This is a genomic window from Larkinella sp. VNQ87 (assembly GCF_049445795.1).
Lineage (GTDB): Bacteria > Bacteroidota > Bacteroidia > Cytophagales > Spirosomataceae > Larkinella.
The window spans coordinates 115343-173013 of record NZ_JBMSDT010000015.1; the positions used below are offsets into that span (position 1 = coordinate 115343).

Sequence of the window (57671 nt, forward strand, 5' to 3'; positions counted from 1 at the left end):
TCGCAAGCCACCAGCCCCGACCTGGGCCGGGAAGACCGCCCGTTTTACGGTTTCTTCTCCACGATTACGTTGAAGAAACTCACGTATGCGGAATCGCTGGAACTGCTGCAAAATCTGGCCGAAATCGAGCAGCGGCCGGTCATGATCGAACACCTGGCCGGACCGGGCCGGGCGCAGGTGCGGGCCATTCACGAATTGGTGAAAGGCAATCACCGGTTGCTGGTGACGTTCTACGAGTTTCTGAAAGCCGACAGTGTCGCGGCCCTCTCGGAGATTTTCATGAAAACCATGAACGATCTCAAGCCGTATTACGAGACGTTTATCCGGTTTTTGCCCGCCCAGCAGCAAAAGATTCTGTACTATCTGGCGCTGGCGAAAACCCCGCAAAAAGGCACTGACATTGGCAAAAACTGCTTCATTGCCACCACGTCGCTCACAAAGCAACTCAGCGAACTCCAGCGCCAGCACCTGATCGACGCCTTGCCCGACCCCATCGACAAACGAAACAAACTCTACGACGTTTCTGAACCTTTACTTCGGATTGCTATCGAAATTGGCGAACAGCGTGAAGGTATTTCGGCTTTGTTTATTGACTTTCTGGCTTTGTATTATTCTCACGATGAGATAAAAGAGCAGAAGTTGCGGTTTGAGGAATTGTATGAAGGTGAGATGGAACCGCTGAAAAAACAGAAATTTCAGTGGGAAGTTGAAGCTAGGGAGAGAGCGTTAAAAATGCAAATGGAGCTAGAAATCACGAATAAAAGCAAAACTGTAAGGGTCCAAGAACTAGTAGCTTTAGGAGATACTTATCGAGATCAAGAAAATTATGCTCTAGCTGTTAAGACTTACCAACAAGCACTTCAGATAGAACCAAATGCCGAATTGGCAATAATGGGTTTAGGGTACACTTATGATAAGCAAGGATATAAAGACCAAGCAATTGCTGCTTTTCAGAATGTTTTCAAGATCAACTCAGAATTTAATTTTGTTTTTTTATTAATAGGAATAAACTATATCGAAGGTGGCAGATACGTTCAAGCAGCTGATGCCTACACCCAATTTATTAAGTTTAATCCAGAAAAAAAGATAGGGTGGATGGGGCTTAGTATATCCCATGCATTCGCAAGAGCATTTATTCAAGCTATTGATGCTCAAAAAAAAGTAATAGAAATAGATGGTGAAAACAATGAAGCGATACAGATATTAGAAAAGAGAATTGTAACCTACCTCCAATCTCAAACCGCCACCGAACCCGAACTCGCTGAGTTAGAAACCTGGCTGCAAAACCGCCCCGGTTTTGAGATCATTTCAACCTACGTCACCATCTATCGCCGGGTCGTGTTCGGCAAAGAAGAGAAGGCGCTGTATGAATTACCCAAAGAGCAGCGCATCTTCTTCGAGCGCGAGATCTTGAAACGGGCAGTGGAGTAGGGAACCGGGCGGAAGTAAGGCGGTGTTTGCTGTCCGGGAGATTTTGCTACCTTTGAATTTTGCAAATTGCCGGGATATGGAAATCACTTCGTTGGAAAAATTTTACCAGGAAACCGCCGGGTTGGTGCCAGAAGGGATCAATCGGGAAATCGGGCATTTCAATGTATTTAAAATTGATGAGGTCAACGCGCGGCTGCGGAAGAATCCGAAAGCCACGATGCCCTACAACCGGCGGGCGTACTACAAAATCAGCCTGATCAACGGCCGAAACCGGGCCGAATACGCCGATAAGGTGATCGAAATCGAGAAGCAGGCCCTGCTGTTTGCAACGCCCAAAATCCCGTATCACTACGTGCCGCAGGACGACGAGCAATCCGGCTTTTTCTGCATTTTTACGGGCGATTTTCTGGTTCAGAGCAAAAGCGGGGTCGTGCTCGACGAACTGCCGATTTTCCATCCCGGCGGCTACCCGGTTTTTCAGCTTTCCGACGAAGCCGTGGAAGAACTGACGTACATTTTCCGGAAGATGTATAAGGAATTGGCGTCGGATTATGCCTATAAATACGATCTGCTGCGCAATTACGTGCTGGAACTGATTCATTATGGACAAAAACTGCAACCGGCTACGGCCCTGCACCCGACGCACAGCGCGTCGGCCCGCGTGACCTCGCTGTTTATCGAACTGCTCGAACGGCAATTTCCGATTGAGTCGCCCCACCAGAAACTCTCGCTTCGGACGGCCAAAGACTACGCCGAGCGGCTGGCTGTTCACGTCAACCACCTCAACAAAGTCCTGAAAGAAACCACCGGCAAAACCACCACCGACCTCATCAGCGGCCGGATTTTGCAGGAAGCCAAAATCCTGCTCAAGCAAACCGACTGGAATATTTCCGAGATTGCGTACTCGCTGGGCTTCGAAGAAGTGGCGCATTTCTCCAACTTTTTCAAGAAACAGACGACGCTGGCTCCGCTGGCTTTCCGGGCTTAGCCTGGTCTGATTTGAATTTTGCAAACCATGGATTGATGCTTGCAAACACCCCGGCCGCCGGGCAGGCTACCTTTGTGTCATCACAAATCACTCAAAGACAACGATGAACACAAGTAAGATTGCTCTGGTAACCGGCGGTAGCCGTGGTCTGGGAAAAAACATGGCGCTGCGCCTGGCCGAAAAAGGAATCGACGTCGTGCTGACCTACAACAGCCAGAAAGACGATGCGCTGGCCGTCGTTTCAGAACTAGAAGCGAAAGGCCGGAAAGCCGCAGCGCTGCAACTCAATACCGGGCAAGTTGGCGAGTTCGACGGTTTTTTTGCCCAACTGAAAACCGTCCTGAACGATACCTTCCAAACCGACCGGTTCGACTTTCTGATCAACAACGCCGGAATTGGCGTTTACGCGCCGTTTGCCGAAACGACCGAGGAGCAGTTCGATGAGTTGATGACCATCCATTTCAAAGGCGTCTACTTTCTGACGCAAAAAGCCCTGCCGCTGCTGAACGATGGGGGCCGCATCATCAACCTCTCGACCGGTTTGGCCCGGTTTGCGACGCCCGGTTATTCGGCCTATGCTTCCATGAAAGGTGCCATCGAAACACTGACCCGCTACCAGGCCAAAGAACTCGGTGCGCGCGGGATTGCCGTTAATGTGGTGGCTCCGGGGGCTATCGAAACCGACTTTGGTGGAGGACACGTCCGGGATAATGCCGAACTGAATCAGGGCATTGCCAGCGTTACGGCGCTGGGCCGGGCCGGATTGCCCGACGACATCGGTGGGGTGGTGGCCTTTCTCTGCACCGAAGAAGCTCGCTGGATCAACGCGCAGCGGATCGAGGTGTCGGGTGGGATGAATTTGTAAATGCGATTTCAGAACCTGTGATTCAAGTCACAGGTTCTGAAATTTATAAGCTTACCACGACGCTGAAAGGGGCTGCTTTAGTAAATAGTTGTATTTTTGCAATATTCTTTGACTTTTTGCACCATATCTGTATTTTTCAGTGTTATTGCGCTAATGGATGTTTTTTTCTCATGGCCAAACAAACACGATATAATAGCTTTGACGAACTGAAAGACAGTTCATTGGCGGTAGAGCAGCACCCTACCGTGGCGGCTGATCGTTATGCACAGTTTGCCGAGGCTATGACCGTTCTGCGAAAAGAATACATCCAATCAAAAGCATCCCCAGATAACACTACATCTGTAAGCAGGGCCGCTGCACATGGATTATCTTAATATTATCCGCAACGTTTGCAGGATATTCAATGAAAACGACGTTGACTACATGATAGTCGGTGGCACGGCTGTTGCGATTCACGGATATATCAGGCCGACAATTGGCAAGAATGGCCAGCCCACAGAGAAGGTCGATTTAGATCTTTGGTACAGAACTACACCTCAAAACCATGCCCGGTTGCTCAGTGCTGTGGAACAACTCGGAAAGGATGTAACCGAGCACCGAAATGCCGAAGTTATAGACCTAGCTCCGTTTCTAAGGTTCGAATTTGAAGAATACACCCTTGACCTTCTGCCAACTATAAAAGCCCCTCTAAGATTTTGGCAAGCTTACGAAAGGCGTCAATCGTTTAAATCTGAAGGTGCAGAGATCGTATTTATTAGCCTTGAGGATTTGATTCAAGACAAGCAAGCGACGGGAAGAACGAAAGATATCGAGGATATTGAGAATTTAAGAAGGATCAATTCCCCTGGTATTTGAATAATATTTTGTCAAAATTTGATCCGGTTGTTTTTATATTCAACGCGAACGATGAGATTGTTGATAATAGAACAGAGAACCGGTAGCCAACCATCAATACACCGAAGCACGGTCGTACCGGAACGGGTCGGGCTGGGCAGGCAGTTTTAAAGGCGAAAAACCGGTAAATTCCCTGAAGGTGCGGATGAAATGCGACTGATCGGCGTACCCGTTGTCGAAGGCAATGTCGGACAGCTTGCTGTAATCCCGGTTTTTCAACTGTTGCAGGCTCGCCTGAAACCGGCAAATCCGGGCAAAGAGCCGGGGCGAAATGCCAACGTACTGCTCAAACCGCCGTTCGAAGGTGCGTTCGGAGATGTTCAGCGTTCTGTGCAATTCCGGCAACGAGGCATTTCCCTGGGCCGTCCAGATTTGGTCGACCGCGAAATTCAGCGCCCGGTCGGCGCTGGGGTGATTAAGTTGAAGCATCCGCAGTATACAGGATGAAACCAGTTCAACCTGATCGGTTACGGAATCGGACTGAAATAACCGCTCGAACGCCGGGAGACCGGATAAGGTCGGCAGTGGGCCGAGGTCAACGCAGGTACCGGTTAGCGTGTCGGCCCGGATTCCGAGCAGGGGCAGGATGGCGTGCGGATACAGGAAAAAAATGAGCAGCCGAAACCGCCCCCGGGCCGTAATTTCCACCGGTTTGATGGTCTGGCCGTACAGAAAAAAAGACGTGGTTGGGTAAGTAAGTGCATTCAGCAGCATACCCCGCGACGATTGCTGGAAGATAATACCGGGACAGCCGTCGGCAAAAAAACGGAAGGTGTTCGGCGTAGCCACGCTCTCGCAGCCCTCCAACACCAGAATGTCTTTGACATACGGTTTTAAGGCGGCATGACAGTGGACAAGTTGCTGGACCATAGACGTCTCAAATTGACAACGCAAAGCTAAGGAGGGTAATAAAAACCGCCAACGAATAGTTGTTGAACGGGACATTCCGGCGCATTTTGTGTATTTTTAGCGCATTAGCAACCCAAACATTCGTTAGGATGGATATGGAGACCTTCCGGCGGCTAGCGTTGTCCTTTCCCGGCATGACGGAACAGGCGCATTTCGAGAAACCATCGTTTCGGGTTGCGGGGAAGATTGTCGCCACGCTCGACACGGCCAATCAGCGGGTGTGCCTGAAATTATCGGAACGGGATCAGGATTTGTTTTCAACGTTCGACAAAACCGTCATTTATCCCGTGCCGAATGGTTGGGGCAAGCAGGGCTGGACGTTTGTGAATCTGGAGAAAGTACCGGAGGAAACGCTGCGGGATGCCCTGACGGCGGCTTACCGGACCGTCGCCCCAAAAAAGCGGCAGACTGGATTTTGATGCGGTAAATTTCCAAAACCTTTTTCTTCCACAGCGCTTTCTTCCAATCAGCAGTAACGAACAGACCGTATGATCGAGGAAAAACTAGCCATCGTCACCGGAGCCAGTCGGGAAACCGGGTTGGGCTTCGAGACGGCGAAACAACTGACCGAACTAGGCTACCGTGTAATTGTAACTGCCCGAAACGTCGATTCGCTGGCGGCTTTAGCAGATCAGATCGGAGCCATCGCCCGGCCCCTTGATATTACCGATGACAAAAGCGTTCAGCAGTTTGCGCAGGAAGTTGAACAGCAGTTCGGAAAACTGGATGCGCTCGTCAATAATGCCGGAGCGTACTTCGACGCCGGTCAGCAGCCTTTGTCGGCGGAGATGGATTTTGTCAAAGACGCTTTTGACGCCAATTTGCTCGGAGCCTGGCGGATGATCAAAGCGTTTGTACCGTTGCTGGAGAAAAGCGGTCATGGGCGCATTGTCAACGTATCGAGCGGAGCGGGTTCCTTTACCGACCCGGTTTTTGGTTTGCCTCACCACCCGAACGGCGTGCCGGTATACGCCCTGACCAAACTGGCGCTGAACGGCCTGACGGTGAAGCTGGCAAAGCAACTCGAAGGCTCTACCATCAAAATTAACGCGGTTTGCCCCGGTTTTGTCGCCACTTACCCCGGAACGGCCGAATGGGGTGCCCGGCCCGTTCAGGAAGGAGCTAAGAGCATTGTCTGGGGCGTAACCCTTCCGGACGACGGACCCAGTGGCGGTTTTTTCAGAGACGGACAACCCATTGCCTGGTGATGGAAACCCACAAAGGCGTTAACGCATTCTACGCCCAAAACCGACAGGACTGGCGGAACTGGCTGGACCAGAATCACGACACCGAAAAGGCTGTCTGGTTGATCATGTACCGGAAAACCAGCGAAAAACCGGGTGTCTACTATGACGAGGCCGTGGAGGAAGCGCTGTGTTTCGGCTGGATCGACAGTGTGGCCAATAAACGCGACGAGGAGAGCTTTTACCTCTATTTTGCGCGCCGAAACCCCAAAAGCAACTGGAGCCAGGCCAACCGTGAACGGGTCGACAAACTGACGCAAAAGGGGTTGATCAGACCGGCTGGTCAGGCGATGATCGACCTGGCGAAAGAAACCGGGACCTGGGAAGCGCTGGTGGATGTGCAGAACGCGGTGATTCCGGATGATTTACAGCAATTGTTCAATCAGAATCCGCAGGCGATGGCCAACTTTCAGGCGTTTTCGCCCTCGTCGAAGCGCGGGATTCTGGAATGGATTCTGAACGCCAAACGGCCCGAAACCCGGCAGAAGCGGCTGGCGGAAACCGTTCGAATGGCCGAACAAAACAAACGGGTCAACATTGATCGATAAGCCGAAAATCGCTCATGACGCCTGCTCCGATCCGTTTGACTGGGCGACCAGCGACGGTTCTACGACCACACTCATAGGCAAATACACCGTAAAAATGGCTCCCTGTCCGGGGTACCCTTTGGCCGCGATGGTGCCACCGTGCATTTCGGCTACCTTCTTGCAGATGGTCAGACCGATGCCGGTTCCGGCGTATTGATCCCGGCCGTGCAGCCGCTGGAAAAGCTGAAAAATCCGGTCATGATACCGTTCATCGAACCCAATCCCGTTGTCCTGGACGCTGATAGCCAGGTAAGCGTTTTCCCGGTTGCGTATGGGCACCGGAATGTCGAAAATGTTGACGTTCTGTGTACTGATCCGAATCTGCGGAACCCGCTCGGGCGTTCGGAATTTTAACGCATTGGAAAGCAGGTTCTGAAACATCTGCCGCAATTGCAACGGATTGCCCTGTACAGTGGGGAGCGGTTCCAGGGTGATCTGCGCATTGCGTTCCCGGATGTTGAGTTCCAGGTCGCCCAGTACTTCTTTGATGAGGGTCGTCAGATCGACCGGCCGGAAGGGCTGGTGGTGGGTATTCAGGCGCGAGTAAGATAGTAAGTCCTTGATCAACAAGTGCATCCGCTCGGCGGCCGAATGCATTCGCTGAATCATATCCTGAGCCGCCGGATTAAGGTCGACGGAAAACTGCTCCAGCAGCAACGTACCGAACGACTGGATTTTTCGCAGCGGCTCCTGCAAATCGTGGGACGCCACGTAGGCAAATTCGGCCAGTTCCTGGTTGCTGCGGTTCAGTTCGCCGATGTTCATTTTCAATTCGAGTTGGTATTGCTCGAGTTGCTGTTTGATTTCGGTCAGTTCCTGATTGTCTTTCAGCGTTCGGTCCATCATCTTCTGGGCGTGAATATCCACCAGAAAACCGTTCCAGGACAGTACCTCGTTCTGCTCATTCAGAATGGGCGTAGCATTGATCAGGTGCCAGACATAATCCCCCGTAGCCGCCTGCCGAATCCGGATTTCGTTACGGAAGGTCCGGTCGCTTTGGGCTTGTTCCCGCCAGTTCCAGGGTTTGTAGGCATCGTCGGCATGGACCACGGCCCGCCAGCCTTTTTCGTTCAGTACGTCCATCGATGTTCCGGTATAGGCTTCAAGCCACCGGTTGGCATAGAGCAGTTTACCTTCGTTCGACGCCGTGAAAATCATCAGGGGCAGTGTGTCGGTCAGCGTCTGGTATTGTTTTTCACTTTCGCGGAGCCGCTCGGCCATTTCCTGCAATTGGCGGTTTTTCCGGCGAATTTCCTCGTAGGGCGAGATGGGCGGTTCGTCGCGAAACTGGGCTTTCCAGATTTCGACTCGGGCCTCACTGATTCGCGGGTTGGCAGGAAGCTGCACATACAGGCTGATTTCCGAGCCCCGTTCGGATTCGGCGTAGTCGAGCTGGTCGACCAGCCGCCGGGCATACCGGATGCCTTCATTGACGGTTCCCTTGATCCGCCGGTCCTTCACGCGCGCCAGCAGTTTTCGGTCTTTTGCCGTCGAAACACCCAGGGTCAGGGTAGCTCCGATGCCGTAGGTGATCGCATCCCGGGCCACCTCCGAAACCGCCGTGGCAAACGTCGTTTGAGCTGCCAGCGAGAGCCCGGCCAACTCGGCTAGTTTCATGGTGCTTTTATGCGCCAGAATTAAATCCAGTTCGTTATCTAAAGCTATCTTAGCAATCTCGTTCATGTCAGCCAATTCTTGCTACCACCACCGATGTGTCATCGGTTCGGCGGGAGTAATCTTTGTAAAGCGCTGCCGCCAGGATCGATAGATCATAATTAACAATCGCCGGATACTTTGACAGGTCCCAGCGCGATTTGATCCCATCGGAACACATAATGACCAGTTGCCCATTTTCAAACCCTACCTCCTGATCGCTCATCGTGCCGGGAATATTCATGCCGATTATACCATTGTAGGCCATGTGGCTTTTCGAAAAAAGGGTTCCCTGAAACCGGGTCGCGATGTTTCCAATGCCACACACTGTCCACCTCCGGGATTTAAAGTCAAACTGCAGGATGGTGCCCACTAACCCGCGGGTTTTTCTGACCGCCTGGTGCATGGACCGAAGGAGGTCGGTTGGTCTAGTTTCCGGACTAAGCTGGAAGGTTTTAATGGCTTCCTCGACAGCATGGCTGGCTTCTGGTCCGTGTCCGAGTCCATCGCCCAGAAACAGCTTCAGCCCGTTCGCGGTGATTTTGGTGGCATATCCGTCACCACATTCCGATTCACCGGGTTTTGGCACAACAACGGGGCGAATTTCAACCTTCGGTAAGGTAGCTGGTACGGGTGGCTTTTTGGTATAAACGCGCGCCAGAAGAATTGTTCCCCAATTTTTCAACGAATACAATTCAAATTTATCAGACAGGCGTTTGATCGCTCCAAGCCCTTGCCCGAGGGTGTTGGTGGTCGAGGTGCCATCGGCTACCATCCGGCCAGGGTCGGACATGCCCGGCCCGTTGTCGATGCTGATCAGTTCAATGCCGGCATACGCGGGTTCCTCCAGTTTACGAACCAGGATTTCGCCCCCACCTGCGTGTTTCACTAAGTTAGAGGCTATCTCGGCCACGATGATGTCTAGCTCAGCTTGTTTTTTAGCGTTAAATTCAAGTTGTAGGGCAAATGAATGAATTTCCTTTTTTACAATAGCCAGATAACTCCGGTCAGGAGCGCTGAAAACCGTATGGTGTCTATTACCCATTCTTCCATTTAACAATCGTGACTACTGTGCCTTCGCCAACGGTACTTTTCAGATTGAATTCATTGACCAGTCGCTTGGTACCGGGTAAGCCCAGGCCCAGACTTTTCCCGGTGGAATAACCGTCCTGCATCGCCTTCTCGATGTCGGCAATACCCGGCCCTTTGTCAATGAACGTCAGCCGAATGCCGTTTTCGCGGATTCGGCTGACTACTTCGATCAAGACTTCGCCCCCGTTGGCATAGCGTAACATATTACGCACCAATTCGCTGGCCGCTGTGATCAGCTTGGTCTGATTGACCAGCCCCATCCCAATTTTAACGGCATATTCTTTCACCCGGTTTCGAAACAGGACAACATCCTGGTCTTTTTGAATAACCATTCGGTCCTTATTCAATACCAGCATCGTCATCCTCATCGTCCTGTTCATCGTGATCCGGGCCAATCCTGGCTTTCAGCAGTTCCATGCCTTTTTCGACATTCAATGCCGTGTACACGCCTTTCAGTGGCAAGCCCAGTTCAATGAGCGTAATGGCCACGGCGGGTTGCATGCCCACTACCACCGTTTCCGCATCCAGAATGCGCGCCATACTGGCAATATTGCCAATAATTCGACCCATGAACGAATCAACAATTGTGACAGCAGAAATATCAATTAAAACCCCCCGGGCACCGGTTTTGTTTACGGTCTGGATCAGATCGGCTTCCAGATTCAGCGCCAGCCGATCGTAGAGATCGACCTGAATGGTAACCAGTAAATAGGGCCCCATCCTGAGAATAGGGATCTTTTCCATAGCGAGCGAAGCTTAGATTGATTGTTTCTTACGAACCTCCAGTTTTTGCAGCGCGAACGCATATTTCAGGGCGCTCGCCAGCGATGCTTTGGTGATGATGTTGGAGAGATCGATGCCCAGGTGGACAACGGTCTGGGCAATTTCGGGTCGAATGCCGCTGATGATGCACTCGGCCCCCATCAGCCGGGTTGCACTGACGGTTTTGATCAGGTGCTGGGCCACCAGCGAATCGACGGCCGGAACACCCGAAATGTCCAGAATGGCAATGCTGCTGCCGGTATCGACAATTTCCTGAAGCAGGCTTTCCATCACCACCTGCGTACGCGAACTGTCGAGCGTCCCGATAATGGGCAGCGCCAGAATACCGTCCCACACCCGGATCACGGGGGTTGAAATTTCGGCGATTTCGTCGGTTTGCCGCAAAATAACTTCTTCGCGGCCTTTGATAAATGTTTCGAAGGTAATGACGCCAAAGCTGTCAATCAGTTTGTTGATTTTCAGGCTTTCTTCGTAAAGAATGGTCGGGTCGCCCGCCAGTTCCTGCTTCAGGGTATCCAGAATGGCCTCTTTCAGGCTGAAAATGTACAGACCGGTTTCGCGGGGCGAAAAACCCTGCCGGGCCCGCGAAATGGAAATTCCTCCTAAAATTTCGTAGACGTCTTCAAAATCAGTTGAGTCGGGTTGGGTAATGTTGTTTTCATTGACAGTTTTCAGAATAACATTCATGAACTCTTCCGACTGAACCAGTAAATCCTCGTTACTCATCAAATCCTCCCGCAGGCCAGTATCGGCTAACTGATTTTTCATCCAGAGTTCGATAATCTGCTTCTTCTTTCGTTGCAGCACCTTGACGGCTGTATTCTTCATAAGTCGATTTTGGTTAAAAGACAAAAGTAAGGGTTGGGGTAGAGGAATCTGCTGAATCGGGAAAAGATTATCGACTGGGAATTCGAAGCAGCAAGCCTATACTTCTCAAAGGAACTTTCCAGCCTTTTGTAAAATGCGTTAATTTAACGTGAACTATGAGTTTTATGACCCCATCGGGGTCGAATGATTGTAGAAAAGTAGTGTTCTATGTATTCTACGCGTGCCGTAGGTACGCAACCCAGGGTGAATGGCGTACCTACGGCACGCTGATCGGCAGATACTGGCGGTTTTTCTCATAAACATTCCGTGCCGATGGCACTGAAACGACTTATTATTCAGATAGATAATCTCATAGTTCGCGTTAATTTAATCGATTTTAACCGACAAATTGAAATGAATTGGATCCGATGAAAATAGACAAAATTAAGCCAGTTTTTTTCTGCTTCTTATTCAGCGCCTTTCAAGGGTTGGCTCAGCAGCAGACGTATTGCAATCCGATGGACATCAGCTATCGGTATAATTTCGAGCAACTGAACGAGCGGATTTCGTACCGATCCGGGGCCGATCCGGTGATTATCAACCATAAAGTAGGCAATCAGCCCGGTGAGTATTACCTGTTTGTCACCATCTCCGGTGGCTGGTGGAAATCGAAAAACCTCGTCGACTGGCAATATGTGGTGCCCGACAAATGGCCGATGGAAGACATGTGCGCTCCGGCGGCTTTGTCGGTCCGCGACACGCTGTTTCTGTTTCAGTCGACCTTCGAGCAACGCCCCATCTTTTACTCCACCGAACCCGGCAAAGGGAAGCTCAAGTTCTACAACCGCTGGTTGCCGCGTCTGCCCAAAGACATCGGCCCCTGGGACCCGGCGCTCTTTCACGACCCGGATACCGACAAGTGGTATATGTACTGGGGCTCCTCGAATGTCTACCCGGTTTTTGGGGCCGAACTCGACCACGGCCGCCGGTTGACCTACAAAATTCCGGAACCGTCGAAGGCCTACCAGCCGATGTTCTGGCTCGATCCCTGGCAGCACGGTTGGGAGCGCTTCGGCCCGAACCATTCCGATCCGATCAAGCCGTTCGTTGAAGGAGCCTGGATGACCAAACACAACGGAAAGTATTATCTGCAATACGGTGCGCCCGGCACCGAATACAACGTGTACGCCAACGGAACGTACGTGGGCAAAGATCCACTAGGGCCGTTTGAGTACGCGCCTTATAACCCGATTGCCTATAAACCAGGTGGTTATGCCACCGGTACTGGCCACGGAAATACCTTTCAGGATAACTTCGGCAATTACTGGAATACCGGCACAACCTGGCTCGGCATTGTCTGGGGCATGGAACGCCGGATTGTGATGCACCCCGCCGGTTTCGACAAAGACGACCAGTTGTACGCCAACACCCGGTTTGGCGATTTTCCGCACAAACTCCCGACGGCGAAATGGCAAAACAGCAATGACTTGTTTACAGGCTGGATGTTGCTCAACTATAAAAAACCGGTCACGGCCTCCTCGACACTGGACACGATGCGGGCCGAACTGACGGTCGACGAAAACCCTCGGACCTTCTGGGTGCCGACCCAAAACCGCCCCGGCGAAACCCTGACCTCCGACTTGGGGGCCGAGCAGGACGTGCGGGCGGTTCAGGTGAATTATGTCGATTATAAAAATACCATTTACGATAGTGACTCTACGGTCTATACGCAGTTCAGGTTACACGCTTCGCGCGACGGGAAAAAATGGGAAATCATTGCCGACCTCACCAGGCAGCCGAAGCGCGATCGGGCATGTGCCTACGTGGAACTGCCGACGCCGGTGCGGGCGCGGTACGTTCGTTACGAGCATGTGTATACCGCCGGGCCGTACGTGGCCATCAACGGGTTTCGGGTGTTTGGCCAGGGACTGGGCAAGGCTCCGACGACGCCCGCCAAACTGGCCGTGGTGCGGCAGAAAGACCAGCGCAATGCCGACATTTCGTGGCAGAAAGTGCCCGGAGCCACGGGCTACAACATCCTGTGGGGCATTGCGAAGGACAAGCTTTATCAGACCTACCAGGTTTGGAACGACCAGCCGAACCAGTTGGAACTGCGGGCGCTGAACGTCGGCGTGCCGTATTATTTTGCCATTGAAGCCTTCAACGAAAACGGCGTTTCGACGGTTAGTGGGGTCATCGGGCCGCGCTGAAACGGAAGGGGCGGCTTTCCTTCGGAAAACCGCCCCGGATCAGTCGGACCCAAAACCGTCAGAGCGTTTGTTCGGTCTCTTCTTCGATATTCAGGTTGTTGGCTTTGGCAAAATCATCGCGGGTGCCCTCAAAATGGCTGAAGATATCTTTGACGGCATCGACATTGTCAGCAATCTTCGCGTGCATGTCGCCCAGTTGTTTTTCCAGGAATGAGTCGTTCAGGTTCATGTTGTCTACCTCGATCTGGCTGATCTTGTTGATCAGGGCCGTCTGGCTGTTCTGGAGGTCTTCCAGTTCCCGAACGATCTTGTTCATCAATTCAAATTTCTGTGCCTTATCCATGTTTTCAAACGTTGATTGTTTCCTGGATAAACGAGGATTTTAACCGGATGGTTTTACAATCATTTTTCTTTCTGCGAAAAGACGAGCAATTTCGGGCTGCTAATCTGTGCGTAATCAATCCATCCCATGCGTAACATTCTCTTGCTGGTCGGCTGTCTTCTGGGCAGCCTGGCCTTTGCCCAAACGCCCCAAAAACATCCCAACACCTCCGGTAAAGACTGGAAACCGCTGTTTGCGGCTGATTTGTCGGACGCCGGTTTTCCGAAAGGCATCTGGAGTGTGGAAAATGGCGTTCTGACGGCCACGGAAGATATCCCGATCTGGACCCAAAAAACGTACAAAAATTTTGTGCTGGATCTGGAATTTAAAAACGCCCCTGGCACCAACAGCGGGGTGTTTGTCTATTGCAGCGACACGGCCCGGTTTATTCCGAACTCGGTCGAAATCCAGATTGCCGACGACTACAGCGAGCAGTGGTCGAAAGCCCCGGCCACCTGGCAGTGTGCGGCTTTTTTCGGCCATAAACCAGCCGCGAAACCGAAGCTCGTCAAACCGGCGGGGGAATGGAACCGATACACGATTACGTGTCAGGGAAAGAAAATTTCGGTCGTGATGAACGGGCAACTGATCAACAAGATCGACATGAACCAGTGGACGTCCGGCAAAACCAACCCCGACGGAACCGAGATCCCGAACTGGCTGAACAAGCCCTGGGCCAGCCTGCCGAATGAGGGCCACGTCGGTTTTCAGGGCAAGCATGCCGGAGCGCCGATTTACTTCCGGAATATGAAAATCAAGGAGTTGAAATAAACGGGAGGGAAGGGGGGAAAGGTGGAGGCTGCCGGGTTGTAACGATCTCAGGTTGCAACGGACATGACCTTTCCGCTCCCTTCCCCAAAACCCGGTATTTAGCTTGAGGTCAGGCCGCGCAACAAACTCAGGCTGCAAATGATCGACAGGGCTTTACAAAGCGAACTCAGCATAACATCGTCGCTGAGCAGGAACGCCACCACCAGACCGGCAATCGACACGCTCAGTTGAAAGGCGATCTGTAAACCCGGCAGGTGGTACCGCAGCAGGGCGCTCAGAACGCCGGAGTACCGCAGAATGGATTTCATGGCAGGCTGATTTTTAACAGGGATTCGATTGCTACTGGTTTTCCCGCTGATTGAATCGCTTCCCGCAGTTCGAACAGGTCTTTTTGCAGTGTTTTGATCCGTTTCTCCCGCATCTTGACATCTTCCTCACTGCTGCTCGGATTGATTTTGCTTTCGTGGTGTTTGATCTTAATGTGGACCATTTCCGTAAGTAATTTAACGGCGTCCTGCGCTGAGAATTGACCTTGTATGAGTTGCATTTCCATGACGGTTTTCGGCAGTTTTTCTTTATTGACCCTGGCCTAACGAGAAAGCCGGTTGTCCGTTGAAAGCGTACAAATTCTCGGTTTTGACCGTATCGATGCCTGATTCGTGGGCTTTATACAGCAGCTTGATGATCTCCCCTTTCGGCAATAGTTCGCCCTCGGTTGGCTTGAACCGGCACCGCCAGTGGTCGGTGCAGAAGGTTTCCTGAAAACCGTCCGGCCAGACTTTGATCCCCCGGTTGGTGATCATGGACAGTTTGGCTTCCGGCGTCTGGATCGATTGAATCAGACTCGCCAGTTCATCCGGGTTGGTGCCGCCCCAGTGTACGAACAGGTCGACGCCCACCAGGTCTTTTTTAGCTGCCGGTTTGCGCTGGTATTTCGGCAGTTGCAGGGCCGAGCCTTTGGCAAAACTCACGGCTTTCAGCGTCGACGGTTTTTCGCCCAGGTTTCGGATAACCGCCTGCGCAAACTCCTTCGTCCCAACTTTCTGGCGGCTGATGCCTTCTTTATAGATGTCGTAGGTATGAATGCCGTCTTCAATGGTTTTCAGCCAGGCATTTTGTACTTTTTCGGCTACCTCGGTCTGGCCGATGTGGTTCAGCATCATCACGGCTCCTTGCAGCAAGCCGGATGGATTGGCCAGATTTTGCCCGGCCCGGCGGGGCGCTGATCCGTGAATAGCTTCGAACATGGCGCACTCTTCCCCGATGTTGGCCGAGCCCGCCAGCCCGACCGAACCGGCAATCTGGGCCGCTACGTCCGATAGTACGTCGCCGTATAAGTTGGGCATTACGATCACGTCGAACGCTTCGGGCGTGTCGGCCATCTTGGCGGCTCCGATATCAATAATCCAATGTTCGTTCTCGATGTCGGGGTACTCTTTGGCTATCTCGTCGAAGACCTGGTGGAACAGACCGTCGGTCTGCTTCATGATGTTGTCTTTGGTGAAGCAGGTTACTTTTTTGCGGTCATACTGACGGGCGTATTCAAAGGCGTACCGAACAATTTTTTCGCAACCCGGGCGGCTGATCAGCTTCAGACACTGCACCACTTCGTCGGTTTGCTGGTGTTCGATCCCGGCGTACAAATCCTCCTCGTTTTCCCGGACAATGACCAGATCCATCTGCGGATGCTTGGTTTTGACGTAGGGATGTAAACTCAGGCAGGGCCGGATATTTGCATAAAGACCCAGAAACTTCCGGGTGGTTACATTCAGGCTCTTGTAACCTCCACCCTGTGGGGTGGTGATCGGGGCTTTCAGAAACACTTTGTTCTTTCGGATGATGTCCCAGGATTCTTTGGCAATGCCCGACGTGTTGCCAGCTAGGTAGACCTGTTCGCCCACGGCGATTTCATCAATTTCCAGTTGAGCACCTGCCGCCAGAATAATTTCCAGCGTTGCGTCCATGATTTCCGGGCCGATCCCGTCGCCTTTTGCAACCGTTATTCTTGTCATGTTTAAATTGAATTTTTTTGTGGAATAATCGGCATTGTCTGTTGGATAAATGACAGAACCGAAACGGTTCTGAAAACTCTAAACAGCCTGCCGTCTTGATCAGTGAGTGATAATTGGTTGATTTTGACGCTGCAAAATTGTTGCAAGTGGACTATATATTTTTATTTATCTTTGTAATGGTTTGTATAAATATATTTTATGAACTATACGCTCAATCAACTCAGGATCTTTCTGAAAATTGTCCAAACCGAAAGCATCACCAAGGCGGCCGAAGACCTGCATCTGACGCAGCCTGCGGTGTCGATCCAATTGAAAAATTTCCAGAATCAGTTTGAAATCCCGCTGACGGAAATAGTAGGAAAGAAGCTGTACGTGACCGATTTCGGTCGGGAAATTGCCGTGGCTGCGGAGAATATTCTGAATGAAGTTTACGCCATCAACTACAAGACGCTGGCGTACAAAGGCCAGCTCGCCGGACGCTTAAAAATTTCGGTGGTCAGCACCGGAAAATACGTAATCCCGTATTTTTTAGCTGACTTTATGAAGCGCCACCAGGGCGTCGAACTGGTGCTCGATGTAACCAACAAATCGAAGGTGATCGAGAGTCTGGAGAATAACGAAGTCGACTTTGCGCTGGTTTCGGTGCTGCCCACGCAGTTGACGATCAACAAAATCGAGCTGATGCAGAATAAACTGTATTTGGTCGGCAACCGGGAAGTGACTGTTGAAGAAAAACTGTATCCCAAAACGGTTTTCGAAAGCATTCCACTCATTTACCGGGAAGCGGGTTCGGGCACCCGGTTTGTCATGGAACGCTATTTCGAAAACAACCAGTTGGCGGTGACCAAAAAGATGGAATTGACATCGAACGAAGCGGTGAAGCAGGCCGTCATTGCCGGGTTGGGCTACTCCATCATGCCCCTGATCGGCATTAAAAATGAACTGGAAAATGGGCAGCTTCAGATCATTCCGGTTCAGAACTTCCCGATTACGTCGGTCTGGAATCTGATCTGGCTTTCTCCTAAAAAACTGTCGCCGGTGGCCGCTATGTATCTGGAGTACCTTCACAAAGAGAAAGATGCCCTGGTCAAAGAACGCTTCGACTGGTTTGAAAACTATCGTTGACCTGACAACTGGCGCAGACACCACTGTCTGCGGGCTTTTCTTCCTCATGGTGTGACCTTAGCGGTTTTTTGTGGTCAAAAGAATAGGCAAATCCCCTTTCTTTTAACCACAAAAACTATTTATGAAAAAGCCACTGGCCGAGTTGATCGGCACCTTTTCGCTGGTACTTTTTGGCTGCGGAGCAGCCAGCATTTCCGGTATTTCTTCGACCGGGCCATCGGGCATCGGTTTGTTGGGTATTTCCTTCGCGTTCGGGCTGGCGGTGGTGGTCATGGCCTACGCCATCGGGCCGGTTTCGGGCTGTCACATCAATCCCGCAATCACGATTTCGATGCTCGTAGCCGGTAAAATCAAGGCCAACGAAGCCGTGAGCTATATCGTCGCCCAGTTCGTGGGGGCTACACTGGCGGCCGGGACTTTGTACCTGATTCAGGAAGGTGCCCCCGGTTTTGCGCTGGGCGAATGGGCGCTTGGTTCCAACGGCTGGGGGCCTGGTTATCTGGGAGCCTACAATACCACCTCTGCTTTCATCACCGAGGCCGTGCTGACGTTCCTGTTTCTGCTGGTTATTTTCGGGACTACCTCCCGGCTGGGTAACGGCACGATGGCGGGTCTGGCGATTGGCCTGACGCTGGTGCTGATTCACCTGGTCGCCATTCCCGTCACGGGCACGTCCGTTAACCCGGCGCGGAGCTTCGGCCCGGCTATTTTTGCGGGCGGAGCGGCTTTGAAACAACTCTGGCTCTTTATCGTGGCCCCGATCGTGGGCGGCATCGTGGCTGCGGTGTTTTACAAAGGCGTTTTCGAGGAAGCCGGGAAGTAAGGCAATTGAGCAGGTTAAAACGCCAGCCAGAAAACTCTTAACTTTTTGAACCTACCCTTTTTGTCATCTAACAAGGGGCTGCTCTGTGTTTAGAATGTTCGTTCAAAAATGCATCGGAAACGAACACGTCAAAGATCTAAAACCAAAACAACTTGTCTTCATTTATGGGAGGAAATTTCAGTGTAATAAATGTGAAAGGGCTGATAGCATTCGCAAGACCTCCGCTTTGGTCCACTTCTGAAAAAGAGTGAATCAGCCGCTCAATTTTAATCAATAACTCCTGCATATTGAATGGCTTCGCTAAAAACAAATCGGGATCGCATTGAGCTAACCCTTGCCGGGCAATTTCTGGATCAGTATCAGATACCAAAATCACCGGCAATTTACAGGGCAGCCTCTTGATCATCCTAAGTAGCGGATGCCGCCTTCCTGCTGGCGTTTCTGCTCGGCATCCTGTTTTTTCAGTACCGCACCATTCGTCGGGTTAACGACAAACCGGCCGAAACAAACAGACACTTTCCGATGCCAATGAACGGATCAATAAACAATCGGGCCATTGTGTCCAGTCTATTATACTTGCAGTCGAACCGATTGGAGGACGAAAGTGCCGTTTGGGCCGTGAGAGAAGGTCAGCAGCGGGTGGAAGTCATTTCGTTGATTCATCAGCAATTAACAAACCTGATAATGTTACCCGAGTCAATTGGTTAGCTGTCACTGAAAGACAAAAGGCTGTCTCCAATTCAGAGACAACCTTTTGTCTTGTCTTATCATTTGAGTTTAACGACCCAATAGTCAAGTATTCCTTTGGGCCGCTCGCTTTTGTCGCTGGTTCCTCCGGGTTGGGATTGAGAAGAACCGGCGGCAATAATTCCGCCATCGGGCGTGGTCAGCATATCAGCTAACCCATCCGTATACGCACCACCCAAGGTTTTATCCTGCCATTGATAGCTTCCGTCCGCTTCCAGTTTCAAAATCCAGTAATCACCACCTCCTTTAGGCATTTCAATTTTTTCACCACTAGGAGCAGAAGGCGAATCGCCACCCAGCCAGACACCCCCATCGGCTGTTACGGCCAGCGACTTAAAGGTATCGTCACCCCCAGCACCAACCGTCTTATCCCACAGTTTGTTGCCATTGGCGTCAATCTTGACAACCCAGTAATCGTTATGACCGGCAATACCGCGTAACCCTTCTGTCTTGTCAGCCCCGGCGGGCGAGGACGAGCTACCGCCCAGTACAAACCCGCCATCGGGCGTAGCGGCCGCCTTGGCTAACTTATCGTCCTGCGTTCCTCCGAACGTTTTCTCCCACTGCTTGTTGCCATTTGCGTCAATTTTAACCACCCAGTAGTCATAACCTCCTTTGCCGGCAGCCGTTTTATTGCCTGCCGCTCCCTGAGAAGAGGAGTAACCTGCAAGCAGATAACCCCCGTCTGTTGCCTTTACGACCGATTCCAAATAATCATTGCCTCCGTTGCCCAAGGTTATATCCCACTGCTTCTTGCCGTTGCCGTCCACCTTGACAATCCAGTAGTCGTAGCTCCCGTTACAACTGTTCATTGATTTGTCGCTGGTCGGCTGGGTTTGGAAAGAGCCTATTCCACCCAACGGGTTTCCAGATGGCAGGGGAACGATAGTAGCCTGCGAGGCCGAGATGCCCCCTACCAGAAAGCCCCCGTCGTCTGTTGCCACCATCGAGGTCAGGTGGTCTTCATTGGTTCCCCCGAGTACTTTATCCCACACTTTGTTGCCATTGCCATCCACTTTGACAATCCAGTAATCATACCCCCCTTTGGAACCCTGGGTTTTATTAGGAGACATAAATGGTGAATTAGACGACCCGCCTAACAGCATGGTCCCGTCCGACAGCGGCACGATGGACGCTAACAGGTCTTCACCTGCACTGCCCATAGCACGTGCGTAAGATTTAGTGCCATCGGAGGTTAATTTAACCACCCAGTAATCATTCCCTCCATAGGCCTCAGACTTATCGTTAAACGGCGTGATGGCAGATCCTGGTGAATTGGAGTTACCACCAAAAATATACCCTCCAGCAGGGTTGTTTACGGCGACAGTCAATATATCAATGCCAAATCCGCCCAGTGTTCTATCCCATTGTTTAGGAGGGGCTTCAATGCGCGCACTTGAGTGCTTAACGGTTGACGTTGGGGTGGCAGCATTGTCAATCTCAGTAGGCTTACAATTCCACATCAGGAAGGTGGCGGCTACAACGGCGTACGTAACTTGCTTTTTCATTGTGTTTTTAATGATTAAAAATGATTTGATTGGGTGGTTAAAAAAAGGAAAGTCTAACTGGCTGACCCGCCTGGTGGCGGCTGTCATTGACGAGGCAAAATTGGGGGACAGACGCCCCAAGGAGGTAGCAAAATGCGGACAACTGACTAGCAAAATGCGGCCAATTTTGCCAAAACAGGCCTGTCAGCCCGGCTTTTTAGCACCTTGCGGAGAGAAAATAAGATGAAAACTATTGACGATTAAGCGCCCTTATGAGCCAGCAGATACGCTGAGGGGGAGATGGAAAACTGGTCCTTAAAACATTTGGAGAAGTAAGACAGCCCGTCAAAGCCCACTTTCTCGGCCGCTTCGGAGACCGTAGCACCTTGCTGAAGCAAGGCAGCCGCTTTGCGGAGTCGGTAGGAACGCATCAGTTCTGACACGTTCATGCCCGTCAGGGCCACCAATTTACGGTGCAGCGTTCGGGGGCTCACCGCCAGCTCATCGGCCAGTTGGTCGGCCATAAAATCGGAATTGGCCAGCCGTTGGTCCAGCACTGCGTAGAGCTGAAGCAGGAAGGGATCGTCAATGGATGACTGGGTCGGCTCAACTTCGGCCGGGGGTACATCGGGCTTACGAGCCTGCTGCTGCCAGTGCAGGCGCAACTGCTGCTGATGCCGCAGCAGGTTGGCAAGCCTGAGGTGTAATTCCTGCACCTGAAAGGGCTTGGTCAAATAGTCATTCGCCCCGACCGTTAAGCCCTGGATGCGCGATTCGGCCATTGTTCTGGCTGTGAGCAGAATGACGGCGATATGGGCGGTCAGGGGCGTGGTTTTGAGGCGCTCGACCAGCGTAAAGCCGTCCACCAATGGCATCATCACATCCGAGATGACCAGTTCGGGTAGTTCCTGTAGGCAAAGCTGCCAGCCTTCCTGCCCATTGACTGCCGTCAACACCCGGTATTGGCCAGCTAATTCCCCGGCCATGAACTCCCGCAGATCCTCATTATCGTCCACCACCAGAATCAGCGGGGCCGTGGCTGAGGCCACCGGAAGTTGCCGAGTTGACTTCAAACCGGCTTTTAATCCATCGGTCGGTAAGGCTTCGACGGCGGTCGGCGAGTCGGCGGCAGTCGCTCCAGCGGCTGGCTTGAGGGGAAGCATGACGGTGAAAATCGTCCCCTGGCCAAGCTGACTGGTTACGGTCACTTGTCCCCTCAGCAGATGGGTAAACTCGGCCACCAGAAACAGGCCGATGCCCGTGCCTCCCCCCATACTGGCGGGAGAATCCTGACCCTGGTAGAAGCGGTCAAAAATATGTGGGAGATGCTGGTCCGAAATGCCCAGACCCGTGTCGGCCACCCGCAGTTGAAGCTGCGTCGGACTATCCCCAGATGGTTCCCCCCGAAGCGTTACCTGAATCGAACCGCCTTCGGGCGTAAACTTTACCGCATTCGAGACCAGATTGTAGCCAATGGTTTCCAGTTTAGGGGCATCGAACAGGTAATCGGCTGGTAGGCCTGTCGCTTCGTAAGTCAACTGAATGCCTTTTCGTTCGGTTCTCAACCGGAAGGAATCCACCAGTTCAGAAAAGAAAGTGGTTAGATTCCCCCTTGATTCGGTCACCGCCAGTTGGCCTGCTTCCAGTTTGGCAATATCCAGTAGCTGATTGATTAATCGCAACAAGCGTTTGGCGTTCCGGTGCATGAGATCGTATTGCTGCCGGAGCGCAGGAGGGCCTGATTGGCCCAGCAACCGCTCCAGGGGATTGATGATCAGCGTCAGGGGCGTTCTGAACTCATGGGTGATATTCGTAAAAAACCGCGTCTGCCAGTCAGCGTTTTCCTTGACCAGCTTCGCTTCCTGTTCGTTGAGGAGCATCTCCTGCCGAAGCCGTTCCTGGTTGATACGGTATTGAAAAAAGGCCCGAATCAGACCTACTACCAGCAGAGTATACAGGCCATAGGCCCAGCCTGTCTGCCACCAGGGCGGAGCAATCACCACCTGAATCGTTTTGATTAATGGGCTCCAGCGTCCATTGGCATCGGCCGTATTGACCCGGAACGTATACTCGCCCGGCGCTAACTGGGTGTACTGAGCTATGTTTTGCCCACCGGCATATACCCAGGCCTCGTCGACGCCGGTGAGCTGGTAACGATACTGTAGGCTGGTCGGTTTGTTGTATTGCAAACCGGCATATTCAAACGTTAGAAAATTCTGCGTGTACGTTAGATAGAGCGTAGCCGTGGCGTTGAGGGGAAGCGTCAGGGGGGAACCGGGCTGGCCCGGTTCGACAGGCACATTGGCAATCCGCAGCGTCGTCAGCACCGTGGGCACCGGCTGGGGCGTCGCTTCTTTCAGGGCCAGCGGATCGAACACCGTCACGCCCGTTAAGCCGCCAAAAGCCAGTCGGCCATCGGGCAATTGAGTCCCCAGAAAAGGTTTGTACTCAATGTCCAATAGGCCATCGGCGGTGGTGAAATGCCGCATCCGCCCACTGCGTGGCTCCAGCCGACTGATGCCGCTCAGGGTGCTAAACCAGAGCTGGCCCCGGCGGTCGGTCAGCAGGGTGTTGATGGTGGAGCTCGGAAGGCCCTCTTTTTCAGTCCAGGCTCGGCAATGCATGGTGCGCGTATCCAGACGGCAGAGGCCTTCCTGAGTGCCCACCCAGAGTACCGATGTGTCCTGGGGATCGGCCGCTAAGCACCAGATATGATCGGAAATCAGGGTGGTCGAGTCCGTCGGCTGGTAACGAAGGTGCTTTACAACGCGTCGTGCCTGAGGGTCATAAGCATACAGACCATTAAACTCCGAGCCGATCCAGATCCAGTTGCCAAGAGGCTGAATATCGCTGACCTGGTCATTGGGCAGCGCAAACGCGTTCAGCACCCGACCTGAAGTGTCGGCTTTTATCAGACCCCGGAAAATATCAACCATCCAGATGGTGCCCCCCGGCAGGACCCGCAGGCCATTACCTTCATTAAAGTTGAAACTTTGCTGCCCTTGCCGGATCGACAACAGTGGCCGCAGGCTTCGTCCCAATTGGTTGGTACGAATCAGATGGTAGGCAGCGCCAAACCGGGCCGACAGATAAGCGGTCGACCCGCCAAACCGCAGGCGATAGGGTATGTTATAGGATTGAGCCCAGTCGGGCGCGGGCAGGCCTAGTTCAAGGTTGAGTATATCGGCCACAAAGTTAGTGTGATAGGGGTAGCTCCTCACCGGCAGCGAGCGCAGGTCAAGCTGCTGGACGCCATCGCCATTGGTACCGATCCACAACACGCCCGAGCGGTCCAGCAGCAGGGCGTGAAAGTAGTTGTGATAATCCACGTGAGGGGCCGTCCAGAGGGCCGTAATGTGGTCATCCGGCGTTATCCGGTAGACGGTCATGGCGTGGGTAAAGTAGACATTCCCATCGACGCCCGCGTGAATAAGCCCCACCTTGGTATCCGTAGCATTGGGAATGGGAATCGTGCGAAACCGATGGGTATGGGGCGTAAAGGCAACTAGTTGGCGGACTCCCCCAACAAGGATGTCCCCGTTGGCCCGTCGGGCCAGGGGCGTGTCATAGAAGTTACGGATCCTGCCGTGCTCGACGATGGCGGGATGGGGCCACTGGCGAAACTGGTGGGTTGCGGTGTTAAACGCAAACAATCCACCCGGATAAGGCGCGTATAGCTTGGCTGGGGAGTCCAATAAGAATGTATTCCCAATGGAAACATCCTTAGGAAGACGGATGGTGGGTAGGGGATAAACGGAAACCTGATCCCGATTAGTCTGATAGTGAATCAGTTGCGCGTCATTGCGTCCCCAGAATTGGTCTCCCTTGACGGACAGCTTGCCCTGCGCTACCCCGATGCGTGCCTGATCCAGTCGCTTTGGGGTAAGTAAATCACTAAACTGTTCGGTGATGGGATTCACCAATTGAAAGCCCCCATTTTCCAGATGGATCAGGATGGTGCTATCCGAGACGAGTTGCAGCGACAGGATAATGTTACCGGCTATCGATCGGTTGCTACGGGGTTGATGGCGAAAGATTTTAAAGCGTCGGCCATCGTAGCGGGCCAAGCCATTACGGGTGGCGATCCAGACAAAACCGGCTTTATCCTGGACAATGCCAGAGACATAAAATTCAGGCAAGCCCTGTTGGAGACTAAGGGTGCGGCTCACAAAAGGCTGGGCCGCCAGCCGATGTGTTGCCAGCAAGAGCAGAAACAAAAACCAGCGGCTTACTACCACGTGGGCAGACGATTAGGGTTGAGGGCAGTTAAAATTAGGGGAAGCATGGTAAAAACCCAAACGACTACCCCAGGTATTGGCAAAAGGTAACATCTGGCACTGTAAACTTCTGTGCTATCCCCCTACAGTATGCCAGTTGCGGTTAGAGCCTAAGTCGCTTGTTTGTACTCCATCGGTGTTTAAAAGCCTAATGCCTGGTGTGGGCGTTTGGTGTTATAGTCGTCTAACCGGCCATCGACTATCTGACGGACTTGGGCTAAGTTAGCAAAAGAATAAGCATCCAGTACTTCCCGCTGGAAACTCCCGTTAAACCGTTCAATGTAAGCATTCTGGGTTGGCTTGCCCGGCTGAATCCAATGGAGATCAATACCGTTTTGCTCACACGATTCGCTCAAAACTGCACTGATAAGCTCTGACCCATTGTCACAGCGCAGCTTAGCAGGCTTCCCATAAGCATCTACCAACCGTTGTGGCGGCTGTGTTTTACAAAGGCGTTTTCGAGGAAGCCGGGAAGTAATACGGGCTGCTAGGAAGAGTTACAACAGCCCGGCATAGCAGTGTGCCGGGTTGGTTTGTTTTACCACGGATTCGCCGTCGTCTCGGCCGTGAAATCTTTCAAAAGCCCCAATACTTCGTTGACATCCTTCAGCCGGTAAGCCGCGTTGGTGGTGCCGGGGCCGACTTTGACCGTGTACTGATTTTCCAGCGTCAGGGCCGAAAACATGTCTTCGTCGGTGCGGTCGTCGCCGATGGCCAGCACAAAATCATAAGGCCGGGCGAGGGATAATTGCTTGGCAACCTTGCCTTTATCGGTTTCGGTGCTTTTGATTTCGACCACGCAGTTTCCGTCGATCACCCGAAGTTTATAGGGCAATAGGTTTTCCAGCGTGTTGATCAACTCGCGGGAACGGACAAAACCGGTCACCGATTCGGCGCTGCGGTAATGCCAGGCCAGCGAATGGCTTTTTTCTTCGATGAACGAACCGGGGCAACGGGTCACAAAATCATCCAGAATCGGGTTGACAATCTGTTTCCAGGAGCCGTCGTCCAGAATATCACGTCGCCACAAACCCTGCTGTTTGATGTACGAACCGTGTTCGGCCACCATGTCGATGGGCAGAAAACCGAGCCATTCATCGAGCGTTTGCTGGTCACGGCCGCTGATGATGACCACGTAATTTTCCCGGCGGCTAGCCAGCCGACCAAGCACGTTGATTACCTCGGTGGGCGGACTGGCCTGTTCGGGCTTACTGTGGTAATTGACTAGTGTGCCGTCATAATCAAGCAGCAAAAGCCGCGAGCGGGCTTGCCCATAGCGTTCCTGGAGTGAAAAATCGGTTTGTGCGCTCAGGAGCGGAGTTGGTTCGATGTGTTGGTTCGTGCGCATGGTCAGTAAGCAGTTGACGAAGCTGTTCGCCCATTTTTTAACGTCGTAATCTTTCAATCGCCGTTGCATGATCGCAATCCGGCGCGATTGTTCTTCTGGTTCCATTTCGAGGGCCTGTTTCATCTTGTCGGCTACCTCGTTTTCGTCCAGCGGATTGATGTGCAGGGCCGTACTGAGTTCGTTGGCGGCTCCGGTCATCTCGCTGAGAATCAAGACGCCCTGGTGGTCTTTGCGGGCCGCGACGAACTCCTTGGCTACCAGGTTCATGCCGTCGCGGATGGGCGTAATCAGGGCCACATCGCAGGCCGTGTAAAGGGCCAGCAGTTGCGGAAACGGTACCGAACCGTAGCGGTAGACAATCGGTCGCCAGATCAGCGTCCCGTATTTGCCGTTGATCCGTCCGACGGCCTGCTCGATCATCTGCTTTCGTTCGCCGTACTTCTGAATTTCATCGCGCGAAGGAACCACGACCAGAATAAACGTCAATCGCCCAATCCATTCCGGATATTTTCGGAAGAACGCTTCCAGCGCATCCAGCCGCTGCATGACGCCTTTGGTATAATCCAGCCGGTCGACCGAAAAAATGATTTTTACATCCTTGTACGCTTCCTTCAACGCTTTCCGCTCTTTGACCACGTCGGGGTTGTCAAAAGCGTCGTGGTACAACGGATAGTTAATCCCGACCGGGAAGGCATCGGAACGAATCAGCCGATCCTGGTAGTTGATCTTCCAGATTTTGTGTTGAACGCCCAGGTTGATCTGGATCGATTGCAAAAAGTGGATGTTATAGTCGTTTGTATGAAAACCGATCAAATCGGCACCGAGCAAACCGGTCAGCAGGTATTCTTTGCACTTGTGGGGTAAAATCCGAATCAGTTCGTACGATGGAAACGGAATGTGCAGAAAAAAGCCAATCGTAGCTTCCGGTTGTTTGTCGCGAATCAACTTGGGCAGGCCCATAAAATGGTAGTCATGCACCCAGACAATGTCGCGCGGTTGGAGGAGTTGGGCGACGGTTTCGCAAACCGCTTCATTCGCTTTCTGGTAGGCCAGAAAATCCCGTTCCTGGTAATCGACATAAGTTGAGAAATAGTGAAAAAGCGGCCATAGCACCGAGTTGGAAAAACCGTTGTAAAAATCCTGCTGCGTTTTCCGATCCAGAAAAACCGGCACATACTCAAAGTCGGCGTTGACCAGGTGTTGGTATTTCTCCCAGGTCCGGCGGGAAAAATTCGCACAGCCAACCCAAACCGGTTTCTGTTCCGCTTCGCTGAAATCCAGTGACTGCATGGCCGTGACCAGGCCCCCGGCCGACGATTTCAGCGTCGTCGAGCCGTGAGCGGTTTCAAACGAAAACGGCAACCGATATGATACAATGATGAGTCTGTTGTTGTTTTTCATAAGCAGAGGAGTTGGCGGGGCACAGGTTACGGGGCACGGTTTTCAGTAGAATTGTAGCCGGACGAGCCCTTCACAGATTTACTGAATACCGTAAACTGAAAACCGTGTCCCGTAAACCCATCCCAAGTATCTTACCGTATTAAAATAAGATCATTTTCGAGACAATGGTTCGCAAAAAAACGGGATTAGAGAAATTCTAATCCCTCTCAAAACCGATTTTCTTATTTTAAGAATAAATCAAACAGGCTGATCGACAAAGTGATAGCTGCCAATCTTTGTAGGTCAGCCCCGTTTCTACTCAATCACCGATTTGAGAATTCGGAGCGGAGCCAGAGCCCGTTCGGGGCGGTTTTTAAGCTCATAATTGAGGTCAAAAATGGCCCGTTCCAGCAAATACGTTTCGAGCATGATCTGAAAATCCGCCTTATCATTTGGGAAAAAAGCCTGATCCTGCACGGTCGTCAGGTAAGCCTTCAGGAAGATCTCGCTGATCTGGTAGGCCCATAAATCAGCAAAGGGCAACAGGCTATCAACTTCTTCCTTCGGAACCTGGTTTGTCGACAGAAAACCTTCGTATGCCACGTAATAAAACGACCGGATCATGGCCGTTACATCCCGCAAGGGCGACCGCTTGATGCGCCGGGTCGTGACGCTCAGCAACGGATTGCCACCAAAATCCTGAATCGCCAGATCCTTGCCCGTGAGCAATACCTGACCGAGGTGATAGTTGCCGTGAATCCGGATTTTAAGCGCGTCGATCTTGTGGCTGTAAATCCGCCTGAGCGTGTCCAGAATGGTTTGCCTTTTGTCCAAGAGGGGTTCGGCTTCCTGCTGGATTTTGTCTGGCAATTCCTTCAGATTCTGGTGGAGCAAGTCGTAACTTTCCCGCACCAGCGACTGCATTCCCGCAAACAGAGAACGCTGATAGTGCAGGGAAAACGGCTCGGGTGCGAAATCTTTGTGATTGGTAGCCGCCAGCGCCCGGTGCAATTCGCCCGTCCGGATGCCAATCAGCCGGGCTTCTTCCGAGGCCGTGCCTCCGAGCAACTCCCGGCAGCTATCCGATAATTCCTCAAATTCCAGCGGGTTGTGCCAGGAGCCCTGCCGACAAACCATCGCCAGGCTTTCCCGACTCCGGGCAAGAATTCGCTCAATGTAGTTGTTGATCCGTTCGAGCATGAAACTACGTCCATCGCCGTGGTCTTCAATCATTTCCTCGATCATCCCCAACGCTACCCTACCTTTTTCCGACTGCCATTCGATGGTTCCAATGAATTCCGGCACGTGTTCAAAATGGGCTTCCTGGCTCAAAAACCGGGTGATTTCCACGTCGGAATTGCTGTTCCAGTCGACCTTGCGGTACATTTTCAGGAAAAACCGGTTGTCGAAGGTGATGGCCGTGTAATCGCGTTCTGCCGTGTGTACTTTCGTTTTAATCGTATCTTCAGGCTGGTCGGCGGTTTTTAGCGGTCCGTTGGCCGAAAAGACCAGCTTGCCTTTCTGAGCCGAAATCGCCTGATTGGCCTTCAGTTTGGCAAACAGCAGTTGGTGCAACCGGGGCGTATAGAGGGCGTCGCACAGAAAACTGGGTTCGTCACCGAGTTGGAGCTGCGCCAGAATAGCCTGTGGATAGTTTTCGGTAATCGGACCCACCCGGTCGGTTTTAACGAACGTAACGGGCAACTGATACAATTCGGGCAAACCCTGTTCGTAAGTCACCTCGACCAGCAGTAAGGTGCCTTTTTTGTCGTCCAGATCCACCAGCGCCTGATCGGCCAGCGTCACCTCGTCGATGGTTCGGCCTTTGCCGACAAACCAGTACGCTTTCGACAAATAAGCGGGCAGAATTTCGGTTTCCAGGCGGGTTCGTGCTTCACCCTGCGTCAACTCTTCCCAACGATTCAGCACCAGTTGCGGGAAATCGTTTTCAATATCCAGGCTCGCGCGGACTTTTTGCAGAGTAAACCACTGGTAATCATAAGGAGCGAGCGTAAACGGGTACGCGCCGTCTTCCCGGATGATCGGAAACCGGTTTTTGCTGAACAACTCGACGGGCCGGTACCCTTTGTACTTGGCCAGATCGATCTCGGTCGGTTGCGAATGTTTCGACAGGTTGACGATGATCAGCAGCGTTTCGTTTTCGTACGTCCGCGTAAAGGCCAGCACCTTCGGGTTGGCAACGTTCAGAAATTTCAGATCACCCCGCCCGAATGCCTTGTGCCGTTTCCGCATGTTGATCATCCGCTTCGTAAACCAGAGCAGCGAGGACGTATTCTGCCACTGCGTTTCCACATTCACGGCTTCGTAGTGGTAGGCTGGATCGAGAATCACCGGCAAATACAGCTTCTGCGGGTTGGTGCTCGAAAAACCGGCGTTCCGGTCGGGCGACCACTGCATCGGCGTCCGGACGCCGTCGCGGTCACCCAGATACACGTTATCGCCCATCCCGATTTCATCGCCGTAGTACAACACCGGCGTTCCGGCCAGCGAAAAGAGCAGGCTGTTGAGCAGTTCGATTTTCCGGCGGTCGTTGTCCATCAGCGGGGCCAGCCGGTGCCGGATGCCGAGGTTGATGCGTGCTTTCGGATTTTTGGCGTACATCTTGTACATATAATCCCGCTCGTCGTCGGTCACCATTTCGAGCGTCAGTTCGTCGTGGTTGCGCAGGAAAATGGCCCACTGGCAGGTTTCCGGAATCGCGGGCGTCTGGTCGAAAATGTCGGTGATCGGGTACCGGTCTTCCATTTGCACGGCCATGAACATGCGCGGCATGACCGGAAAATGGTAGTTCATGTGGCACTCGTCGCCGTCGCCAAAATACGAAGCCGAGTCCTCGGGCCACATGTTGGCTTCGGCCAGAAAAACCGTACCGGGGTATTTGTCGTCAACGTGTTTCCGGAGTTTTTTCAAAAAGTCGTGCGTTTCGGGCAGGTTCTCGCCGTTGGTGCCCTCGCGCTCGAACAGGTACGGAACCGCGTCGAGCCGGAAGCCGTCGACACCCATTTCGCACCAGTAATCCAGGATTTTCATGACCTCTTCCTGCACCAGCGGATTGTCGTAGTTCAGGTCGGGCTGGTGGTAGAAAAACCGGTGCCAGTAATACTGCTGAGCCACGGGGTCCCAGGTCCAGTTGGAGGCTTCGAAATCCTGGAAAATAATCCGCACATCCTTGTACTGGTTCGGATCGTCGGTCCAGACGTAGTACTCGCGTTCGGGCGAACCCTTGGGCGCTTTGCGGGCGCGCTGAAACCAGGGATGCTGGTCGGAAGTATGGTTGATGACTAACTCGGTAATGACTTTCAGGTTCCGCTTGTGGGCTTCCTGCAGGAATTGCTGAAACTGCTCAATGCTGCCGTATGATGGGTTGATGCTGTAATAATCGGCAATGTCGTAGCCGTCGTCGCGCAGCGGGGAGGGGTAAAACGGCAGTACCCAGATGGCCGTTACGCCCAGATCCTGGAGGTAATCCAGCTTTTCGAGCAGCCCCTGAAAGTCGCCGATGCCGTCGCCGGAACTGTCGCGAAAGGCCTTGATGTGTAATTCGTAAATAATGGCATCCTTGTACCAATGGAGTTTGTCGTCTAAACCTGTTTCTTTCATTGCCATAAGTCTCACGTCAACAATTCTGGTTCATTCCCGGTTGGTATTAAAACTAACCTAATACGCGAGCGAGATGTTTGGTACAGACGCGATTAATCGCGTCTCAAATGATAATGATGATGCGATTAACTAATGATAATGATGCAGAGACGCGATTAATCAATCCTGTGGAGACGCGATTAAATAATGATGTGGAGACGCGATTAATCGCGTCTGTACGTGCCCCGGATGAATTATTCGGCGATTTTTTTCTGGATGTGCAGTTGAGTCGCATCTTTCCTGATTCAAAAACCTTTGTCGACAGTGTACCCCGGATGGCACCGGAGGCCATTCTGGCCTTGTATGAAGCGCAGAAAAACAAACCGGATTTTTACCTAAAGACCTTTGTCAATCAGCATTTTACGGTGCCGGATTCAACCACGTCCGGTTTTGAAAGCGACCCGACGATGAGCACCACCGACCACATCGACCGGTTGTGGGATGTCCTGACCCGCGCGCCGGATGTGCCCGTGGAAGGCAGTTCGCGGTTGCCGATGCCACATCCGTATGTGGTGCCGGGCGGGCGATTTCGCGAGATTTTCTATTGGGACAGTTATTTCACCCTGCTGGGGTTGAAACAGGCCGGGCGGCACACGTTGCTGCGGAACATGGTCGACAACTTTGCCAGCCTCATTGATACGTACGGCTTTATTCCGAACGGCAACCGGACTTATTTTCTGAGCCGCTCCCAGCCGCCGGTTTTTGCGCTGATGGTAAAACTGCTGGCCGAAATCGACGGGCCGGACGCGCTGACCCGCTATTTGCCGCAATTACAGCAAGAATACAATTTCTGGATGAAGGACGCTGAAACCAGCGAAAGCCGGGCCATTACCCTGGAAGCCGGGCGGGTCTTGAACCGGTATTTTGACCCGACGCCCCGCCCCCGGCCCGAAGCCTATCTCAAGGAAATTCAACTGACGGAGGTGGCCAATGCACTCGGGATCGACTCGCCGACGCTGTATCGGAACCTGCGGGCGGCTTGCGAATCAGGCTGGGATTTCAGCAGCCGGTGGTTCAGCGATGGGCAGACGCTGGTGACGACCCACACAGCAAATATTCTGCCGGTCGATCTGAATTGTCTGCTCTATTTGCTGGAACAGACCTTGCAGGAAGCTTACCAGCAGTGTGGTCATGCCGAGGCCGCCCGGCAGTACCGAACCTTGGCCGAAACCCGAAAAACCGCCATCGGGCAACTGTTCTGGAACGAACACCGGGGTTTTTATTTTGACTACGACTTGCTGACCCGTCGACAAACCGTCCCGCTGACGCTGGCGGCCGCCTTTCCGCTGTTTGTTGGGCTGGCAACGCCGGAGCAGGCCGAAGCGGTTCATAACCGGCTGCGTGAGAGCTTTCTGCAACCCGGTGGCTGGGTCACGACCCTGATCCGCTCCGGCGAACAGTGGGATTTCCCGAATGGCTGGGCTCCCTTGCAGTGGATCGTTTACAAAGGGCTGATGAACTACGGTTTTACGGAAACGGCCGGTGAAGGACGCGACCGCTGGCTGGCCTTAAACGACCGGGTGTTTCGGGCTACCGGCAAAATGATGGAAAAATACAATGTAGTCGAAGATACGCTGACGGCGGGAGGAGGAGCCTATCCGAATCAGGACGGTTTTGGCTGGACCAACGGCGTGTACCTCCAACTGATGCACGAAAAGGCGGCTGACGAAAACCCGTAAAAGGGTATAAAACATTGGTTCATAGTGTAAAAGCGGATCTTTTTTGGCCGACATTACACAACCTTTACAGAAAATTTGCTGATATGTCGGAAAGGGTTGCTTATTTTGCACCTGTTTGGTCTACTGACTTCCGTCAAATTCTATGTCATTTAAGAAAACCAAGATTGTTGCCACGGTCGGTCCGGCCTCCGAGAGCAAAGAAAACCTGTTGGCTTTAGCCCGTGCCGGTGTCAATGTTTTCCGGCTGAATTTTTCCCACGGTACGCACGAAGAACACCTGGTTCGCATTCAGCGCATCCGGGAAATCAACGAAGAATACGGCCTGAATCTGGCCATTTTGCAGGATTTGCAAGGCCCTAAAATCCGGATCGGGAAGGTTGAGAAAGATGAGGGCGTGATGATTTTGCCCGGCAATAAACTAATTTTCACCAACGAAGAAGTCATCGGTACCGCCGAGCGCGTGAGTACACCCTACAAAGGCATGTACCGCGACGTACGCAACGGGGAGCGTATTCTGTTAGACGATGGCAAACTGGAAGTGCGGGTGATCGGAACGGAAGGCACAGATGTCATTACGGAAGTCGTTTACGGTGGACCGCTGAAATCAAAAAAAGGCGTTAACCTTCCCAATACGAAGGTATCGATGCCTTCGGTGACCGAAAAAGATTTTGAAGACCTGGACTTCGGGCTGGAGCACAACGTCGACTGGATTGCCTTGTCATTTGTCCGGCAGGCATCGGAGATTCTGGAAATTAAGGAATACATTCGGGCGCGGGGCAAAACCTGCCGCGTTATTGCCAAGCTCGAAAAACCGGAAGCCATTCAGAACATCGACGAAATCATTGTTGCTACCGACGGGGTGATGGTCGCACGCGGTGACCTGGGCGTGGAACTGCCCGCCGAAGATGTGCCGATGATTCAGAAAATGATCGTTGAAAAGTCGAACAAAGCCGCTAAACCGGTGATTGTGGCGACGCAGATGCTCGAAAGCATGATCGACGCGCCCCGCCCGACCCGCGCCGAAATAAACGACATTGCCAACTCCGTGCTCGACGGTGCCGATGCCGTTATGCTCAGCGCCGAAACCGCTTCGGGCAAATACCCGATTCTGGCCGTCGAGAATATGACGCACACGATCCAGAAAGTGGAAGAATTGAGCGACAAGATTTATTACCGCTACCACGCCTATGTCAACGAAAATCCGGGCGAGAACGTCCTGAATGACAACGTGGTGATGAGCGCCTGCCGGTTGGCCCGCGATACCAAAGCGAAAGCGATCATCGGGATCACGACCTCGGGTTATACGGCGTTCCGGTTATCGCACCACCGTCCGAAAGCCGGTTTGTATGTCTTCACGGCTAACAAGGCGCTGATGAGCACACTGGCGTTGTGCTGGGGGGTAGAGGTGTTGCCCTACGAGCCGAATACGGCCAACACCGTCGATGAAACCGTAACCGAAATCAAGGACCTGCTCGTGAAGCGCGGTCTGCTCGAAAAAGGTGATATTTTCATCAACACCCTCAGCATGCCACTGACCGAGAAATCGCACACGAACACGGTGAAACTGAGTATTGTGTAGTAAGGGTTGTTACACAGGGTCTATCGGAGAACATCAGAGTTGATCAGAGGAAACCCTGTTAAGCTCTGATATTCTCCGATAAACTCTGTGTAACAACCCCCTTATACTTTCGCCGGAAGTACCCGAACGACACCAATACCAGCACACCGTATACCACGGAGATGATATAAGCCGAGTAGATGAAAAAGTCGAAGAAGCTGATGTTCGGTTGCCCGAAGTTTTTGTAGAGCGTCACGGCCACACTTCCCATGTAGCCATAATAATCCGCGAGCGTGACGATAAACCCCACCGTGCTGACATACCGGAACGAGGCCACCAGCCGCTCGAAGTACAGCCCGTTGCAGGGCACATACGCCCCGTAAAGGCCCAGTCCGACCAGCGTAAACCACGTCCCCGGCGATAAAACACCCTGCTGGAAAAACCAGGTGCTCACGCCGATCAGCGCAGCCGAGAGCAACATCACGCCATTGATCAGCCGGAAGGCCAGAAAGTTGTCTTTCACGAGCTGCAACGCCCCCATCACCACCAGAATGCCAACGGCCACAGCGGTTTCGGTCTGGGTAAAAACCGCCGGATTTGAAATCCCGACGGCCGAAAGGATTTCCGGGGCGAAATTGTCGCGGAAATCGCGGAAGGCCGATAGCAGCACGTAAGAGACGATGAGCGTGGTTAGTCCGGCGGAGAAAGTGTGCAGAAACTGCCGCCGTTCGGTCTGGTTCATCGGAGCCCGTTCGGTGCGGAGCGCCCGGTCTTCGGCCGAGGGCGGGGGCAGCAGCGTCATCATCCAAACCGATACGAGCAGCGGCACCACGAACAGCAGCCCGGTGACGAACGGAAGCCAGAACTCCGAAACACCCCAGGCCTGCCGGATTGTCAGGGCCACGGTTTTGACGAAGCCCGACGCAAAAATGAACGACGCCGTCAGCCCCGCAACCAGCGCGTCGGTTTGCCGTCGACCCTCCAGAAAACCGAGCATAATCCCATAGACCATGCCGAGTGGCAGGCCGTTCAGAAACAGAAAAACGATGTTGTAGGGGGGAGGTACCAGGGCAAAACCCAACAGCGCCAGTTCGGAAAGCCCGATAAACAGGAGCACATACATCGCCCGCTGGCCCGGTTTCATTTCCGACACCACCTTGACGCCAATGCGCTTCGATACCGCATAACCGAGCACCTGCGCCGTAATGAGCCAGATTTTGTAACTGATGCCGGCGTAGCTCATTCCCTCAAAAATAACCGCCGTAATGCCTTTCCGGAACGCATACATGCAGGCATAGGTGCAGAAGGCGGCAACGGCGCCGAAAAGCACAAACACAACGGGGTGACGGAAAACAGATTTCGTGGACATGCGGCTTGGTTTGTTTACAAAGTACTCAGATTTGCTCATAGAACGGGTGCCTGGGCCTAAAAATCAAATTTCGGAACGCCCGATGGCAATAAGCGATTTCTGGTATTAAGATTGTGTTATTGAAATCAGGGAGACAAATACGAATTTCCGGCATCATTCGTATATATTGTTTACATTCACCATCGTCACAACCTGAATACTAATATGGAAACGCATCCGATTACCAATGGCTGTCTGCTGATCGCCGAACCGTTTCTGGGCGATCCGAATTTTGAACGAAGCGTCGTACTCGTATGCGACCATAACGACGAAGGCACGTTTGGACTGGTACTGAACCAGATCGCGCAGGTGAAACTGAACGACGTGCTGACCGACGAAATGTACCACGACTTTTCGCTCTACGTGGGTGGGCCGGTGCAGCAGAATACACTGCATTACATTCACCGGCTCGGTGGGCTGGTCGAAGAATCGATCCCGTTGCCGAACGGCCTGTACTGGAGCGGCAATTTCGACCGGCTGCGACAACTGATCAACGCGGGGGCCGTGAAGGAAACCGACGTGCGGTTTTTTGTCGGCTATTCCGGCTGGTCGGGCGGACAACTGGCCGACGAAATGGCGAAAAACTCCTGGATCGTGGCCCAGGCCGATTCAAACTTTATTCTCAATACGCCTTCCGACCAGTTCTGGCGGGGCATTCTGCGGCAGATGGGGGGGCAATACCGCGTGTTGTCGCATTATCCGGTCGATCCGCGATTGAATTGATTTGCGCCCGGTAGAGACGCGATTAATCGCGTCTCTATACAATGATTCATTTCATTGATCCATACAGCCGCTATTCATTGGTCCATACAGCCGCGATTAATCGCGGCTCTACCTTAAAATTTGTGAAAATGCCCCGAAACTTGACGCTGTACCCGTAAGATAACCGGAATTCTGCCGTTATTTGTCTGTCGGTTCGCGGCCGGGCTGCGAGCCGATTGGTTTATTGATTCAAAACAGTATGTCGAAAATCAGGTTACTTGCACTCATTGCGTTTCTGTTCGCTTCGTTTTCTTCATTTGCTCAACTTCAGGGCGTATTTGGGCTTAAAGTAGGAGCCAACTCGTCCAAAACCGTTCAGGAGGGCGTTTCGCCTTATTCCGTGGAACGGTTTAAAACGGATTTCCACCTGGGAGGCATCTACCGGCTTCGCTACAAACGGTTTGTGGCTCAGCCCGAGGTGTTATACTCCGTTAAAGGGGGTTCACTCCGGCGGCTGGGAACGAATGAGCTGACCGTTCGGAATAACTTCAATTACCTCAGTGTACCAATTCTGCTCGGCTGGGTACCGACGGAAGGGCTGGTCTTGCAGGCCGGGCCGGAATTCAGTTATGCGCTCAACACGCCCGAATCCAATGGCCCCGGTAAGCGCAACGATCTGGGGATTGCCGTTGGCGCTCACTACGACTTTCTGGATATGGCCGAAAAATTCAGTCTGCACCTGCGCTATATCCACGGCCTGAACAATGTTTCCAGTAATCCGGTGGTCGAAAACTACAACCGGACGTTTCAGGTGTCGATTATTTATAATTTCTACAAAAAACGGTAGGCTACCGGTTTTAATAGGCCACATACGTCCGCTCCACCCAGCCATCGTCGAACAGGTCGATCAGGGCGTACCCGGCGCGGGTGTGGTGGTAAGTCGAATTGTCCCACCAGTCGCCACTGAGCGCGCCGTTGTTGAGGTAGGTGACGCCGTTGTAATCGACCCGGTCGAGCAGGTGCGTGTGGCCGCTCAGGCAAACCTTCACGTTTGGGCGTTTATGAAATAGCTTGATGAGGTCCGTCGAGTCGGTGTGCATCAACCCGCCCGAAATCTCTCGATGGCCGTTTTTCTGCACCTTTCGGTCGTACAGAACTGAGGCCGACAGAATCGGAATGTGCGACAGAATCAACACCGGCGTTTTAGAGCCGGTTTTCCGCAGATCATTCTCCAGCCAGTCGCGCTGCGGCTCATCGATCCGGGCCACGTACCAGCCTCCTTCGGGCGTGGGCTGGGTGCTGTCGAGGACCACAAAATGCCAGCCGCTGTGGTCGAAGCTGTAATACCGCTGCGCCAGACCCAACTGCTCCACAGCCCAGGCTTTTCCGTACAAAGGGTCTTTCCGGGAGCCGTTGTACCCCCAAACGTCGTGATTGCCAATGCAATGATGGATGGGAAGCGAATTTTCCTGCTGAAGAATTCGGTTCCAGACATTCCATTGCCGCCGGACGGTGCTTTTATCCCGCGAAAGGGCGTCCATAATGGCGTCGCCCCCGTTCAGAATAAACGCTGGTCGGTCTTTCATGGCTTGCAGGTGGTGCAGGCACTGCGCCAGCGCGACTTCGGCTTTTGGGCGTGGCATCATATGAATGTCGGTCAGGTGAGCAAGGCGCAGGACGCGTTTTCGCTGGTAATTTTCCGGAAGTTCGGGCACCGAAAGGCCGGTGGTCAGGAGCCCGAGAGAAGACAGTGCTTGGCGACGGTTCATGGCAGGTGGTTGAGGCAGAGCGGATTCGGGCGGTCTGCTATACTAAAAACGGATTTTAGGCCGATCCTTCCCGAAGAACTGCCTGAAAAGGAAAAAATTGTATCTTGCGAAACGATGTTTTCAATTGTTGACGTAGAGACGACGGGCGGGATCGGCGGGCCAACCCGGTTGACAGAAGTAGCGGTTTTTCGGTACGATGGGGTGGAGGTTGTGGACAGCTTCCATTCGTTAATTAATCCGCATTGCCCCATTCCGCCGTTTATTGCCCGCATGACCGGCATTTCGGACGCGATGGTGCAATCGGCCCCCGACTTTGCCGATGTCGCTCACGAGATTGACCGCGTCACGGAAGGGGCGGTTTTTGTAGCCCACAATGCCCCGTTCGACTACGGTTTTCTGAAAAAAGAATTCACCTGGATCGGTCTGCCGTTCGAGCGCCACCGGCTCTGTACGGTGCAGTTGAGCCGCCGGATTTTTCCGGGTCTGCCGTCGTACAGCCTGGGGAAACTGTGCCGTTCGCTGCAAATTCCGGTCAGCAACCGCCACCGCGCCCACGGCGACGCAGCCGCCACCGTCCAGCTTTTCGAGCAATTGCTCCGGCATGATCAGCACGGGCTGATCCGGGCTGGCCGAGTAAAAGTGTGAGGCTTATTCGACTATCTTGTAAAGTCGTTTGGCCTCGGCCCGCGAAACGGCGTTAAAATGCCACCACTCGGTTTTTAGCGAAGAAAAACCGGCTTTTTGCATCACCGACCGCAGCAGCCGCCGGTTTTCGACCTGCTGGGCGGTCAATTTCCCTTTTTTCAGTAATTCCGCTTCTTTTGCCGGATAGGCCAGTTCTCCAAAATAGTCGAAGGGCGTGCCCATGTCGAGCGGTTTTCCGGTTTTGGTCGCCAGGGTCAGATCGACCGCACAGCCATAGTTATGCACCGAGCCATTGCGCGGGTTGGAAACGTACTTCCCCCGCTCGCTGACGGGCAGGTGACTGAGCGTTTTCCACAAATCCCATTGGGCGGAGCGGGGGCGGGTCGCGTCGTATACGAGCAACCGGAGGTCGGGCCATCGTTTCTGTAATTCCCGGCTGGCGGTTGCCAGTTTCTGAGCCGCCATCGGTTGCAAATACGCCCTCGTCAGATCGCCATACACGTCTTTTTTGACAAAGTTATCGGTGGTCGAGTACTTCAGTTCCACCAGCAGGCTTGGATCGATCTTCTGAATATCCACCAAGCCCTGCCGGATCATCGCCTGCTCCAACTTCCCCTGTGCCAGGAGCCAATAAAATAATAAAACTGTATAGCGCATTATAAAAACCCGGATAAACTCTGATGTTCCCTGATGAACTCTGATTAACAACTGTTCCACAGAGTTGATCAGGGAACATCAGAGTGCATCAGAGGGTGTTTCGTTGCGAAATAACGAAAAAGCCGCTATTTTGCTACGCATAACGTGTCCCCCATACTATGGCCCTCAACTACATTTGGGTAGCTTTTTTTCTGATTGCCTTTCTGATTGCGCTCTTTAAACTGATCTTTCTGGGCGATACCGAAATCTTCAAGACCATTGTCGAGGGTTTGTTCGATTCGTCGAAAACCGCCGTCATGGACATTGCCCTGCCGCTGGCGGGTGTGATGACGTTTTTTCTGGGGTTGCTCAACATCGGTGAAAAAGCCGGGGCCATCAACTTTCTGGCGCGCATCATCGGCCCGTTTTTCAACAAGCTGTTTCCGGAAGTACCGAAAAACCACCCGGCCAACGGCCAGATGATCATGAACTTTTCGGCCAACATGCTCGGGCTGGACAACGCGGCCACGCCCTTCGGCCTGAAGGCCATGCAAAGTTTACAGGAACTGAACCCGCAGAAAGACACGGCTTCCAACGCGCAGATCATGTTTCTGGTACTGCACACCTCCGGGCTGACCATCATTCCGCTGGGCATCATGGCGCAGCGGGCCATTTTGGGGGCCAAAGATCCGTCGGATATTTTCATTCCCTGCCTGATCGGTACCTATGTGGCCACGGTTTTCAGCATGTTCATTGTAGCGTTAAAGCAACGCATCAACCTGTTCAACGGACTGGTGATGGGCTGGCTGGGCGGCATTACGACGTTTCTGGCGCTGGCTTTATGGTACCTATCGTCGTTGCCGAAGGAAGAAATCGAGCAGGTGTCCAAGGTGGTTGGCAACGTGACCTTGTTTGTGATCATCGTCGCATTTCTGTTAGGGGCCATGCGCAAGAAAGTGGATATTTTCGATGCGTTTATCGAAGGGGCCAAAGGCGGTTTTGAAACCTCCGTCCGGATTATTCCGTACCTGGTCGGGATGCTGGTGGCGATCAGCGCCTTACGGAATTCGGGCGCGATGGCTTACATTGTCGACGGCATGAAATACCTGATCGGGCTGACGGGCGTGAACACCGATTTTACGGATGCCTTGCCAGTGGCCCTCATGCGGCCTTTGAGCGGCAGCGCGTCGCGGGCGCTGATGATCGACGCCATGAAGCAGTTCGGGCCGGATTCGTTCGTGGGGCGGCTGTCCTGTATTTTCCAGGGCGCGGCCGACACCACGTTTTACATCGTGGCGCTGTATTTCGGCTCGGTCGGAATCAAGAAAACCCGGTACGCCATCGTCGCCGGTTTGATCGCCGATCTGGCGGGCGTGCTGGCCGGAATTGCGCTGGGGTACTTCTTTTTTCACTGAGCCAAAGCCGGTCGGAATTTGTTATCTTTGAAAAAAATAGCTATGACAACCATACAATTTAAAATTGATGACGAACTGCTTGCCGAATATGGCTTGCGAGCTGTTCAGGAACAGTTTCAACGGCAGTTAGATTGGGAAGCATTGCGTTTGAAAGCCTTGAAGCTAAAGACCGACCTGGATGAAGCTGGTTTGGATTACGACGAAATAGCCAAAGAAGCACGGGCTAGAGCTTGGGAAAAATATAAGAATACGGTTTTAAAAGATGTCTTACCACCGGAAGCTTTTGAGTAAACACTTCCCGGGCATCCATACTCATTAATGACAGAATCAGTTTTTTTACCACGTAATTTTATCATTGACGCTAATGTTATTTTCAGTGGTTTAATCAGTGGAAAACGAGAGTATATTACCCTGGCAGCAAAAAACCGATTTTTCACCCCTGATTACGCTTTAACCGAGTTGCAAGGTTTTCAGGATGTCATTCGTGAAAAAACGAAACAAACTCCGTAATCTCTGAAAGCGTATACCCTTGATCTGTTCGCCAAGCTGACGGTCATACCCAATTTTCTGATTTCTTTTCGCAGCCATCTTGCGGCATTTCAGTTGTGCAAAGAGGTTGACGAAGAAGACATGCCTTATCTGGCTGCTACTATTGAATTTGATTTTCCGTTACTCACCCGCGACAAAGTGCTTGTCGACGGCCTTCGTGCCAGAGGGTACACAAACATTATTTTATTGGATGAATTATTCAGTCACTAGACTGAAAACCGCTTACGATGAACATTGACCAAATCCGCGAACAGCTGCACCGACTGATTGACGAAGTAGAAGATATCTACGTCCTGAACGGACTGTATCGCAACCTGACTGCCGAAAAACGCCACCGCGAAGCCTACGAGAAAGAGCAGCGTGAGAAGGCGCAGGTGGCTAAAAAGCATCGAAGTGGGCCAAGTTAAAAATGATCAGAAAGTTACTTTATGTTAAAATGAGGATATTCTTTGTGTCTAAGAAAAGATTAGGTATTATTACCAGGAAAACCTTAGCTTAGAACTATTCCCTTTCCTTAACATGAAAGTATTTTGTAGCTGGTCTGGTCGTCAGAGCAAAGAATTGGCGCAAGCCTTAAAAGAGACATTTGAGCTAATACTAACGGATGTAGAATTATGGATATCTGAAAATGATATCAAGGCGGGTGAACGTTGGAATGAAAGTATTGCTAAAAATTTGGAAGAATGTAATTACGGCATTGCATTTATTACGGAAGAAAACATACACGAGCCCTGGATACACTTTGAGTCAGGGGCTATATCAAAGCAAGTTGGTAAGTCGTCAGTTTGCCCTTATTTATTTCATGTAAAGTCTGAGTTGATCAGTCGGACGCCCTTGGCTACTTTTCAGGCGTTATCTGCTTCAAAAGATGATACATTTAAGTTATTGACTTATCTAAAGGAAAAAAGCAATTCTCTTATTAAAGAAGAAAATTTAAGACGGTCATTTAATATTCATTGGGAAAGCCTGAGTGGAAGGTATACAGAAATAGAAAAAAAATATTCTCATGCCAACGATATTGCTAGAGAGAAACGTGATCTTGACCAAGTATTCCGTTTGCTAAAAAGCAATCCAATCCTCAATAATATTTATTTGAAAGAAATAACGATTAATTACATTAGAGATTTTATACGGAAGCTAAAGAAATCGTCTGAAACGTCTCAGTTATCCATCTCCATTCCCCATATATTCTATCCATTTTTTTTGACAAAACTGTTAGAGAATAGGCGCAATGCCTTGACAAAAGCAATTTCAATTGTTGACAATGATGAGAATTTCTGGCCAGAAAAGACGGGAGATTTAATTATTGATTATACAACCCGTGAAAGCATAAGGATTTTTGCATTTCGTAATCAAAAACAGATGCTTTTCCATTTGCCTATGTTGAAGAAACACGCAAAAAAATATAATATTTATGTAATAAGCTACTCATACGTATCCAATTTGTACGATGCAGATCCCTATGATTTTTCAATTGTTGGTGATATAAACACGCCTAATTCAAGCATGATCGCTAAATACGACGATAAGGGGTCTTCATATAAAACGATTAAGTTTACATACGATGAAGAACTACTACTGAAGCAGAATGAACTTTTTTTAAAAATTAAAGATCAATCTATTGAGTTAGATGATAGTTTTGACCTCGACGATGAGGATAAGAAGAATAGTTTCTTTGATCTAGTTTTCAATAATATTAGTAGGCTGAATAATAAGCCTGTGGAAATGTCCTCCTACATTTCGATTCATGAATATCATGCTCATGAGGAAAAGCATGCCTACTTTGTTGAAATGATGGAACGAATGATCAATATCTATAGGGACATGTCCACAAAGACAACAACTCCTAACCGTGTGCTTGAGATGGGGGCTGGAACCGGGATATTTACAAAACGGTTGCTGAATACTGAAAATATCAATATAGTCGCTATTGAGATTGATTGGGCTTGTTATCATTTACTGCTTGAAAATATGAGCAGTATAAATGGTAGTAGTGATAGGGCTCCAAAAATTACAGCAAACGGTAAATTGAAAAATACGTTTAAGTATGAAACTATAAATTCTGTAGTAGAATGTTATAATCTGGATGGTAGAACATTTGATCCGCGCGGTAAATTTAAATTCGTTTTTTCTTCTTTTGCTGATCATCATATCAATAAGCAAGATAAACGAAAGTATTTTAAAAATGTGAGAGAGAATCTTGAAGAAGGTGGTGTGTTTATCGTTGGTGATGAATTCTTACCTAGTTACGATGAGGAAGATAGTCTTGCCAGAGAAAAAGCACTACGCACCTACCACAATCATATTATTGATAAAACGCGCGAACGTTATGGGCAAGAAGCGGACGGATTCGTACAGTTGGAAACGGCTGCTCTCGAGTCTGGTATACAAGGCATGGGGGACTTCAAACTCTCCTGCGATCAGTATGAGCGATATTTACGCGAGTCTAAGTTTGAAATTGTGAGTAAAGATTTGATTGGACCCAAAGACCAATCGGATGTTGGCGGCATTTATGTTTATACGTTAAAAGCGGTTTAGTGCCGACCCCCACTGCCATCATCAGTTATGATGCGTTCGGTCAACTCAAGGAGGTACGGGTGCTGATCGCAGATTTGAAGCAGGCATTTGAGCATATTTCGGTTCTGATTTTGTTATTTTGCTGAACCTTGATTTTGTAACCTATGCACGTCTTCGTTCGTCAGCGCCTGTTTATCAGTATCCTTTGTCTTGTAACCGCGTTCCAGACGGCTTATTCCCAAACGGTTCCGTCGTTTTTGAAAGCCAATCCGCGCTGGGTGGACTCGGTGTTCAACGCCATGACGCCCGACCAGCGGATTTCGCAACTGATCATGGTGGCCGGTTTTTCGAACCGGAGCAAAGGGTACGAAGATTCGCTGATGGCGCTCGTCCAGACCCACCAGATTGGCGGGGTGGTGTTCTTTCAGGGTGGCCCGATCCGGCAGGCCCGGCTGACCAACCGGCTGCAAACCGTGGCAAAAGTGCCGCTGCTGATCGCCATCGACGGCGAATGGGGGCTGGGCATGCGGCTCGACAGCACGGTGCGGTTTCCGTACCAGATGACGCTGGGAGCCATTCAGGACCGCGACGACCGGTTTGCCGGCTCGCTGATCTATAAAATGGGCGCCGATGTGGCCCGTCAGAGCCGTCGGCTGGGCATTCACGTCAATTTTGCGCCGGTGGCCGATGTGAACAATAATCCGAACAACCCCGTGATCAACTTCCGCTCGTTTGGCGAAGACAAGGAGTCGGTGGCCCGCAAGGCGCTGGCGTATATGAAAGGAATGCAGGACAACGGCCTGCTGACCTCGCTGAAGCACTTTCCCGGCCACGGCGATACCGGCACGGATTCGCACTACGACCTGCCCCTGATCTCAAAAAACCGTCAGCAACTCGACGAACTCGAATTGTATCCGTTCCGGAAACTGATTGATGCCGGGGCTGCAGGGGTCATGATTGCGCACCTGAACATTCCGGCGCTCGATTCGACGCCCAATCTGCCGAGTACCCTCTCGCGCCGGGTGGTTTCCGATCTGCTGAAAAGCGAATTAGGGTTTGGCGGATTGATCTTTTCCGATGCCATGAACATGAAGGGCGTCATGAAATACTATCCGTCCGGCATTGCCGACCGCATGGGCATCGAAGCCGGGATGGATTTACTGGAATACACGCTCGACATTCCGCGCGCCATTGCGGAGGTGAAACAGGCCGTAGCCGATGGCCGGATTTCGCAGGCCGACATCGACGCCCGCTGCCGCAAAGTGCTGGCGGCCAAAGCCTGGGTGGGGCTGGACCGCTACAAACCGGTCGATTTGATGAATCTCGTACGGGATCTCAACGACCCGGCGTCTACGCTGATCAACCGGCTCCTGACCGAAGAAGCGCTGACGGTGTTGAAAAACGACAAAGAACCCTCGGGCGAACCGCTGATTCCGTTGCTCAACCTCAGCACGAAACGCCTTGCGTCGGTGTCGCTCGATGCCGCACAAGAGACCTATTTCCAGAAAATGCTGGCTAATTACACGACGGTCGATTCGTATAACATCGCAGCTACCACGGCCGATACGACCCTCGAACGGATTCGGAACGACCTGAAGCAATATGATCTGCTGCTGGTGGGCGTCCATCTGAGCAACATCCGCCCGGCGGTGCAGTACGGCGTGACGCCCAAAACCGTGGCCCTGCTGAAAGAACTGTGCGAAACCGGGAAAGCCGTCGTGACGGTTTTTGGGAACCCGTACGCACTCGCCAAACTCGAAGGACTGGACAAGGCGCGGGGCCTGGTGATGGGTTACCAGTTGACCCAGGCCACAGAAGAACTGGCGGCCCAACTGATTTTTGGGGCCATTCCGGCAAAAGGCAAGCTGCCGGTCACAGTAAACGAGCAATACAAGCTCAACGACGGGATTGCCACCTCGTCGATCGGGCGGCTGAAGTACACGATTCCGGAAGAGGTAGGCGTCGATTCGTATTTTCTGACGGCCAAAATCGACTCGCTGATGCAGGTAGCCATCGCCGAGAAAGCGACGCCCGGCGGGGTGGTGCAGATGGCGAAGGACGGCAAAGTAATTTTCCGCAAAGCCTACGGAACGCACACCTACGAAGGACTGACGCCGACCAAACTGGACGACCTATTCGATCTGGCATCGGTGACCAAAATCAGCACCTCGACGCTGGCACTGATGCGCCTGGTCGATGAAGGCAAGTTTAACCTGGATGCGACAATGGCGACGTACCTGCCGGATTTTAAAAATTCCAACAAAGCCAATCTCATTTGGCGCGACGTTCTGACGCATCAGGCGGGTTTGAAGGCGTCGATCGCGTTCTGGACAGCGACGAAAAATCCAGATGGTACCTGGAAAGAAAAGACATTCAGCGAGGAAAAACACGGACCCTACAAAGTAGAGATTACCGATAACCTGTTTATGCACCGCCGGTACCGGAAAACCATCTTCGAAACGATCCGCGATTCGCCGGTGAGCGCTAAAAAGGATTATGTGTACAGCGATCTGTCGTTTATTCTGTATCCGCAGATTGTCGAGAAAATGACCGATCAGAAGTTCGAAGACTACCTCAAACAGAACATCTATGAACCGTTGGGCGCTACGACGCTGACCTTTAACCCGATGCGGTTTTATCCGTTGCCGCGCATGGTGCCGACTGAATACGACTCGGTGTTCCGAAAAACACTGGTTTGGGGCCGGGTCCACGACGAAGGAGCGGCCATGCTCGGCGGGGTGTCGGGGCATGCCGGTTTGTTTGGTACCTCGAACGATTTGATGAAGCTGGTCCAGATGTATTTGCAGAAAGGCTATTACGGTGGAAAGCAATTTATTAGCCCCGAAACAATCACAGAGTTTACCCGCTATCAATTCCCGGAGAAAGGCAGTCGTCGGGGCATCGGCTTCGACAAACCGTCGTTCAAGTATTCCGGGAATGCGCCCCGCTACGCCAGTCCGCAGAGCTTCGGACACTCCGGTTTTACCGGAACGTTCACCTGGATCGATCCGCAGTATAACCTCTCATACGTCTTCATGTCGAATCGGGTGTACCCCAGCCGGAGCCACACCAAGCTCATTACACTGAACGTGCGGACGAACGTGGCCGATGCCTTGTACGAAGCCATTCGCCGGGGACCTTCGTCGACCCTGGCGACGATTCTGGCAACGCCCTGAAGCCGACAAACCGGTAGGTGGAAGGTCGTCCGATGAAAAAGATGCTGGATAGTACGTTGATTTTGCAAGAATTCCTCTCTTGTCTGAATGAAAAGTTATCTGATTCGGCTGGTCGATTACGAACAATGGGCCAACCGGGCCGTCATCGACGCGCTGGAAAACGTCCCGACTCCTCCGCAGCGGGCCATCGATCTGATGGGGCATATTCTGTCGGCGCAACAGATCTGGCTGGCGCGGATTTTGGGCGAGGTCAGTTACGTAGCCGTTTGGGAGGACATTCCGATTGCCTGGATGGCCGAAACTTCCGACCGGAATTTCGACCGTTTAAAGCGGTTTCTGGAAAACGAGACGGACGACAACCTGAGCCGCCCGATTGCGTATGCCACCACGACGGGCCAGCCGTTTGCGAATCCGCTGATCGACATCCTGACGCATATGAGTCACCACGCGGCTTACCACCGGGGGCAAATTGTGCAGCTTATTCGGCCGCAACTAACCGAAGCGCCCAAGACGGATTTTATTCTCTGGGCCCGGAACTGAAACCGATTTTTATAAGCGAAAACCGCTGTCAGGGTCTTCGACCGCTAACAGGGTTTCGACCGCTAACAGGGTAGGGAAGAACCGCTAATTTTTTTTTCGGGGAGCTCTTGTACATTGAAAAATATTTTTAACTTTGAATTACAAAGTTCTTTCTATAGATTTAATTCCTTGTTATGCGCGACGATATCCTGGTCAACATCGACAATCCCCGGCAACTCGAAACGTTGTACCGGACCAACAAACCGACGTTCAAGGCGGTTTTCAACGCACTGTATCCCCAACTGCGGGACAACCCGCTGGCCGAGGGGTGGTATCAACGATTGAATTACGACCACGAAGAACGGGCCTGGGGCACTGCTCAGGATCGGGTCTGGGTGGTGGGCGCATCGCTGCTGGCGGGGCTGCTGACCAAACTGCCGGAGATGTTTTCGCTGGACAAGGAGTTTTTTTTCACCCGGAATGTGGGGTTCATCGTCTTCCCGCTCCTGATTGCCTATTTTGTCTGGAAAAACAAGATTGCTTCGCAAACCGGGGCCTGGCTGGCGGGCTGCGTCCTGGTTGCGATTGTCTTCATCAATTGGCTGCCGCAGGGCAAGCCCGATGATACGCTGAACCTGTCGTGCATTCACTTGCCGTTGTGGTTGTGGTCGCTGCTGGGCTTTGCCTACGGCGGGGGAAGGCCGAAAGAGGGAGTCAACTGGCTGGGATTTCTGCGGTATAACGGCGATCTGGCGGTGATGGCGGCATTGCTGCTGATTGCGGGTGGTTTGGTGACGGCCATCACTATTGGGTTATTCGGACTGATTGGCTGGAAAATTGAAGAGTTTTACTTCAACTACATCGCCGTGAGCGGACTAGCGGCTGTGCCCATCGTGGCCACCTTCCTGACCCAGACACAGCCCGCCATTGTTAACCGGGTTTCACCCCTGATTGCTAATTTGTTCAGCCCGATTGTGCTGGTGATGCTGGTGGTGTATCTGGGCGCAACGGTTTTTTCGGGGAAGAACCCATACCAGGATCGGGAATTCCTGTTACTGTTCAATGTGCTGTTGGTCGGCGTAATGGCCCTCATTTTTTTCTCGGTGGCCGGGAGCGCTTCCGGCGACAAAACCCGCACCCAACTCCTGATCCTTTTTCTGTTGTCGGCGGTAACGGTTTTAGTAAATGGTATTGCCCTGTCGGCCGTTCTGTTCCGGATTGCCGAATGGGGACTTACGCCGAACCGGGCCGCCGTCTTGGGGGCGAATGGGTTGATGCTCAGCCATCTGCTGGTGATGAGTTTTCGGCTTCTGGGGGCGCTGACGCGGAAATCTGACCTAGCGCTGGTGGGCCGGTCGATGGCCGTATTCCTGCCAATTTACAGCGGATGGACGGCAGTGGTGGCGTTTTTATTCCCGTTACTGTTTGGATTCAAGTGACGGGAATTTTCTAAAAAATCATAGAAAACGTGCTGCCCTGTCCCGGTGTCGAAGTGACTTTCAACTGCCCGTTGTGCAACTGCATAATCTGGCGCGACAGGCTCAACCCGATGCCGGAGCCGTTTTTTTTGGTCGTATAAAACGGAATGAAAATCTTCTCGATGGCTTCGGGTTCGATGCCTGGCCCGTTGTCGCTGACGTAAATGATCAGGCGGTTGTCCTGGCTTTTGACTTCGAGTTTGAGCTTAGGCTTGCGGTGTCCTTCCAGGCTTTCCATCGCGTTCTTGATCAGGTTGATCAGCACCATTTCGATCTGTCCGGCGTCGGCGAAAATCATCAGGTACGACGGAACCGGGGGTGCCTGCAAGATAATGTGGCGCTGCTGCAACTCGGTCTGCACCAGGGCGATGACGTTTTTGAGCAGGTTCTCGACGGAAATTTCGGCCAGGCGCGGTTGCGGAATGGCCGTAAAGTTGCGGTAGGCATCGACAAACCGCATGATGCCCCGGCCCCGGTGTTCGATAGTCGTCAGGGCTTCGCGCAGGTCGTTGACGGCTTCCTGATCGGCCCCGGCCAGCTCGGTATTGACAATCTGCTGCATCGTGCCAACCAGCGAGACAATCGGCGTGACGGAGTTCATGATTTCGTGCCGCAGCACTTTCGTCAGGTTCTGCCACGCTTCCAGTTCCTTTTGCTGAAGCTCCGAACGGATGTTTTGAATTGACGCTACGGTCACCGGGCGGCCCCGCAGGCTAACGGCCGCGCAACGCACGGAGAGTTCCTGCTCAAAACTGGTCTGGTAAATGGCGGGCGTGCTGCTCGGCGTTGCGGTCAGGATCTCGTACAAACCGGCATGAACGGTCTGCAAATCGCTGAGGTGACGAAGCCGGTAAATGCCCAGCAAACGCAGGGCGGCCTGATTGCTCATCTCGACATTCCCGGCCAGATCGAACGAAATCAACCCGACGCTGACCTGCTGGACAATCGTGTTGAGGTAGTGCAGATTGGCTTCTTTCTCCGCCCGGGCCTGTCGGAAGGCTTCCAGTACTTCGTTGAATTGCTGGTTGAGTTCCTTAAAACTCGGCCCCAGTTCGTTGTCGGCTTTGAAAGCGACTGCAAAATCCGAATACCGCACCGACTCCATAAACCGGGTTAGTTTGCGGTTGAGGCTGGTGATGTAGCGGTGCAGGTTAGCGGTTTCAATGGTCAGCAAAATAATCCCGACCCCGACCAGCAACGACCGGCTGGCCGGAACCTTCCACCAGGCATAGGCAATCAGCAGACAGGTAACCAAAATAAGGGAAATGCGTATAAACAGCCCGGTGGCAAATCGTTTCATAATCTATAATCCGTATTTCTCCAGACGCCGGTACAGGGCCTGCCGCGACAAGCCGAGTTCGCGGGCGATGTCGGTGATGTTGCCGTGGTATTTCTGCATCGCCTGCTGGATCATTTTCTTCTCCATGTCTTCAATCTGAAGGTTTTCCTGGAACGGCAGTTCTTTATCGGTTGGGATGGCGGCCGGTGTGCTGGTGCCGAAGTAAAAGTCTTCCGGTTCGAGTACGTTGCCCTGCGCCAGAATGACGGCCCGTTCGATGGCGTGCTGTAGCTCCCGAACGTTGCCCGGCCAGCGGTATTGCTGCAATTGCCGCGCCAGCGCCGGACTGATCGACGCTACCTTGCGGTTGTACTGCTTCCGGTATTGCTTCAGAAAATGATCGGCCAGTGGAATGATGTCTTCCGACCGCTCGCGCAGGGGCGGAATGTGAATCTCGATGGTGTTGATCCGGTACAGCAAATCCTGCCGGAACGAGCGGTCGCTGACGTGCTGGTAAATGGGCGAGTTGGTCGCACAAATGAGCCGGACATCGATGTTTTTGGATTTATTGGACCCGACGCGCGTCACGACCCGCTGTTGCAAAACCGTCAGGAGCTTGGCCTGCTGCGGGAGCGAAATGTTGCCAATCTCGTCCAGGAAAATGGTGCCGCCCTGGGCTTCTTCAAACCGTCCGGCGCGGTCTTCGCGGGCGTCGGTAAAGGCACCTTTGACGTGACCGAACAGTTCGCTTTCGAACAAACTGTCGCTCAGCGCCCCGAGGTCGACGCTGACGAACGGTTTGTCGCGCCGGAGCGACCGCTGGTGCAGCGCCCGGGCCACCACGTCTTTCCCGGTTCCGTTTTCGCCCAGAATCAGCACGTTGGCGTCGGTTTCGGCCACGCGCTCGATGGTGGCAAACACCTGGCGCATGGCCGGGCTGACGGCGATGTAGGAGCCTGGGGCATTGGGCTTGGGGCGTAGGGCCGATCCGTCCGACGTAATGCCCCCGGCCCCTTGCCCCGCGCCCTTGGCCCCCTGCCCTGCGCTTCCTTCCAGCGCGCTGTGCAGCGTGGCCAGCAGTTTATCATTTTCCCACGGTTTCAGCACGAAATCCCGCGCACCGGCTTTGATGGCCCGAACGGCCATTTCGACATCGCCGTAGGCCGTAATTAGCACCACCGCTGTCGTGGGTTTAATATCCAGAATGCGATCAAGCCACAAAAAGCCCTCGCGACCGCTGCTGTTGTCGCGCTGGAAATTCATGTCGAGCAGCACCAGATCATAATTGCCGTTAGTAATCAGAAAGGGAATCCGTTCGGGATTTTTCTCAATATCAACCTGGGGATAATGGCGTTTGAGCAATAATTTAGCTGCGCTCAGCACATCGACGTCATCGTCGATAATCAGAATTTTCGACATAATACGTAAAGGACGGTGATAGAAACCGCAGGGTTGCAGGGGCCGGAACGACCGTTTTAGTTCCTAAATATAGGCAGTCTGATGCAAGGCTGCAAAACGGCTTACACAGGCGGTTTTTGCCTAAAAAAGACGTTGAGTTTGTCCGTGTCCGCTTTCGGACAAAACCTGTCCACATGCGGACAGGAAATTGCGTTAAATTTACGGATAACTCATTGATTATCAAGAGTGGTAAATTACTGGCACGTCAATTGGCATTATCTGGACAACGGATGATGGACGGCCCATCGCCATCGATCGGCAAAAAATCATTCGGGTTTCGATATTCTACCAATAACAATTTTAGAAGTAATGGATCGCGTATTGCCTAAACGATTTTGGACGAACCAGCGGATTGCACTCGCAGTTGGTGGGGTAGCGCTGGTGGGGTTGCTGGTGTATAATTTTATATGGGCTGATCATCGTTCAAAACTGAACGTCGAGAAAGATAAGATTACCATTTCAACGGTTTCAACCGGTACGTTTGACGATTTCATTGTCGTGACCGGGGTGGTGCAGCCGCTGAAAACCATTCGGCTCGATGCTATCGCCGGGGGCTACGTTACCGAAAAGCTGGTGGAAGGCGGTGCGATGGTGAAACAGGGCGAGGTATTGCTCCGGCTCGAAAACCAGAATCTGCGGCTTAACTTCCTACAATCGGAAACGGAAGCCAACCGCCTGGTGAACGATCTGCAAAACACCCGGCAACGGCTGCGCGTCGAACGCTACACGCTGCAAAAATCACTGTCGGACCTGGATTTTCAGCTTGATAAAGCCAAAGACGCTTTTGACCGGCAGTCCAAACTGTATAAAGATAAGGCGATTCCCGAACAGGACTACCTGACCGCCAAGCGGGATTACGACCGGCTGGTGGAGCAACGAAAAATTGAGGTGGAATCGCAGAAATATCAGCAAGAAAACTCGCTGATCCAGATCAAGCAGTTGGAAGAAACGCTGGCACGGACGCAGAAAAACGTGGCTCTCTGGCAACAAACGCTGAATAACCTCGTGGTGAAAGCGCCGGTTTCGGGTCAATTGTCGTCGATGGACGTGGAAGTTGGTTCCAACATTAACCAGGGGCAGAACATCGGCCAGATCGACGACCTGAACGGGTTTAAAATGCGCGTCGGCATCGACGAACACTACAACAGCCGCATCTTTGCGGGTCTGAAAGGAACCTTCGAATACAACGGCGGCACGCACGAATTGCAGATCACCCGGGTTTATCCGGAAGTGCGCAACGGGCGGTTTGAGGTGGACATGGTATTTACAAAAGGCGCTCCGGCCGGGATCAAACGCGGACAATCAACGCCAATTCAACTGGAACTTGGCAAAGCCTCAAAAGCGACGCTGCTGCCGGTGGGCGGTTTCTTCTCCGACACGGGTGGCAACTGGGTCTACGTGGTGGACAAAGCCGGCAACCGGGCCGTGAAACGGAGCATTACGCTGGGCCGCAAAAACCCCGAGTATTTCGAAGTGCTGACCGGCCTCGAACCGGGCGATCAGGTCATCACCTCGTCTTACGAAAACTTTGGCGATAACGAAGTCCTTGAATTTTAAACTCCTGATTAACGCTGATTTTCTCTGATCAACCCTGTGGAATAACGATTGTAGCTGTTACACAGAGTTAATCAGGGAAAATCAGAGTCAATCAGAGAATAACCAGAAACCAGTCAGACCCATATGATACGTACTGTAAACCTACAAAAAGTTTTTGCGACGGAAGAAGTCGAAACCACCGCGCTGCATGGAATCTCCATGGATGTCAAGGATGGCGAATTTGTGGCCATGATGGGCCCGTCCGGCTGTGGAAAATCCACGCTGCTGAACATCCTGGGCCTGTTGGACAATCCGTCGGATGGTGAGTACCACTTCTACGGCACGGAGGTGTCGAAGATGTCGGAACGCCAGCGGGCGCAGTTGCGGAAAGGCTCCATCGGGTTTGTGTTTCAGAGCTTTAACCTGATCGATGAACTGACGGTTTACGAAAACGTCGAATTGCCGCTGCTGTACCTGAAAACACCCGCCGACGAACGGAAGAAAGCCGTGGAAGAAGTGCTGGAACGGATGAACATCATGCACCGGCGCAATCACTTTCCGCAGCAACTCTCGGGAGGGCAGCAGCAACGGACGGCCATTGCCCGGGCGGTTGTCGCCAAACCCAAGATGATCCTGGCCGATGAACCGACCGGTAACCTCGACTCGACCAACGGCGAGGAAGTAATGAAGCTGTTGAATCAGCTCAACAACGAAGGCACCACCATCATCATGGTGACGCACTCCCCGTACGATGCGGGTTTCGCCCACCGGATTGTCAACCTCTTCGATGGGAAAATCGTGACCGAGAATTTCCACGTCTAACGTCTGAACCTGGATTACGCAGATTAATGGATTAACAAGATAGCTACCGCAATCATCATTTTAGATCTTAGTTAATCCTTTAATCCGTGGAATCTGGGTTCAAGACGGTTTTAATACTTATGAAAAAGCTGATCCTGTTCGTTCTGTTTGTCTGTGTGGCGCATCTGTCGGCTTCGGCGATGGGGCATCCGCACAACCTGTTTTCGGCGCACCGGAAGGTGAAACAATACGTGCCGAAAGGCAAAGAATGCCAGCGGTCAGCTTGTCGTCTTCCGACACGGACGCTGATCGATTACGTCCGGGCGTTAGCCAGCTAGTCGTTTCCGTTCGCTTTACTTCTCGTTCTCATGGTGCTCAATTACGTTAAAATTGCGCTGCGGAATTTGTGGAAACACAAAACGTTCGCGCTGGTCAATGTCATTGGCATGTCGGTAGCTTTTGCAAGCTGCCTATTGCTGTTTCTGACGGCCTGGACCCAGTTCTCATTCGACGATTTTCACGTCAACCAGGAGCACTTGTACCTCGTCTATGACCAGACGGGGCCAACGAACAAAGGAGCTACCATGCCTGCACCGCTGGCTCCGGCGCTCCGGAAAGAATTTCTGCCGGAGATTGCCCACATCACCCGGATGGTCGACGGGGGTGGAGCGGTTCAGTATAATGAGAAGGAGTTCGACAAAAGCATCCGGTTTGTCGATCCTGATTTCTTTGACATGTTTTCGTTCCCGTTGCGGAAGGGAAATCCGGGTTCGGTTCTGAGTAGTTTGAGCAACATCGTCGTTAGTGAGAGCACGGCCCAGGCGGTTTTTGGCTCGGCTGATCCGGTCGGGAAAACGCTGCTGCTGCGACTGGAAGGAAACTGGAAACCGTTCGTCGTTTCGGGCATCATTGCCGATGCGCCCGAGAATTCAAGCATCAAATACGACATCCTGGCCCGGTTTGAAGCGTATCCGGAATACCAGATCAATAAGGATCGGTGGGATAACCAGTTTCATTCGGTGTACGTCCAGCTTGATAAAAAAATCACTGAAGCCACCTTCGAACAACGGCTTCGGACGTTTGTCCCCAAGTACTACGATGGCTCCATCCGAAACCTGAAACGCGACGGCGGTCAGCCCGACGAAAACGGCGACTTGATCAGCCTGCGGTTGCTGCCGATGCGCGATCTGCATTTTGACACGGAAGTTGGAGGAGGCAACGTGGCAGCGGTTAAGAAGTCCTACCCGGTTTTGCTGCTGGTGGTAGCCGGTTTTATTGTCCTGATTGCCTGCATCAATTTCATTAATCTTTCCACGGCTCGTTCCCTGACGCGCTCCCGCGAGGTCGGGATGCGGAAGGTACTGGGCGCACTGAAGCAACAACTGGTTTTCCAGTTTTGGGGTGAAGCCTTCATTCTCTGTCTGATTGCCCTGTTGCTGGGTAGTTTGCTGGCCGTGTTGCTGCTTGAGCAGTTCAACGCCATCTTTCGAAGCAAGTCTTCTCTGAGTTCGTTGTTTGCTCCCGGTCTGACGGTTTCGATGGTGCTCGTGTTTCTGCTCATCACCTTCGTCGCGGGCGGGTACCCGGCCCTGTTTGTGTCCAGGCTGAACACCATCCAAATCCTTAAAGGAAAAGTGTCGCTGGGCAAAACCGGTGGTGTGCGAAATACGCTGCTGATTGTGCAATTTGCCATTGCCACCTTCCTGATTGGCTGCACGATGATTGCCTGGCAGCAGGTCAATTTTCTGCGGAACATGCCGCTGGGCTACAACGAAAGCCAGGTGATCAGCATTCCGGTGGGGAGTCGGCTCGACGGGCGGCAGGTGCTGAACCGGTTTCGGGACAAACTGACCCAGCAAACCCGTGTCCTGAGTGTGACCGGCGCTTACAAAAACTTCGGACGGGGACTGGATGGCTCAAGCTACACATCCATTGTCGGTTTTGATCATAAAAACCGCACCATCCGCAGCCACTGGCAACCCGTCGATTACGATTACCTCAAAACCCTCGATATCAAGCTGTTGGCCGGTCGTGATTTCTCGCGGCTGTATGCCACCGACAGCACCACGAGCGTCATCATCAACGAAACGATGGCGAAAGAACTGGGCGAGAAAAACCCGGTTGGTACCCTGCTCAACGTCAACGATGGCGAACCGCCGTTGCAGGTCATCGGCGTCGTGAAAGATTACCACCACGAATCGCTCAAGAAAGCGATTCAGCCCAACACCTTGCTCATCAGTCACGACTGGCCGATTGGCTATATTCTGGTCAAAATTGCGCCGGATAATGTCCCGGCCACGATGGCCATTCTGAAAACTGCCTGGGAAGAAGTGGCTCCCAAAACCGAGTTCCAGGGCAGTTTTCTGGATGAAAATACCGACCGTCAGTATCAGTCGGAAGAGCGCATGTCGAAGATGTTCATCAGTGCCGCCAGCGTCGCTATTCTGCTGTCGTGCATGGGCCTGTTCGCGATTGCCGTCATGATGATGGCGCAGCGGACGAAGGAGATCGGCGTTCGGAAAGCGTTGGGAGCCAGCGTCGGCAGCATCGTGGCGCTGTTGTCGAAAGACTTCCTGAAGCTGGTGTTGGTCGGCATTGTGCTGGCGACGCCCGTGGCCTGGTGGATGATGGCGCAGTGGCTGGAGGAATACGCCTTCAAAATCACCATCGAATGGTGGGTGTTTGCGCTGGCCGGTTTACTCGCCGTCCTGATTGCCTTCGCCACGGTCAGTTTCCAAAGCATCAAAGCGGCTCTGATGAATCCGGTGACCTCGCTGCGGTCGGAATGAATCAGAACCCGGATTACGCGGATTAAAGGATTAAACAGGATATATAGATGTAAGAGATTGCGGTAGCTCTCTTAGTCAATCCTTTAATCCGCGTAATCCAGGTTCAGACTAACCCTAAACAACATGCTAACGAACTACTTTAAAATCGCTTTCCGGAACCTGGTGCGGCACAGGGTTTTTTCGGCCATCAACATTGTCGGACTGGCAATTGGTATTGCCGCCTGTCTTTTGATTCTGCAATACGTCGATTTTGAACTTAGCTACGACCGGTTTCATACGAAA

Annotated in this window: 51 protein-coding genes and 1 pseudogene (2 of these 52 running past the window's edge); 31 read left to right on the plus strand and 21 right to left on the minus strand. The window is 52.4% G+C overall.

Annotated features, from left to right (window positions below; genetic code table 11):
* The 5 genes from ACO2Q8_RS23905 to ACO2Q8_RS23925 form a co-directional block, all read left to right on the plus strand.
* Nucleotides 1–1431, plus strand: partial view of a tetratricopeptide repeat protein gene (locus ACO2Q8_RS23905; protein WP_423347399.1) — the 3' portion only. The gene continues 582 nt to the left of window position 1, outside the view; only the last 1431 of its 2013 coding nucleotides appear in the window; its start codon lies off the left edge, out of view; the stop codon is at nt 1429–1431.
* Nucleotides 1432–1507: 76 nt separating this feature from the next.
* Entirely contained in the window at nt 1508–2419 is a 912-nt protein-coding gene (locus tag ACO2Q8_RS23910; RefSeq protein ID WP_423347400.1) for a helix-turn-helix domain-containing protein, read from the plus strand.
* 103 nt (nt 2420–2522) lie between these two features.
* Nucleotides 2523–3284: an SDR family oxidoreductase gene (locus ACO2Q8_RS23915; protein WP_423347401.1), complete on the plus strand. Its 762-nt coding sequence runs from the start codon at nt 2523–2525 to the stop codon at nt 3282–3284.
* Nucleotides 3285–3301: 17 nt separating this feature from the next.
* Nucleotides 3302–3658, plus strand: coding sequence for a hypothetical protein (locus ACO2Q8_RS23920; RefSeq protein WP_423347402.1), 357 nt, complete (start codon nt 3302–3304; stop codon nt 3656–3658).
* Entirely contained in the window at nt 3645–4139 is a 495-nt protein-coding gene (locus tag ACO2Q8_RS23925) for a hypothetical protein (RefSeq protein WP_423347403.1), read from the plus strand. The genes ACO2Q8_RS23920 and ACO2Q8_RS23925 overlap by 14 nt, the downstream gene beginning before the upstream one ends.
* A 93-nt stretch (nt 4140–4232) precedes the next feature.
* On the opposite strand, the gene ACO2Q8_RS23930 is transcribed toward ACO2Q8_RS23925, so the two are convergent.
* A complete protein-coding gene (locus ACO2Q8_RS23930) occupies nt 4233–5048 on the minus strand; it encodes a helix-turn-helix domain-containing protein (protein ID WP_423347404.1) in 816 nt (271 codons plus the stop codon).
* 128 nt (nt 5049–5176) lie between these two features.
* Between ACO2Q8_RS23930 and ACO2Q8_RS23935 the strand changes: the two genes are divergently transcribed.
* The 3 genes from ACO2Q8_RS23935 to ACO2Q8_RS23945 all read left to right on the plus strand — a co-directional run bounded on the left by ACO2Q8_RS23935 (nt 5177) and on the right by ACO2Q8_RS23945 (nt 6879).
* Entirely contained in the window at nt 5177–5506 is a 330-nt protein-coding gene (locus ACO2Q8_RS23935) for an MmcQ/YjbR family DNA-binding protein (RefSeq protein WP_423347405.1), read from the plus strand.
* Between the two features lie 69 nt (nt 5507–5575).
* Complete coding sequence (locus ACO2Q8_RS23940; protein WP_423347406.1) at nt 5576–6295, plus strand: SDR family NAD(P)-dependent oxidoreductase; 720 nt, start codon at nt 5576–5578, stop codon at nt 6293–6295.
* Nucleotides 6295–6879 (plus strand): YdeI/OmpD-associated family protein, encoded by a 585-nt coding sequence (locus ACO2Q8_RS23945; protein WP_423347407.1) that lies wholly within the window; start codon nt 6295–6297, stop codon nt 6877–6879. The genes ACO2Q8_RS23940 and ACO2Q8_RS23945 overlap by 1 nt, the downstream gene beginning before the upstream one ends.
* Nucleotides 6880–6891: 12 nt before the next feature.
* Here the strand turns inward: ACO2Q8_RS23945 and ACO2Q8_RS23950 are convergent, their stop codons facing one another.
* From ACO2Q8_RS23950 to ACO2Q8_RS23970, 5 genes are read right to left on the minus strand one after another with little or no spacing between them, the layout of a single operon-like run.
* Nucleotides 6892–8601, minus strand: a complete 1710-nt coding sequence (locus ACO2Q8_RS23950) for a sensor histidine kinase (protein WP_423347408.1) — start codon at nt 8599–8601, stop codon at nt 6892–6894.
* A gap of 1 nt (nt 8602) precedes the next feature.
* Complete coding sequence (locus ACO2Q8_RS23955; protein ID WP_423347409.1) at nt 8603–9631, minus strand: ATP-binding SpoIIE family protein phosphatase; 1029 nt, start codon at nt 9629–9631, stop codon at nt 8603–8605.
* Entirely contained in the window at nt 9609–9995 is a 387-nt protein-coding gene (locus ACO2Q8_RS23960; RefSeq protein WP_423347410.1) for an anti-sigma regulatory factor, read from the minus strand. Before ACO2Q8_RS23960 ends, ACO2Q8_RS23955 begins: the two co-directional genes overlap by 23 nt.
* A gap of 7 nt (nt 9996–10002) precedes the next feature.
* Nucleotides 10003–10407, minus strand: coding sequence for an STAS domain-containing protein (locus ACO2Q8_RS23965; protein WP_423347411.1), 405 nt, complete (start codon nt 10405–10407; stop codon nt 10003–10005).
* A 12-nt stretch (nt 10408–10419) separates the two neighbouring features.
* On the minus strand, nt 10420–11274 hold the full coding sequence (locus tag ACO2Q8_RS23970; RefSeq protein WP_423347412.1) for an STAS domain-containing protein: 855 nt from the start codon (nt 11272–11274) through the stop codon (nt 10420–10422).
* A 497-nt stretch (nt 11275–11771) separates the two neighbouring features.
* Here ACO2Q8_RS23970 and ACO2Q8_RS23975 point away from each other — a divergent pair, with 497 nt between their 5' ends.
* A complete protein-coding gene (locus ACO2Q8_RS23975; RefSeq protein ID WP_423347413.1) occupies nt 11772–13463 on the plus strand; it encodes a family 43 glycosylhydrolase in 1692 nt (563 codons plus the stop codon).
* A 58-nt stretch (nt 13464–13521) separates the two neighbouring features.
* Here the strand turns inward: ACO2Q8_RS23975 and ACO2Q8_RS23980 are convergent, their stop codons facing one another.
* Nucleotides 13522–13806: a hypothetical protein gene (locus ACO2Q8_RS23980; RefSeq protein ID WP_423347414.1), complete on the minus strand. Its 285-nt coding sequence runs from the start codon at nt 13804–13806 to the stop codon at nt 13522–13524.
* 126 nt (nt 13807–13932) lie between these two features.
* Between ACO2Q8_RS23980 and ACO2Q8_RS23985 the strand changes: the two genes are divergently transcribed.
* Nucleotides 13933–14616, plus strand: coding sequence for a 3-keto-disaccharide hydrolase (locus ACO2Q8_RS23985; RefSeq protein WP_423347415.1), 684 nt, complete (start codon nt 13933–13935; stop codon nt 14614–14616).
* A gap of 98 nt (nt 14617–14714) precedes the next feature.
* Here ACO2Q8_RS23985 and ACO2Q8_RS23990 read toward each other — a convergent pair whose 3' ends face one another.
* The 3 genes from ACO2Q8_RS23990 to ACO2Q8_RS24000 are packed head-to-tail and all read right to left on the minus strand — an operon-like array spanning nt 14715 to nt 16628.
* Entirely contained in the window at nt 14715–14924 is a 210-nt protein-coding gene (locus ACO2Q8_RS23990) for a hypothetical protein (RefSeq protein ID WP_423347416.1), read from the minus strand.
* Entirely contained in the window at nt 14921–15163 is a 243-nt protein-coding gene (locus ACO2Q8_RS23995; RefSeq protein ID WP_423347417.1) for a hypothetical protein, read from the minus strand. Before ACO2Q8_RS23995 ends, ACO2Q8_RS23990 begins: the two co-directional genes overlap by 4 nt.
* A gap of 28 nt (nt 15164–15191) precedes the next feature.
* The gene (locus ACO2Q8_RS24000; RefSeq protein ID WP_423347418.1) at nt 15192–16628 is read right to left on the minus strand and encodes an NADP-dependent isocitrate dehydrogenase; all 1437 of its coding nucleotides are present in this window, start codon (nt 16626–16628) and stop codon (nt 15192–15194) included.
* Between the two features lie 198 nt (nt 16629–16826).
* Here ACO2Q8_RS24000 and ACO2Q8_RS24005 point away from each other — a divergent pair, with 198 nt between their 5' ends.
* Nucleotides 16827–17753, plus strand: a complete 927-nt coding sequence (locus ACO2Q8_RS24005; RefSeq protein ID WP_423347419.1) for a LysR family transcriptional regulator — start codon at nt 16827–16829, stop codon at nt 17751–17753.
* 121 nt (nt 17754–17874) lie between these two features.
* The gene (gene aqpZ / locus ACO2Q8_RS24010; protein ID WP_423347420.1) at nt 17875–18576 is read left to right on the plus strand and encodes an aquaporin Z; all 702 of its coding nucleotides are present in this window, start codon (nt 17875–17877) and stop codon (nt 18574–18576) included.
* Between the two features lie 136 nt (nt 18577–18712).
* On the opposite strand, the gene ACO2Q8_RS24015 is transcribed toward aqpZ, so the two are convergent.
* The gene (locus tag ACO2Q8_RS24015; RefSeq protein WP_423347421.1) at nt 18713–18982 is read right to left on the minus strand and encodes a hypothetical protein; all 270 of its coding nucleotides are present in this window, start codon (nt 18980–18982) and stop codon (nt 18713–18715) included.
* A 122-nt stretch (nt 18983–19104) separates the two neighbouring features.
* Here ACO2Q8_RS24015 and ACO2Q8_RS24020 point away from each other — a divergent pair, with 122 nt between their 5' ends.
* On the plus strand, nt 19105–19284 hold the full coding sequence (locus ACO2Q8_RS24020) for a histidine kinase dimerization/phosphoacceptor domain -containing protein (RefSeq protein WP_423347422.1): 180 nt from the start codon (nt 19105–19107) through the stop codon (nt 19282–19284).
* Nucleotides 19285–19343: 59 nt separating this feature from the next.
* Here the strand turns inward: ACO2Q8_RS24020 and ACO2Q8_RS24025 are convergent, their stop codons facing one another.
* The 5 genes from ACO2Q8_RS24025 to treS form a co-directional block, all read right to left on the minus strand.
* Nucleotides 19344–20918 carry a hypothetical protein gene (locus tag ACO2Q8_RS24025; RefSeq protein ID WP_423347423.1) on the minus strand — a complete coding sequence of 525 codons (1575 nt, stop codon included), beginning with the start codon at nt 20916–20918 and terminating at the stop codon, nt 19344–19346.
* A 152-nt stretch (nt 20919–21070) separates the two neighbouring features.
* Nucleotides 21071–25048: an ATP-binding protein gene (locus tag ACO2Q8_RS24030; RefSeq protein ID WP_423347424.1), complete on the minus strand. Its 3978-nt coding sequence runs from the start codon at nt 25046–25048 to the stop codon at nt 21071–21073.
* Between the two features lie 179 nt (nt 25049–25227).
* Nucleotides 25228–25512: an integrase core domain-containing protein gene (locus ACO2Q8_RS24035; RefSeq protein WP_423347425.1), complete on the minus strand. Its 285-nt coding sequence runs from the start codon at nt 25510–25512 to the stop codon at nt 25228–25230.
* A gap of 113 nt (nt 25513–25625) precedes the next feature.
* Nucleotides 25626–27836, minus strand: a complete 2211-nt coding sequence (locus tag ACO2Q8_RS24040) for a bifunctional alpha,alpha-trehalose-phosphate synthase (UDP-forming)/trehalose-phosphatase (RefSeq protein ID WP_423347426.1) — start codon at nt 27834–27836, stop codon at nt 25626–25628.
* 294 nt (nt 27837–28130) lie between these two features.
* Nucleotides 28131–31442, minus strand: a complete 3312-nt coding sequence (treS, locus tag ACO2Q8_RS24045; RefSeq protein ID WP_423347427.1) for a maltose alpha-D-glucosyltransferase — start codon at nt 31440–31442, stop codon at nt 28131–28133.
* Nucleotides 31443–31603: 161 nt separating this feature from the next.
* On the opposite strand from treS, the gene treF reads away from it, so the two are divergent.
* Nucleotides 31604–33154: an alpha,alpha-trehalase TreF gene (treF, locus tag ACO2Q8_RS24050; protein WP_423347428.1), complete on the plus strand. Its 1551-nt coding sequence runs from the start codon at nt 31604–31606 to the stop codon at nt 33152–33154.
* Nucleotides 33155–33296: 142 nt separating this feature from the next.
* Complete coding sequence (gene pyk, locus ACO2Q8_RS24055) at nt 33297–34733, plus strand: pyruvate kinase (RefSeq protein WP_423347429.1); 1437 nt, start codon at nt 33297–33299, stop codon at nt 34731–34733.
* Between the two features lie 58 nt (nt 34734–34791).
* Here the strand turns inward: pyk and ACO2Q8_RS24060 are convergent, their stop codons facing one another.
* Nucleotides 34792–36081 (minus strand): DUF5690 family protein, encoded by a 1290-nt coding sequence (locus ACO2Q8_RS24060; RefSeq protein WP_423347430.1) that lies wholly within the window; start codon nt 36079–36081, stop codon nt 34792–34794.
* A 204-nt stretch (nt 36082–36285) separates the two neighbouring features.
* On the opposite strand from ACO2Q8_RS24060, the gene ACO2Q8_RS24065 reads away from it, so the two are divergent.
* Together ACO2Q8_RS24065 and ACO2Q8_RS24070 are read left to right on the plus strand one after the other, a co-directional pair.
* Nucleotides 36286–36843 carry a YqgE/AlgH family protein gene (locus ACO2Q8_RS24065; protein WP_423347431.1) on the plus strand — a complete coding sequence of 186 codons (558 nt, stop codon included), beginning with the start codon at nt 36286–36288 and terminating at the stop codon, nt 36841–36843.
* Between the two features lie 238 nt (nt 36844–37081).
* Nucleotides 37082–37669 carry a porin family protein gene (locus ACO2Q8_RS24070; RefSeq protein WP_423347432.1) on the plus strand — a complete coding sequence of 196 codons (588 nt, stop codon included), beginning with the start codon at nt 37082–37084 and terminating at the stop codon, nt 37667–37669.
* A 10-nt stretch (nt 37670–37679) separates the two neighbouring features.
* Here the strand turns inward: ACO2Q8_RS24070 and ACO2Q8_RS24075 are convergent, their stop codons facing one another.
* Nucleotides 37680–38591, minus strand: a complete 912-nt coding sequence (locus tag ACO2Q8_RS24075) for a metallophosphoesterase family protein (protein ID WP_423347433.1) — start codon at nt 38589–38591, stop codon at nt 37680–37682.
* A 114-nt stretch (nt 38592–38705) separates the two neighbouring features.
* On the opposite strand from ACO2Q8_RS24075, the gene ACO2Q8_RS24080 reads away from it, so the two are divergent.
* Nucleotides 38706–39236, plus strand: a complete 531-nt coding sequence (locus ACO2Q8_RS24080; RefSeq protein WP_423347434.1) for a PolC-type DNA polymerase III — start codon at nt 38706–38708, stop codon at nt 39234–39236.
* A 3-nt stretch (nt 39237–39239) separates the two neighbouring features.
* On the opposite strand, the gene ACO2Q8_RS24085 is transcribed toward ACO2Q8_RS24080, so the two are convergent.
* Nucleotides 39240–39893: a M15 family metallopeptidase gene (locus ACO2Q8_RS24085; protein WP_423347435.1), complete on the minus strand. Its 654-nt coding sequence runs from the start codon at nt 39891–39893 to the stop codon at nt 39240–39242.
* Between the two features lie 158 nt (nt 39894–40051).
* Between ACO2Q8_RS24085 and ACO2Q8_RS24090 the strand changes: the two genes are divergently transcribed.
* The 8 genes and pseudogenes from ACO2Q8_RS24090 to ACO2Q8_RS24125 all read left to right on the plus strand — a co-directional run bounded on the left by ACO2Q8_RS24090 (nt 40052) and on the right by ACO2Q8_RS24125 (nt 49487).
* Nucleotides 40052–41287, plus strand: a complete 1236-nt coding sequence (locus tag ACO2Q8_RS24090) for a nucleoside recognition domain-containing protein (RefSeq protein ID WP_423347436.1) — start codon at nt 40052–40054, stop codon at nt 41285–41287.
* 42 nt (nt 41288–41329) lie between these two features.
* The gene (locus ACO2Q8_RS24095; RefSeq protein WP_423347437.1) at nt 41330–41578 is read left to right on the plus strand and encodes a hypothetical protein; all 249 of its coding nucleotides are present in this window, start codon (nt 41330–41332) and stop codon (nt 41576–41578) included.
* A gap of 27 nt (nt 41579–41605) precedes the next feature.
* Nucleotides 41606–42046 (plus strand): annotated as a pseudogene (locus tag ACO2Q8_RS24100) (PIN domain-containing protein).
* A 17-nt stretch (nt 42047–42063) separates the two neighbouring features.
* Nucleotides 42064–42243 (plus strand): hypothetical protein, encoded by a 180-nt coding sequence (locus tag ACO2Q8_RS24105; protein WP_423347438.1) that lies wholly within the window; start codon nt 42064–42066, stop codon nt 42241–42243.
* Between the two features lie 112 nt (nt 42244–42355).
* A complete protein-coding gene (locus tag ACO2Q8_RS24110; protein ID WP_423347439.1) occupies nt 42356–44374 on the plus strand; it encodes a methyltransferase domain-containing protein in 2019 nt (672 codons plus the stop codon).
* 143 nt (nt 44375–44517) lie between these two features.
* On the plus strand, nt 44518–47529 hold the full coding sequence (locus tag ACO2Q8_RS24115) for a glycoside hydrolase family 3 N-terminal domain-containing protein (protein WP_423347440.1): 3012 nt from the start codon (nt 44518–44520) through the stop codon (nt 47527–47529).
* Between the two features lie 87 nt (nt 47530–47616).
* On the plus strand, nt 47617–48069 hold the full coding sequence (locus ACO2Q8_RS24120; RefSeq protein ID WP_423347441.1) for a DinB family protein: 453 nt from the start codon (nt 47617–47619) through the stop codon (nt 48067–48069).
* Between the two features lie 173 nt (nt 48070–48242).
* On the plus strand, nt 48243–49487 hold the full coding sequence (locus ACO2Q8_RS24125) for a hypothetical protein (protein WP_423347442.1): 1245 nt from the start codon (nt 48243–48245) through the stop codon (nt 49485–49487).
* Nucleotides 49488–49497: 10 nt separating this feature from the next.
* On the opposite strand, the gene ACO2Q8_RS24130 is transcribed toward ACO2Q8_RS24125, so the two are convergent.
* Together ACO2Q8_RS24130 and ACO2Q8_RS24135 are read right to left on the minus strand one after the other, a co-directional pair.
* The gene (locus tag ACO2Q8_RS24130; protein ID WP_423347443.1) at nt 49498–50826 is read right to left on the minus strand and encodes a sensor histidine kinase; all 1329 of its coding nucleotides are present in this window, start codon (nt 50824–50826) and stop codon (nt 49498–49500) included.
* A gap of 3 nt (nt 50827–50829) precedes the next feature.
* On the minus strand, nt 50830–52224 hold the full coding sequence (locus tag ACO2Q8_RS24135) for a sigma-54-dependent transcriptional regulator (protein ID WP_423347444.1): 1395 nt from the start codon (nt 52222–52224) through the stop codon (nt 50830–50832).
* A gap of 348 nt (nt 52225–52572) precedes the next feature.
* Here ACO2Q8_RS24135 and ACO2Q8_RS24140 point away from each other — a divergent pair, with 348 nt between their 5' ends.
* The 5 genes from ACO2Q8_RS24140 to ACO2Q8_RS24160 form a co-directional block, all read left to right on the plus strand.
* Nucleotides 52573–53820, plus strand: a complete 1248-nt coding sequence (locus ACO2Q8_RS24140) for an efflux RND transporter periplasmic adaptor subunit (protein ID WP_423347445.1) — start codon at nt 52573–52575, stop codon at nt 53818–53820.
* A gap of 123 nt (nt 53821–53943) precedes the next feature.
* Entirely contained in the window at nt 53944–54621 is a 678-nt protein-coding gene (locus ACO2Q8_RS24145) for an ABC transporter ATP-binding protein (RefSeq protein ID WP_423347446.1), read from the plus strand.
* A gap of 119 nt (nt 54622–54740) precedes the next feature.
* Nucleotides 54741–54938, plus strand: coding sequence for a hypothetical protein (locus tag ACO2Q8_RS24150; RefSeq protein WP_423347447.1), 198 nt, complete (start codon nt 54741–54743; stop codon nt 54936–54938).
* Between the two features lie 30 nt (nt 54939–54968).
* Nucleotides 54969–57389, plus strand: a complete 2421-nt coding sequence (locus ACO2Q8_RS24155) for an ABC transporter permease (RefSeq protein WP_423347448.1) — start codon at nt 54969–54971, stop codon at nt 57387–57389.
* A gap of 123 nt (nt 57390–57512) precedes the next feature.
* On the plus strand, nt 57513–57671 hold the 5' end (the start) of the coding sequence (locus tag ACO2Q8_RS24160; protein WP_423347449.1) for an ABC transporter permease. The gene runs 2259 nt beyond the window's last position; only the first 159 of its 2418 coding nucleotides appear in the window; the start codon lies at nt 57513–57515; its stop codon lies beyond the right edge, outside the window.

Bases quoted from the DNA above. Each gene is read 5' to 3' on its own strand.
- ACO2Q8_RS23910 (WP_423347400.1), top strand. From the start codon at position 1,508: ATGGAAATCACTTCGTTGGAAAAATTTTACCAGGAAACCGCCGGGTTG.
- ACO2Q8_RS23915 (WP_423347401.1), top strand. From the start codon at position 2,523: ATGAACACAAGTAAGATTGCTCTGGTAACCGGCGGTAGCCGTGGTCTG.
- ACO2Q8_RS23925 (WP_423347403.1), top strand. From the start codon at position 3,645: ATGGATTATCTTAATATTATCCGCAACGTTTGCAGGATATTCAATGAA.
- ACO2Q8_RS23930 (WP_423347404.1), bottom strand. From the start codon at position 5,048: ATGGTCCAGCAACTTGTCCACTGTCATGCCGCCTTAAAACCGTATGTC.
- ACO2Q8_RS23935 (WP_423347405.1), top strand. From the start codon at position 5,177: ATGGATATGGAGACCTTCCGGCGGCTAGCGTTGTCCTTTCCCGGCATG.
- ACO2Q8_RS23940 (WP_423347406.1), top strand. From the start codon at position 5,576: ATGATCGAGGAAAAACTAGCCATCGTCACCGGAGCCAGTCGGGAAACC.
- ACO2Q8_RS23945 (WP_423347407.1), top strand. From the start codon at position 6,295: ATGGAAACCCACAAAGGCGTTAACGCATTCTACGCCCAAAACCGACAG.
- ACO2Q8_RS23950 (WP_423347408.1), bottom strand. From the start codon at position 8,601: ATGAACGAGATTGCTAAGATAGCTTTAGATAACGAACTGGATTTAATT.
- ACO2Q8_RS23960 (WP_423347410.1), bottom strand. From the start codon at position 9,995: ATGGTTATTCAAAAAGACCAGGATGTTGTCCTGTTTCGAAACCGGGTG.
- ACO2Q8_RS23965 (WP_423347411.1), bottom strand. From the start codon at position 10,407: ATGGAAAAGATCCCTATTCTCAGGATGGGGCCCTATTTACTGGTTACC.
- ACO2Q8_RS23970 (WP_423347412.1), bottom strand. From the start codon at position 11,274: ATGAAGAATACAGCCGTCAAGGTGCTGCAACGAAAGAAGAAGCAGATT.
- ACO2Q8_RS23975 (WP_423347413.1), top strand. From the start codon at position 11,772: ATGGACATCAGCTATCGGTATAATTTCGAGCAACTGAACGAGCGGATT.
- ACO2Q8_RS23980 (WP_423347414.1), bottom strand. From the start codon at position 13,806: ATGGATAAGGCACAGAAATTTGAATTGATGAACAAGATCGTTCGGGAA.
- ACO2Q8_RS23985 (WP_423347415.1), top strand. From the start codon at position 13,933: ATGCGTAACATTCTCTTGCTGGTCGGCTGTCTTCTGGGCAGCCTGGCC.
- ACO2Q8_RS23990 (WP_423347416.1), bottom strand. From the start codon at position 14,924: ATGAAATCCATTCTGCGGTACTCCGGCGTTCTGAGCGCCCTGCTGCGG.
- ACO2Q8_RS23995 (WP_423347417.1), bottom strand. From the start codon at position 15,163: ATGCAACTCATACAAGGTCAATTCTCAGCGCAGGACGCCGTTAAATTA.
- ACO2Q8_RS24000 (WP_423347418.1), bottom strand. From the start codon at position 16,628: ATGACAAGAATAACGGTTGCAAAAGGCGACGGGATCGGCCCGGAAATC.
- ACO2Q8_RS24005 (WP_423347419.1), top strand. From the start codon at position 16,827: ATGAACTATACGCTCAATCAACTCAGGATCTTTCTGAAAATTGTCCAA.
- aqpZ (WP_423347420.1), top strand. From the start codon at position 17,875: ATGAAAAAGCCACTGGCCGAGTTGATCGGCACCTTTTCGCTGGTACTT.
- ACO2Q8_RS24015 (WP_423347421.1), bottom strand. From the start codon at position 18,982: ATGATCAAGAGGCTGCCCTGTAAATTGCCGGTGATTTTGGTATCTGAT.
- ACO2Q8_RS24020 (WP_423347422.1), top strand. From the start codon at position 19,105: ATGAACGGATCAATAAACAATCGGGCCATTGTGTCCAGTCTATTATAC.
- ACO2Q8_RS24025 (WP_423347423.1), bottom strand. From the start codon at position 20,918: ATGACAGCCGCCACCAGGCGGGTCAGCCAGTTAGACTTTCCTTTTTTT.
- ACO2Q8_RS24040 (WP_423347426.1), bottom strand. From the start codon at position 27,836: ATGAAAAACAACAACAGACTCATCATTGTATCATATCGGTTGCCGTTT.
- treS (WP_423347427.1), bottom strand. From the start codon at position 31,442: ATGGCAATGAAAGAAACAGGTTTAGACGACAAACTCCATTGGTACAAG.
- pyk (WP_423347429.1), top strand. From the start codon at position 33,297: ATGTCATTTAAGAAAACCAAGATTGTTGCCACGGTCGGTCCGGCCTCC.
- ACO2Q8_RS24060 (WP_423347430.1), bottom strand. From the start codon at position 36,081: ATGTCCACGAAATCTGTTTTCCGTCACCCCGTTGTGTTTGTGCTTTTC.
- ACO2Q8_RS24065 (WP_423347431.1), top strand. From the start codon at position 36,286: ATGGAAACGCATCCGATTACCAATGGCTGTCTGCTGATCGCCGAACCG.
- ACO2Q8_RS24070 (WP_423347432.1), top strand. From the start codon at position 37,082: ATGTCGAAAATCAGGTTACTTGCACTCATTGCGTTTCTGTTCGCTTCG.
- ACO2Q8_RS24075 (WP_423347433.1), bottom strand. From the start codon at position 38,591: ATGAACCGTCGCCAAGCACTGTCTTCTCTCGGGCTCCTGACCACCGGC.
- ACO2Q8_RS24080 (WP_423347434.1), top strand. From the start codon at position 38,706: ATGTTTTCAATTGTTGACGTAGAGACGACGGGCGGGATCGGCGGGCCA.
- ACO2Q8_RS24085 (WP_423347435.1), bottom strand. From the start codon at position 39,893: ATGCGCTATACAGTTTTATTATTTTATTGGCTCCTGGCACAGGGGAAG.
- ACO2Q8_RS24090 (WP_423347436.1), top strand. From the start codon at position 40,052: ATGGCCCTCAACTACATTTGGGTAGCTTTTTTTCTGATTGCCTTTCTG.
- ACO2Q8_RS24095 (WP_423347437.1), top strand. From the start codon at position 41,330: ATGACAACCATACAATTTAAAATTGATGACGAACTGCTTGCCGAATAT.
- ACO2Q8_RS24105 (WP_423347438.1), top strand. From the start codon at position 42,064: ATGAACATTGACCAAATCCGCGAACAGCTGCACCGACTGATTGACGAA.
- ACO2Q8_RS24110 (WP_423347439.1), top strand. From the start codon at position 42,356: ATGAAAGTATTTTGTAGCTGGTCTGGTCGTCAGAGCAAAGAATTGGCG.
- ACO2Q8_RS24115 (WP_423347440.1), top strand. From the start codon at position 44,518: ATGCACGTCTTCGTTCGTCAGCGCCTGTTTATCAGTATCCTTTGTCTT.
- ACO2Q8_RS24120 (WP_423347441.1), top strand. From the start codon at position 47,617: ATGAAAAGTTATCTGATTCGGCTGGTCGATTACGAACAATGGGCCAAC.
- ACO2Q8_RS24125 (WP_423347442.1), top strand. From the start codon at position 48,243: ATGCGCGACGATATCCTGGTCAACATCGACAATCCCCGGCAACTCGAA.
- ACO2Q8_RS24130 (WP_423347443.1), bottom strand. From the start codon at position 50,826: ATGAAACGATTTGCCACCGGGCTGTTTATACGCATTTCCCTTATTTTG.
- ACO2Q8_RS24135 (WP_423347444.1), bottom strand. From the start codon at position 52,224: ATGTCGAAAATTCTGATTATCGACGATGACGTCGATGTGCTGAGCGCA.
- ACO2Q8_RS24140 (WP_423347445.1), top strand. From the start codon at position 52,573: ATGGATCGCGTATTGCCTAAACGATTTTGGACGAACCAGCGGATTGCA.
- ACO2Q8_RS24145 (WP_423347446.1), top strand. From the start codon at position 53,944: ATGATACGTACTGTAAACCTACAAAAAGTTTTTGCGACGGAAGAAGTC.
- ACO2Q8_RS24150 (WP_423347447.1), top strand. From the start codon at position 54,741: ATGAAAAAGCTGATCCTGTTCGTTCTGTTTGTCTGTGTGGCGCATCTG.
- ACO2Q8_RS24155 (WP_423347448.1), top strand. From the start codon at position 54,969: ATGGTGCTCAATTACGTTAAAATTGCGCTGCGGAATTTGTGGAAACAC.